We start from the raw sequence: 57,671 nt of genomic DNA, 5'->3' as shown, positions 1-57,671 counted from the left end.
CATCATGAAAATAAATTTGAAGAACTACTTAGAAGAGCGTGACCGTATGCAAGCTTTTCAATCCGTAGAGGGTCCAACCATCACCCTCTCTAGAAACTTTGGTTGTGACGAAGAGGCTGTCATCCAGTCACTCATCACCAAGCTGAACCAGCTCCAAGGTGAAGGACTCAAGCCTCATCCCTGGCAATACATCGACAAAGAAATCCTAGAGGAATCTGCCCAAGAACTAGGCATCAAAGCCATAGATGTAGATCACCGGGTACGCTTGCATCATTCGGCCATTGTCAATGAATTGCTAGCGGGGTTTACTCATCACTACCGATTGCCTGATCAAGTGATCATCAATAAGGTCAAAGAAATCATCACAACTTATGCCCAAAAAGGCAACGTCATCATCGTCGGGCGTGGTGGAATAGGTGTAACACGATCCATGAAGAACAGTCTACATATCAAGCTGACTGCTCCGCTGGAGCATCGCATAGCGATCGTTTCGAAAGTCAAGAAAATCAACGCTACCGAGGCAAAAGAGCTCATCCAGCGTATGGACAAAGACAGAAAAGCCTGGGCGGAGCATCTCGTGGAGCACGAGATAGACAACAGCATCTTTGATTTGACCTTCAATATGGAGACAGCCACTGTAGACGAAATCACAGACATGATCGTCTCTCTGCTACAAAAAAGAGGCTTGGTCTTTCCGCATTCATCGATTGCAAAAGCAGTATAAGAAATGTAACGCAAAGAGGTTTTGAGTCCGTGGACTTGAAACCTCTTTTTTGTACAGGGTGATCAATCCCAGCTTGCTTTTAGATCAAAGACGGCGTCACCTTTGGCCATCGAGCTTAGAATTTCGACTTTCATATTGACACAGCCACAGATCTCGCCTGCTCGCTCGATCCATCCTGCGATACGGTGCTCGATCAACTCACTATTGACGGGCAGTTTGGTACATCTCACCAAGATGCCGTTGTTCGAACTCTCCTTGATCTCCAGTTGGCTAGGGTTGTAAAAAGTCGTCAGTATTCTGGGGGCACGCTTGAGAATAAAACTCGGTGTACTCACCATCACGAAGACTTTGTATATCCCTGTCAAGCCTGTCTCAGCACTGTATCGACCTACCTCCCACGAACCTCTCAGGGGATCTGAATATGCCAAGTTGCACAACGCTTCGAGTGGTTTGAGTAGTGCATCTTCGATATTGTACCATGACGAATTGGACACGTTACCCAAAAGCTCAGATGTTTGTTGAGGCAACTTAGACACCCACTGCTCGTATTTTCCTTCATGCTTGCTCGATACAAAATCATCGATCCCTCTCAGCATTATTCCTCTTACCTCCATGTCGTATTGTTACGTTGTGTAAAGGCCGCAATTTGTACAAAGAATGGAATAAATAAAAGTCATCTTACAGTACTTTACCTCTAGTTTTCTCAAGTATCCCTGCCACATACTATTGGTGGAGAATTGCGCGCATCAACTCACTACTCTTTTCCACCAAATGATGAAGCCTGTGACAGGTAGTGAGCACCCAATCAAACTGGCTATGAAGTAGAATATGATACTGGGTAGTCCCATGATCTCTCCCGTGTGGAGGGGTTTGGCGATGGCCTTGAACTGCTCATGCAGAGGCAGATCGCTAAAATGGACAAGCTTCCTCAAGTTCCCACTTGGGGAAAATTCTAACACATCAGGTGTGTAAAAGCCCAATACCCCCTCCGCACTCAGGTGTGTGAGGGTATAGTTGTTGATGTTTTCGTTGGGGAGGTTGATAGTGAGTAGACCGGTACTGGAGAAGTGGCTCTGGGCTTGGGTGAGCACCTGAGACAGCGAGGCTGCTGAGTCCCCTGCGGATTGCTGTTCGGTGACGAGTGACCCCATCGCGGATTCAAAAGATTGCGCCAGTTGTGTTTTGATAGCCAGGTTGCTCTCAGAGATAATGATAGAATCACCTCCCAACCCCACTATCACTGCATTTTTCACCCATGTGAAAGATACATACAGCCCTGTAATCGCCATGAACAACAGCAATAGCGCGGCATAGAATCCTAATACCTTGTGAAGATCATAGTTGACACGCAGTAGCTTTGCACGCCACTTGATCAGCAGGCTTTTCTTGAGTTGTTTGAGGTTTTTGGGTATCCAAAGCACCAAGCCAGACACCAACATGAGCACCATCATCAGTAACGCTGTACCGTTGACGAACTTGCCAACATCCCCTGCCAATAAGAAGCGGTGCAGATCCAATACCCAAGCAAAGAAAGCCGATGCGTTTTGGTTTTTCACTCCCACGAGATTGCCCGTATAGGGATCGAAATAGGCTGATACTCCTGCGCCCTCTCGACTCAAAGAGGAGATGAGGACAGTTCGGTCTGACTCAGGATAGACCCACATAGTCGTCGGACGACCAAAGCGCTTCTCGAACCTGAGCAGTAATGTATCGCTGCTGATGACCCGGTCCTCATACGGATGGGCAACATGGAGAGACTCGCTATTGATCCAATCTTCGATCTGTTGTTTGAATGCGTAGATACTGCCCGATAGACAAACGATAAAAACCACGACAGAAGACAAAAGCCCCAACCACAGGTGCAGTAGTGCCATGCTGTACTTGAAAACGCTCTCCTTTTTTCTTCGTTTCCTCAGTAGTGGATTTCTTTTTTGAATCATTTGTTTCCCAGATGGGCAAAACGTTTTATCGGTATTGGGTTAATGGCCCTGAGGTTTGGGATGAAAAAGAACACCTTTTTCGTCCCAAACCTTAGGGCTTGTATTGCAACAGGTGGACCTGGTTCTTTTAATGTTCGGACTTGCCGATGTTGTATTCGGTCGCCAATTCCACATACTGCGTGTATTGGGCAGGAGACATGAATCCCTCAAAGGCTTGTCTTCTGCTCAGGTCTAGCTCCTGATAGTATTGTAGGTATACATCGGGCTTGCCATGGTAGTTGTCATGGTTGTCAATCAGTGTCTTGTAGAAAGCCTCATTGGCGAGATCATATTGTACGCTTTGGGCACTGTCTAGGGCCAGCTCAGACTTGATCAATTGCATGTTGTGTTTTTCGCGTCCATCGCGCTCGATTTTCATCTCCGCCACGTAGATATCGAATTGCTCAGGAGATAGGATATCCTGCATCGCTGCGTCTTGCTGCGCAAATACTTCCCCTACAGCTTCTTTTACTTTTTGACGGTCTGGCTTGCTGGCTTCATAGGCCGCTCTGGCTTTGGTGCTGTAATCATCTTTGATGAGGTCAAACTGACGGGTTTGCTCCTCTGTCAAGCTTAGTTTTGACTTGACCAAAGTATAATTGAACCGCTCCTCTTGATGACCACAGCTCGCAAGCAGCGACAGCACGAGTGCCAACACGAATACCGATAGGATATTTACTTTCATAGTTGTTTGGGTTTTGTATGTAAACAGACCTTGTTGTTTTTTTCTAGTCGAAAATAACAACAAGGTCTGTTTCCGTATTTTGATTGATCTGGATTAGTGATAGATACCTTCTACGTGGATGTTGTTGCCATCCAAGCCAAGCCCCTCAGTCACTGCGTCAGCAGCAGCAGAGCTCGCGTCAAACTCGTAAACAGCTGCATCACCACCCGTTGGACTGATAGCCATGTAGAAATTGTCGTCTACTGTGATGCCGTTTTCGTAGGTGAATAGCTGAGATAGCGGTACATCAAGCTTGACAGCCGTTTGGTTGTAGATGTCGATTCTAGCTACACTCCATGAGTTGTCTGTATAGTAGTTGCCCTCGTCTTCGAGCTGGATAGGCATGTATCCGATCCCATTGCCTACATAGAACCAACCTACTGCAGCGACATTGCTTTCCAGCCCTAAAGCTGCCGACACGTCAAACTCGTAGCTCGAATCATACGCTCCATCTCTCAACCTCATGATGACTGTTTTGTCCCCATTCGATAGATCAAATCCAGTGGCACTCATGAACCAGTTGTTTTGGTATACGTCACCGTTTTCGTCCACATGCATCGCAGGTGCGCGGTATCCACCCGTGTGTCCCGTCGCAGCACTCGATTCGGTGATTGTCCCATTGGTCATCGATGGGTAGTCAAACACCAAAGTCTCTAAACCAGACTGCTTAGGTGCTCTGAATGGAGGAGGTACAGTCGGATCAAAAATATCTGTGTGCATCAAACCAAAATAGATCTTGTCTCCTGAAATCACCGGAGAACTCGCTCTCATAGGATGGTACCCAATGGTTGCTCCTTTTTTGGCATTCTCTGTTTGTGGGATCACAAACTCCGTCAAATTGCCAATGGTCATCTCTGGAATAGCCACAGAAGACAACCTCAGTGTACAAATGTAGTCTGTCACGTCACCTGCATCATCAGTCACGGGAGTCGTCTCCACGTTCATCACGATGATGGTGCTTTCGTCTGCTAGTGCATAGCGTGGCGTATTGGTCCCGACTGACAGCCCTGCGTTGATTTCTTTGATCTTGACATACTCCCCTGTAGCTGTAGGCTGCAACTGAGACAACAACCCCGTCCCGTAATCCAACGAATACAAGTAATCACCAGAAGCGATGATACGGGCCGCTTGGTCTGCATCGATCTGCGTACCATTGTTGACAAAAGTCAGGCTACCTTCGGTGAGCGTTTCGGAGGCTGCTAGGTAGTAAGCACCGTCGATAGTTCCTAGGAAGTTGTAGATACCATCTGCAGCGATGACATCTTCATTAGAGTCATCGTCTTCGCTACAAGCGATCAAGAACATCGCCATGTACATGGCCATTGCTATTTTAAAAATCTGTTTCATATACTTCTTAATTTGTATGATTTTGAATGTTAAATGGTTTTATAATAATCGATAGGTGGCTTTGATATAGGCCGCTCTACCGGGTTTTTGAATCGCATAATTATCGAATACCTGCTCATCGAACAGGTTGCTCACGTCCACGCTGAGGCTGAGTTTTTCTTTGGGAAACGTATAACCTATCCCGCAGCTATTGACCAACTGAGCAGGAATCACGTCCTTGTTGTACCGACCTATGATCTCTGAGTGACGATGAAATTCACCCACATACGATACACTCCAATAGAAGAAGGTAACAGCACCTTCCTGGATCAGATTCTTGAATTGAGTTCGTAGCTCGGTATTGGTTTGGAAAAAGGGCGTATTGGCTAGTCGCGAATTTTTTGTCACATTGTTGTTGCCCAACTCATCGGTATCCGACTTGACGATAGGACTCAAATAGGACACCGTCTGATTGACGGTCAACCAATGACTATGCGCGAATTTGATTTTGCCATCCACTCCCTGCATTCTTACCTGATCAAAATTGATGTTGACAAAGGCTCCAGGATCGTACGAGTACTGCTGGATCAAATCTGTGACATCCCGATAGAAGACATTGCCTGAAAAGGTGAATCGGTTTTTGCGCTCCATCGCAGTAGTGACCCTAAAACCCAAATTGGCATTGAGACTGGACTCAGAACGAAGCGCAGTAGTGCTGACAACATTGAGACCGTCCCCTAGCACTTCGTTGGCGGCTGGTAGTCGATAGGCTTGCTCTACCGACAGACTCAACATCACGCTAGGTCTGAGCTGATACGAACCCGCCACCCCATAGCCCCAATCCGATGCACTGGCTTGTTCGGTCTGGTAACTGGTGACGCTGTTTTCGGTGGTAGCTGTTTTGATCGCAGCACGGTAGCCAAACCATTTGACAAACAGCGAAGTATGGAGTCTTTGCTCCAAGAACTGACTCTGCAACACCCATCCCATGCTGTGCCTTCGAAACGTCTGTGGCGCCCAATAGCCGTCGGTCTTTTGTGTCACGACTGGATCACTATCTGTTCGTGTCAGGTCACTGAAGACATAGTTGTAGCCCAGTTTGTGGTGAGGATTGAGCTGATAGACGAGGTTGAGACGGTTGAGCCAGACTTTCTGATCCAGCGTATTCAACGTCCAAAGCTGCTCCCCTCGATCTGAATTTGCATCCAGAATACTTCCATCCCAATTGTACATGTTGGTTGTCGTGTCGATGCGGTCACGCACTAGGTACGAGTACGATGCAAACCAATTCACATCCAGCCCTTTGGCTAAGAAATCAAACTTCTGATAAGTCATGTTGGGCATCACCACACGTTGGTGATATCGAGCTTCCCCAAACACCACCTCCATCGTAGGACCGTGCTGGATATCTTTGTCCATCTCAGAGTACAGAACACCAAGGAGTAACTTATCTGCCCATTTTTTTTGCGTAAAGCCAAAGTCAGCTTTGACAGACTTGGATTCATACCCGTCATGAAAACGCCTGACTTTCTCCCCACGGGTGACATTGGCGGTATTCACATCGGTGACAGGTACATCTTCGCCCCATACGTAGTAGTTGTTGTCCGAGTAATTGTAGAATGCAGACAGCTTCATCGTCAAGCCGGATTGCTTCGCTCGCCAGCTGCCTTGTATCGCTGCTCGATGAGTATTGAATGATCCGTAGGAATAAGAAGCCTCTACGAACTCGTTGAAACTGGATTTGGTCACGAGGTTGATTGCGCCACCTAATGCATCATTGCCTAGTTCGACAGGCACTACGCCCTTGTAGACTTCCACACGGTCTACGAGCGAAATAGGGATGGTATTGATCGAGTAGGACGACCCAAAATAATCCATGGGCACCCCATCCATAAAGAAACGAATGGATTGACCACTCAGGCCGTTCATGCTATAGTTGACTCTAGAGCCCAGTCCTCCGGATTGACGTACCTTGACCCCCGCAGTTTGATCCAATACTTGATTGATTTCGATCGATTGGGCTTGAAACTGCTTGGTTCCCACAGCCTCTACCGCAAACCCTTGGGTTTGCTGTTCCTTTTCTGCATCGTGAGAGATCGTCACCTCCTCTAGCATTTCGCTATCGTGAGTCAAGGTAAGGTTTAGCGATACGTGAGGGTGTTGGTCATCCAGTGTGACGGTAATTTGGCGATCCTCAAACCCGAGGAAGGTAACACTGAGCCGATACTCCCCAAAAGGCAAGTCTGAAAACACAAAATGTCCTTGATCATCGGCTACTACTCCTACGCCTGTCTCTAGAATCCGAATAGGCACCATAGGGAGGGCTTCTCCATCCGAGGACGATACTGCACCAGAAATCCCCCCAGTCTCCTGTCGCTGTGACATAGCGAGTGTTGCGCTGAGGCACAGGCATAGTGCTAGAGACAAGGATAGAATATGGAAGTAGATTATTCTCAAGAGAAAAAAAGCTGCATTTATTAAGACCAGTTCTAAATAGTGTATTTTTGTGCAAATGTGGTATAGAAGCCATCATTTGCACCAACGCAAAAGGTTTTTTAAATGCCGCAAAAAGATGAAATGAAAACAATTCTCAAAAGCCAGATATTCGAAGGTGGTACGCAAACCAAGCAGTACTCTAAAAACTTCACCACACAATCCATCAAGGAGGAGAACACGAGTATTGATCAAAATGGCGTGACGGGACAAGTGCATGAGGTACAAGTAGATGGGATCATTTTGGTCAATCGAAACGTCACCGTCAAGTCACCCTATGAGGTGGAGGTGTCTCATGATTTCCCTTTGTTCAAACTGCATTTTGAGATCGAAGGCTACAATCACTACGAACCCCAAGACGAATACAGCATGCCTGTCGAAATTCAATCTGGTCAGTTCAATTTGTTTTATTTCCCCAGAGTCAATGGTGTTTTGCATTTCATCCCACCCCATCGTCAGACCCTAGAGATACAGTTTACCAAGGCTTTTATCAAGAAAGCTATTGGTCAAAACTTCAAGGAGGTACTGAAAGAATTTGGGACGGCTATTGAGAGCAAGCGACCTTTCCTGTTTTGGAATAGAAGTCAGAAAATCACCCCTGTCCTCAAACGACACATCCAGGACATCCTCGACTGTCAATATGCCGACTCGCTCAAAAAGCCTTTTTTGGAAGCCAAGGTATTGGAACTCTTGGTGATGATTTTCGCCTCCTGGGACCAACGTTCGTCTCGCTCCACTACTACCCAGCTATCCCCTAGCACCCACGAAAAGCTGGAACGAGTCGTGCAGCACATCTCAACTCATCTCAACGACCCGCTATCCATTGCGTCCTTGGCAGCATTGGTAGGAATGAATGCCTCCAAACTCAAAGAGAGTTTCAAGGTGACTCATGGCACGACGCTATTCAAGTACATCACCGAACAACGGATGAAATCCGCCAAATCCCTCATCGAGGAGCGTGTCTGCAACATCACCGAGGCATCTTATCGTGTAGGTTACAAGAACCCACAGCACTTCACTGTTGCCTTCAAAAAAATATACGGTCTACTGCCCAGCGAACTGATCAAATAGTGATTTCGCTGGGCAGTAGATTAAACCCTATCCAAAAACTCTTCCAGATCCAGTTCTTTGTTGATTTGCAGTTTTTTGCGGAGGCGGTAGCGGCGGGTCTCTACACCACGTACGGAGAGATTGAGTTGATTGGCGATCTCCTTGGTGGATAGCTTCATCTTGAGGAGCATGCAGAGTTTCGCTTCGGGTACTGATAGCTTAGGAAAATCGCTCTTGAGTTTTTTGAAGAAGTCCGAGTGCAGCAGATTGAACTGATCCTCGAAGCTTTCCCAATCTTTGTCACTATCTGTCTTGCTTTCAATCTTACCGACGAGCCGTTGCAAGGCCTTCTTTTGATCTTCTGTGGAAAGTGCCGTCCCCAATTCTTGGAGAGTATTCTTGATATCCATCAAAAACTCATCCTTGTTGTGCAACTGCATGGCTAGCGCGGCAAGCTCCTTGTTCTTTTCGTCAATGGTTGCCTTCAACGTATCGTTTTTGGCCCGAAGCACTTCGGGCCTGTTGGACTTGGAAGGCATATCAAACAGTGCCTTGTCTAGGTAAGACAACCAAAGGTTGTAGGCCTGGTTGCAACGCGACTGATTGAGTCGTGGTTCGTGGATGATACTAGGCGTCACATGAGACAGAGCATCCTCCAGCGATGAGTACACTCCATTGGCGACACCCGCAGCACGTGCAGCACCGATGGCTCCTGTAGTCTCCACTACCTCGATATGACAATCAAGCAGCGTCGCGATTGTCATCGAAAACACCTCAGATTGAAACATGTTGTCGTTGGTCACACGAAGCACATCCACCTCCAACCCGAGCTCTTTGAGCAGATTCACCCCATAAACGAACGAAAAGGCCACTCCTTCCAAAGCTGCCCGGTAGAGATGCCCTCTAGAATGTCTGCTAAACTCCAGATTCATGATGTGGGAGTTGATGCTTTTTTCGTCCAACATCCGCTCGGCTCCATTGCCAAAAGGCAAAATACATAGCTCATCTGACCCTATCGGTACAGTAGAAGCCATGCGCTCCATGTCGTCGTAGTGACGACCACTGAGTGCAATCTGGCTTTTCATCCATCCATATTGCGTACCTGCTCCGTTGAGGCACAGCAGTACACCGATGCGGTCGTAGTTGTCTTCGTAGTTGACATGTGCAAAAGGATTGACACGTGAGCGTATGTCGTACTTGGGTCTATCGACTATCCCGTAGACCACCCCTGATTCAGCACTGGTCGCAGCGATCTCTCCGGGGTTGAGCACGTTGAGAGACAGGGCATTGTTGGGCTGATCACCAGCTCGATAGGTCACCGGTATCCCTGCAGCTAACCCACTCATCTCTGCCGCCTCGGCAGTCACCTCTCCTTGCCTCGCAAAAGTCGGTACGATCTCGGGAATCAAGTCTTCGCTGATGTCGTAGTAGTCTAAGACTTGCTTGGCTGTCTTCTTCTTTTTGAAATCCCAAAGTATAGCCTCCGACAAACCTGAAATTGTGGTTTGCACCTCACCTGTGAATTTCATCGCGATGTAGTCTCCTGGCAACAGGATCTTATCGATACGATCATAGATATCTGGTTCATTGTCTCTAACCCAGCGTAGTTTAGATGCGGTGAAATTGCCCGGCGAATTGAGGAAATTCTCTAGACATTCTTTTTCTCCCAGATCCTTGAAGGCCTTTTTGCCTATCGTCACCGCACGGCTATCACTCCAGATGATGGAAGGACGCAATACTTTCTTGTTTTCGTCGATGAGCACGAGACCGTGCATCTGATAGGCAATCCCTATCCCGCTGATCTCTCGAGGATTGATATGATTTTGGGACAGGATATTTCGAGTAGCGGTACAGAGATCCTGCCACCAAGACTCAGGATGCTGCTCTGCCCATCCACTGTGACGAGACAGTATCGTCGAGTCATGCTCCGGGTATTGTCCTACTCCGATGACTTTGTTGTCCTCTGATCGAATCAGTGCAATTTTGACGGTCGTACTGCCTACTTCGTAACCTAATAAATACATCCTTCTTTCCGTGAATCTGCTCCTTAAGAGTGAATAGGCTCTACATGTAGCGAAAACGCCTCTATTCACCCCTTAACTACGCCAAAGTTACGTCACTTGAGCAGACTAGCCTAACAATCTTCACATTTACATCCAGCATTTTGGAATCACAAGTGCATCGATGCTTTTCACTTCGTGAACTATAAACTTTGGGCCCACTAACTGCCAAACATGATGAGAACAATCCCTGCTATGATCCCCAACAGAATCAGTGACTTGTAAAGGATATTCTTTTCCTTAAAAAGGATGGCCCCCACTCCAAATGAGATGATCACGCTGCTCCTTCTGAGCAAAGACAGGATTGACACCAGAGAATCCTCAAAGGTCAACGCATAGAAGTAAGCAAAATCACCCAAGACAAGCACGATACCTATCAACGGAATCGTGTTTCTCCATTGAAAAGGAGTCAACTCCTTTCGTTTGGGATACCAAAAAAAACACAGGACCAAGAGCATAATAGGCACTTGGTAGAAAGAGAAATAGGCCTGAATCGCTAGGCGATTGTAATGTGCAATGAGGTACTTGTCATACAGTGTACTAAAAGTCCCAATGATGGTCGCTAAAAAAATGAACCAAACCCATTTGTTGGTTTTGAAATTGACGCCCTCCTTGTTGCCAGCAATGGAGAAGAAATAAAAGAAAACGAGGGCAACAATCATCCCCATCCACTGCAGGAGTGTCAGTGTCTCACCATACATTAGAATCGCACCTAGCAATGTCCATACTGGCCCTGTACTACGAATCGGTGAGACAATGCTGATTGGCAAGTTTTTGAGTGCCATGAAGGATAGAATCCACGATGACACGACGATCAAAGCCTTGATCAGGATTAACAAATGTACCTTGAGGCCTACTGAGGGGATATAGAAATTGTCGTACTGCTCAAACCCCTCTACTGTATGAGACAACACCAACGGCGGCACGAAAAGCAAGGCAGAAGCTAAGGTCGAGAAAAACAACACGGGCAAAACTGCATTGTCATTGAGCGAGACCTTCTTGAGTAGATCATACACTCCCAAAGCCAGCAAAGACAACACTCCCAGAATCACCCACATATTGATTTCATTTTGTATCGGGCGAAATTAGGAATGACTAGACTGGGATACTAACAAAGGTTGGACTTTAGCACCTGTGCTCACAAAGACTGCACGACAACTGCCTCCTAATGATTGGACCAACGGGATAGACCCCCTATTGACATCATCTACCCACATGTATTTATCAAAAAAGGGATACATCACAGATGTATCCCTTTCAAATTTCTAGAAAGTAACCCCCTTACTTGTTTCCTTTGGCGTAATCCGCTAGGAAAGTCGCCAATCCACTGTCGGTCAATGGGTGTTTCAACAAGCCCATGATCGCACTCAATGGACAGGTCACTACGTCTGCACCTACCTCAGCACACTTGATCAAGTGTAGTGGGTTGCGCACAGATGCCGCTAGGATTTCAGTTTCGAAACCGAAGTTATCGTAGATACCCACGATCTGCTCGATGAGGTTCATCCCGTCAAACCCGATATCGTCCAATCTCCCGATGAATGGAGAGATATAGCTCGCACCCGCTTTCGCAGCAAGGATTGCTTGTCCTGGGCTAAAGATCAACGTACAGTTGGTTCTGATCCCTTTGTCACTCAACGCCTTGATGGTCTTGATACCGTCTTTGATCATTGGGATTTTCACGACGATCTTTGGATCGATCGCTGCTAGTTCCAATCCTTCTTTGAGCATCGCATCAAATTCGGTAGAGATTACCTCTGCACTTACCTTGTCATCTACGATATCACAGATTTTCTTGTAGTGTGCTCTGATGTTCTCCTCGCCAGTGATGCCTTCTTTGGCCATCAACGATGGGTTGGTGGTCACACCGTCTAATACTCCTAAGTCATATGCCTCCTTGATGTGATCAAGATTGGCGGTATCGATGAAAAATTGCATGTCTATTGTCTGTTTATAGTCAAAGTTTTATTCTATGTATCCGATCTTCTTGGCTCGTCAAAAACAAACCAAGAAGACCATCGGAATTAAAGTCCCAACAATTCAACCACTTGGTTGTACACGTTTTCGCCAGTGAATCCGAATTTCTCATCCAATACTCCAGCAGGAGCAGAATATCCGAAATGTCCCAACCCAAAGACTTTACCGTTTGGTCCCGCGAGTCCTTCCAAGTTGACAGGCAATCCAGCCGTCATACCGAAGATAGGCTTGTCTGTAGGGATTACTGATTCCTGATAAGCTTTGTCTTGGCTTCTGAATAGTCCCTCAGAAGGAATCGAAGCAATGTTGATTTTCAATCCTTTCTTCTCTTCAAGCAAAGCTGCTCCCGCAAACAAAGTCGCTACTTCCGAACCATTGGCGATCAACACCACGTCTGGGTTTTCTACTTTTTGCACGAGGTATCCACCTTTCTCCGCTTGGAGCGCATCTTCGTATCTCGAAGCTCCCTGAGCAGGTAGATCTTTGATTCCTTGTCTCGACAGGATCAAACCTGTCGAGACGTCTGTGTTTTCCATAGCCATTTTCCACGCTACGGTTGTCTCTGCAGCATCTGCAGGTCTGAGTGCAAGGAAGCTATTTTTGTGGCTGTGGTTTTGAACTTTCTCCATCAATCTGATCTGTGCCTCTTGCTCGATCGGCTGGTGAGTCGGTCCATCCTCTCCTACTCTAAACGCATCGTGTGTCCATACATATTTCACCGGTAGCTCTTGGATCGCTCCAAGTCTAATCGCGGGCTTCATGTAGTCAGAGAATACGAAGAACGTACCCACCACTGGAATCACACCACCGTGCAGTGCCATCCCATTGGCGATAGCCGCCATAGACAGCTCAGCCACACCTGACTGCAAGAATGCGCCACCAAAATCATTTTTCTGGATGGATCTTGTTTTCTTCAAGAAACCGTCCGTCTTGTCTGAATTAGACAAATCCGCAGAAGACACGATCATGTTTTCTACTTTGTCCGCGAGGTAAGCCAATACCGCAGACCCTGCTGCTCTTGACGCTACTCCCTCTTTTTGAACGATCTCACTAAAATCAATTCCTTCTGGCATCTTACCTGTCAAGAACTGATCTAGTTTCGCTGCGAGTGCTGCATTGTCTTTTCTCCACGCTTCTTCTTTCGCGTAAGCTTCTTGAGCAGCAGCCGTTTTATCCTTCAGTACTTGTGCATAGTGTGCAGCTACCTCAGGGTATATTTTGAATGGGTCCTTAGGATCCGATCCTAGGTTCTCCAATGTCTTTTCGTAATCCGCACCTGTCGCGCCGATTGGCTGACCGTGTAGTTCGCAGTGTCCTTCGAACATCTTGCCTTCAGCTGTCACACAGCCTTTGCCCATGATGGTCTTACCAATGATGAGTACTGGCTTCTCCGTCTCAGCGTTTGCATCTTTGAGTGCTTTTCTGATTTCGTCGTGGTTGTGTGCGTCGATTGTGACGACTTTCCATCCCCATGACTCGTATTTCATCGCAGTATCCTCAGTAGTCACCTCGTCAGTCATCGTAGAGAGCTGCACGTCGTTGCTATCAAAGAACATGATGAAGTTGTTCAATCCCAAGTGACCCGCGATACGTCCTACCCCTTGAGAGATTTCTTCTTGGATACCTCCGTCAGATATGAATCCGTATATTTTTTGGTCCATCCAGTTGCCAAACTTGGCCTGGAGAAACTTCGCAGCGATCGCCGCTCCTACTCCCATGGCATGTCCTTGACCAAGTGGCCCTGAGGTGTTTTCTATCGCACGTTCTACGTCTACTTCTGGATGACCTGGAGTGACTGATCCCCACTGTCTGAAGTTGGAGAGGTCTTCCATCGAGAACTTGCCCAACAGGCTATACTGCGCATACATCAGTGAAGACAAATGGCCTGCGTCCATGAAGAACCTGTCTCTTGCATGCCAGCTCATGTTGTCCGGATCGAATCTTAAAAACTCTGAGTATAAAATGTGCATGAAATCTGCCCCACCCATGGGCCCTCCCGGGTGACCAGATTTTGCCTTCTCTACCATCGAAACGGCTAATGCTCTAATGTTGTCTGCTGCCTGTAAGTCTACTGTCTTCATTTGTACTGTTTCTAGAAATTAAAAAATGCCTCGGAAATCTTTTAAATCCAAGGCATTTACTAAACCCAAAACTAATTTAAAAATCTATTATTTATAACCTCAAAGGTGGATATTAATCCCAATTCAAGCATGTATTGTACTACTGCAAGCCCCCTTCAAATCCATGTCACCAATACTTCAAAAGAAATCCAACCTCCGAAAAACACACCATACGTGGCCTACACCTTGATTATCCCACTTCATCTTCTCCATTCGTTGCTTCAAGGCTTGAATTCCTTCTTCAAATATAGAATAAAATATAACGTGTACAAATTACACTTTATGTTTTATTCTGCCACTACCCCTCCTTTCACCCTCATTCGCTGACCCAATATATATTGGACTATTCCTAGATTCTTTCCCTTCACCTCTAGGCATTTCACGGCTTTGGACTTGCAGTCCAAAGCCGTGAACTCACTAAAAATAGGGATTTATGGTTTTACCACATTGTAGCGATGTATTTGTCCTAGCATGCAATCCATCTTTGCGCAAACAAATAACACAATCAAAAACAAACACTATGATATACGGAATCACATTAATCATCCTCGGAATTCTCGCAGCACCTTCTTTGCTACTGGCCAAGAAACCTAATGCACAAGAGCTTTTAGACAAAATCACACCTTATCAAGGGTGGATAGGTCTTGGCTTTTGCTTTTGGGGCATTTGGGGAGTGATTCAAGCCCTTCTCAACATGGGACTACTCTCTACCTACCCGATCTGGTGGATCACATGGATCGCATCGAGTGCTATCGAAGCAGTGCTAGGATTCATTCTTGGGTATGGTATGATCAGTCAACTTATCCTTTCTAAAAACGAAGAAGCTAAAAAGAAAGGAGAGCAATTGCTCGCTAAGCTTGCTCCGATGCAAGGACGCCTCGGTCTAATCGGCGTATGTGTAGGAGCATGGGTGATTGCGGCTAGCATTTTATTCTACTAAGTTCCCTCCAATTAGAAAAGCCCAACTGAATCGTATCAGTTGGGCTTTTATAGGTCACACTTGCCTTCCAACTATGGTTTGCGCACTGCCGCCACCTCATCGCTCGTGACAGGTGAAGCGTCATTACCAAAACTCTGCCTAACATAGGTCAACAGCGCCGATATTTCCTCGTCTGACAAGTAAGAAAAGGAATTCATAATGCTGTTGTACGTCACTCCATCTACTTCGATCTCACCTTCAAATCCATTGAGAATGATCCCAATGAGGCGCGCTTTGTCTCCTAGTACCCACTCTGTCTGAATCAAAGGTGGATTCATCCGTAAAACCCCTGTACCTTCCTTTTGATGACATGCCATGCAATGGGCGCGATAGACTTTCTGCCCCTTCTTCAACATCGGATCTTGTGAGGCAACCGTCTCCCCTGTTCCCATATTCGTACTTGGGTTGGCTCCTCCGCATGCCGCAGCAAACCACAGCAAGACAAACAGGATAGATATTTCTAATTTCATACGTTGCATTTCTTCCATTCTAAGTTAAATAGGGAATCTCATTCATCAGCAAATAATCCTCCAAAACTCCAAGGAGCAACCTGTACTATCCGCAAGAGAAAAGCCCTAGCTACTCTTGACCGAAGAAATTGGCTTTAACCCCTTTGACTCCCGGGACTGCTACGAATATACTTCCAGCGTGTGGTAGAGAGTCCAATTCCGCCTCACTCATATCCACTCTAGCAGAAGTAATGAATAGCGAGTCCAAGTTCTCTCCCCCAAAAGCACAAGACGTGATGTTGTGTGCAGGAATATGCACTTCACCAATGATCTCTCCTGACTCGGTATCGATCTGCAACACTTTGTTGCCATTCCATAGGCACACCCACAGATTGTTCTCAGCATCAATTGTGCTGCCATCGGGATAGCCGTATGCCGTAAAATCCATCAAACTACGCTCGTTTGAGATCGTACCCGTCTCGTCATCATAATCGAATACCCGTACTTTGCCATCTGGTGTATCGATATAGTACATCGTCTTTTGGTCAGATGACCAAACGATCCCGTTGGAGATGGTCACACTGTCGAGCATCTGCTCAGCGGTTCCGTCTCCACTGATCTTATAGAGTTTCGCTGCATCACTGATCTGATCTTGATGCATCGAGCCGACCCAAAGCCTCCCAGAAGGGTCGCACTTGCCGTCGTTGAAGCGAATCTTCTCACCATGCTGCTTGGGTCTGACAATCAACTCCTGCTGTCCAGTCTCAGGGTCGTAGTAGTACACCCCATCCTCTAACGCAATGACAGCACGCCCATCTGCCGCTGGTACGATGGTTCCGATGCGCTGATCCAACTGATGCACCAGCTGAGATTTGTTGGATACATCAAGCTGAAACCACTTCTTGCCTTCAATATCTACCGACCAGAGCTCGTTCGTCTCGTGGTTCCAAATGGCCCCTTCTCCTAACTCGTTTTTGTCTTCATAAAACAATACGGCTTCCCATCGTTGGATATCGTCTTGTGGTGTTTGAACCTCTCCTTCGGAGGTCTTTGGTGCGGTACAAGATGCCATTGCCAATAGGCCTACTGCTAGTATTGTACTTTTCATGCTATATATTTTGGTTTACTTTTATCCTCGATTTCAACAACACAAATCAACGGACTATCTCCCAATACCTCGGTGGGTGAATTGCACAATTGTTGATACATCTCCCCAGCTTGTCGCAAAAAAACTCACAATTGACGCCCTATTCAAAAATTAATTGAATTCAATATCAGACCAGAAGCTGGTGCAATGAATGTAAAGGGTTCTTCTCTTTTTTGTGTCAATGATAATTCCAACTCCTCCATTGTATGGACACCTCGTCCCAGATTGATCAGTGCGCCCGCCATCAGCCGCACCTGATGACGCATAAACCCAGGCCCACATACACGCAGCATATAGCTCTGCTTTGGAAAGAAACTCGCGGTATAGATGTCGTTGTTGACTAATTCACACTGCACCACCTCTCGCTCTAGCACGGTCATCTCAGAGGGTTTGTAGACATAGTTTTGGAAGTTGTGACGTCCCTGAAACAACTGTGCCCCCTTTTTCATCTGCTCAATATCTAGGTGATCATTGATGTGACAGATATAAGGCGCGGCAAAAGGGTGGTTCTTTTCTCCAAAGGAAAACAAGTACAGGTACTCCTTGATTTTCGGATTGAGGATCACATTGAACTTCGCATCGACCTGTTCGATACTCATCGCGCGTACATCAGATGGTAGGTTATGATTGAAGTCTTTGAGAAATACTTGCTCGTCGAGTTCTTCCTTGACAAACAGCTCTATATAAGCTTGGTTGGCAGACACCATCGCGTCGGTACGTCCAGAAGGGAGGACTTTGTGATCTTTGTGTCCAAGGACATAGTTGAGCGTCCTCTCTAGCACCAACTGCACCGTTTTGACGTTGGGTTGCTTTTGGAAGCCATGGTAGCGAAACCCCAGATATTGGAGTTCGATCAAGTAGTAGTAGCGTTGGCCTTGCATCACCAGTCAATCGGAAAATAATCCTTGAGAAACTTGCCACACCAGTGCTTGCCAGAGTTGATACCGTCGAGCAAGGGATCCACCACACGTGCTGCACCATCGACGATATCTAGCGGTGGTTGAAAGTCATGCAGTTCCTCTTTCTTCTTCGCCAGCTCGACAGGATCCTCATCGGTCACCCAACCCGTATCCACAGCATTCATATAGATACCATCTTTCGCAAAATCACTCGCCGACGTATGTGTCATCATGTTGAGTGCTGCCTTGGCCATGTTGGTATGCGGGTGTCTATCTTCTTTCTTGAACCGATGAAACTTACCCTCCATCGCCGAGACATTGATGATGTGTTTTTGTCCAGTGTAGTCTTTGCGCATCAGGCCAATGAGGTTATTGATCAGTACGAAAGGCGCTACCGAATTGACGAGCTGTACTTCGAGCATCTCGGCGGTCTGCACCTCTCCTAGTCGCAAGCGCCAGCTATTGGTCTTGCGAAGATCGACCTGTTGGAGGTCAGCATCCAGTTCCCCTTCTGGGAATATCTCCGCTGCTTCGAGCGAATTGTCAAAACGGTACGGTATCTGTGACAACTTTGCTGAGGCACGGATCCCTACACCAGGTTCCTGTCCATGCCATGTCACTGGCATGGCGCCATCGTTGTTTTCGAGTGCCTTGCCATAGTCCGTCAAATCCCGCACGCAGGCATGATGATCTTTGAGTAGCACTTGGGCCTCTTTAGACTGTTGTTCGTAGGGCAGCAATTCCTTCTCCATCATATGGCTATAGAACCCTGGCGGTCGTCGTACCGTCTGCGCGGCATTGTTGATGATGACATCCAATCGGTCAAAATTCTGCTCGACGTAGCTCGCGAACAATTCTACACTAGGAATATGACGCAAGTCCAGCCCGTGGATATGCAGCCTCTCCTTCCAGTCGTGGTAGTCCTCTTCCCTAGCAAATCGGTTGGCCGAATCCACAGGAAAGCGAGTCGTCGCGATCACCGTAGCGCCAGAACGCAGCATCATCAGACAGATGTGGTAACCGATTTTCAGTCGTGATCCCGTGATCAGTACCACCTGCCCTGTCATATCGGCACGTTGGAAGCGCTTCATGTAGTTAAGATCCCCACACTCCTCACACATCGCATCATAGAAATGGTGGAGCTTGGTATATTCCTTCTTGCAGACGTAGCAATTGCGCGGAGAGGACAAGACCCGATCATCTGTCGTGGGGATATTCTGTAAGAGCAGTTGTTTGGGCGCCTCAAACACTGGCGTCTCACGTGCAGAGCGAATACCTGATAGAGCCCTGGCTTTTCGGTCGTTGGTTACGACCTGCTTGCGCTTTTCTTTCTTAGCTTGTTTCTTTCTCAGACGATATTCGTTGCGATCAGGGCGGGACAGTTTGCCTGCAGCTTTGAGCAAATCTACGCGCAACGCCTCTGGCAAGGCATCCAGTAGCTCTCCTCGCTCACTCAATGTCTCGAGCATCTTGATCGAACGCTCCAGTTCCTCCCTATCTATCCCCTTGTCTGACTCAGCCATAGTTTTATTTTTTTCGAGCGCAAAACTAGCAGGAGTTCAGGGATAAAAAAAAATCTAACGCGGTGTGCATTAGATTTCCATTTCCTATTATAAATCAAAGACAGTCAATCCCAACTGATATCATAGGCAGTGAATGAATCCCCTTTGGACAGTGAGCTCGTGATCTTGAACTGCAAGTTTTTACACCCACATATCTCTAGAGCCTTTTCCATCCATCCACCTATGCGGTACTCAAGCAGTTCGTTGTTGACAGGTAGCTCTGTCAGGTGAAGCAACATGGATTTATCTGTAGCATTGGCTACTTCGATATTCGTCGGATTGTAGAATGTCGTCATGACACGACTCGATCGCTTCAGCATGAAAGCCGGGGTACTCACCAATACGAATATCTTATATATCCCCGAAAGTGATACTTTGGCACTATACCTACCCGATTCCCAAGCTCCCTTTTTAGCATCTGTGTAGCACAACTTGCACAACTGTACCGTCGGATCTATCACCCCATCCTCTACTGGGCACCATTTCTGTGGACCAGTCGTTTCTAGCAAGTTCAACGTGTTTTTTGAGAGTTTCTTTTTCCATACAGCGTATTGATCCGCATGTTCACTTTTCATGAATTCATCTATACTAATCAATACCGATCCTCTTACCTCCATTTTGTCTTTAGTTTCAAAAGTATGCTCTCAAATGCTGCTTTTCTGAATCTATCGATTCAAAAGAAGAATCTAAAATAAGTAAAATTATCAAATAGAAAAATTCTATTCTATTTGACCAAATACAATATTTTTACTTTGTCTACGAATATCTATCGGCATGAATACAACCCAACGATTGTTTGTTTATGGTACACTACTACAGTCTCATGACAACCCCTATGCTCGGCTGCTCCGTGCCAATGCACGTTATTTGGCAGACGGGATATTCCAAGGCAAACTCTATCAAGTAGACGTCTATCCCGGCGTCCTCAGCTCAGCAGACCCCTCCCATCAAGTACATGGCCAAGTCTACGAGTTTGACAAGGCCAATGCAGACCAGGTACTGATTCAATTGGACGCATACGAAGGGATAGGACCAGACTTCTCATGGCCACATGAGTATGTCCGCGAATCGGCATCCATTCACTGTGGTGAAAAGACCTACACCTGCTGGGTGTATCTCTACAATCGTCGAGTAGCAGAGCACCAATGGATTGCTTCTGGGCGCTTCATCTAGGCCCAACCAATCACCTCTCCCATATGCTAAAATCCTTGCCTCGTCCTTTGCCAATCAATTCTGACATCTTATAGTTTTCGAGGGTATGAACGTCCTTTAGAACAAACTCCTCTCCATAGAGGATCTCCACTACGCTAAACTCGAATTTCTCCCCGTAGTTGATCAAAACGTACTCTTTGTGTGTCCTAAGGTTATTCAAGGCAATACTCATATACTAGTGTTTAGGGGCAAATATTAACAATATTCGAGACATTGATCTTTGAAAAAGTTGAGAATATCGACTATTTTAGATAACCATGAAAACCAACCACCTTGCCCTGCTCGTGTTTTATACACTTGCACAACCTTGTTTGGCGCAAAGCGGAAACTACGCCATCGGCGCAAGATCAGCAGCCCTCGCCGAATCCAGTGTCACCATCGAAGACGAATGGGCTCTTTTCAACAACATTGGAGCACTGACAGGTACTCATGACTTGACCGTCTTCGGCACATATCGCAACCTCTACGGTTTGTCAGAACTCTCCAGTATTGCTGCGGGTCTCTGCTCACCTCTTTGGCATGGAACTCTTGGGGTGGGTGCATACCGCTATGGCAATCAATCACTACACGAACAGCGAGTCAACCTTGGGTACAGCTATCGCTTGGGAATAGTCAGTTTGGGACTCAACCTCAGCTACTACCAGCTCAGTTTGGAATCCAACGGTACACGACATCACTACATGGTTGACTTTGGAGGCATAGCTGAGATCTCCAAACAACTCTACTTCGGGGCACACATCTCCAACATCAACCAAGCATCGATCAACGTCAACGAACGAGTACCTACTTACATGAAAACAGGACTTAGCTACCGTCCCAATGAAAGTCTCATGCTCAATACAGAAGTTCAAAAAAACCTCGACGACCCTCTCGTATTCAAAATTGGCGTTGAATACCAAGTCATTGAAATGCTCTCCCTACGTATGGGATTCAAAACAGAACCTTTTGTCAGCAACTTTGGGCTGGGCTTTAGCCCCAAAAGGCTCAAAATTGATTATGCCTTTGGCATCCATCCTGATTTAGGAGACATTCATCAAATCTCATTTGCCTACCTCATCCGTCGTTCTCCATGATCCGCTGGTTTTTCATCGGCTCCTTGTGTTTTGTCGGTCACACTCTGGCGGGGCAAGAACCCAAACGCCCTGAAATTGACATCCAAAATTTCATCGAGACGATGTTTCAAGTCCCGGACCAAGACATCAACTACGAAGACCTCTACGAATCGCTCTATCAACTCTATCTTGACCCTATCGATCTCAACCGCGCCACCAAAACAGAACTCAGCAGATTGTACCAGTTGGACCTTCGTCAAATCAATGAATTGATGAACTATCTAAACCGACACGGCCCGATGCTCTCCCTCTACGAACTGCAAGTAATTGATGGGTTTGACAAACGAACCATCAACAACATACGCCCATTTGTAGTCGTCCGCTCTCCTGGGGACTACCACATGCAAGGACGTCTTGTCCAGCGCGTAGCAAAGAACGAAAATACCTACCTACTGCTCCGAGCCCGACGCACTGTCGAAAACAAAAAAGGCTATCAACGAGTCGATCCAGGTAGATACATGGGATCTCCATATCAAATCTACGGGCGTTTTCTGAGTCGACATTCCAAAGACTATAGCCTTGGTCTAACGTTCGAAAAGGATCCTGGCGAAAAAATCTATTGGAACCACCAACAACACAGCTATGGCTTTGATTACTATTCCTACCACTTATTTTTAGAAAACAAAGGGAAATTCAAACGCATCAGTTTAGGAGACTATCAGGCACAATTTGGCCAAGGGCTCATCCTCGGTGCAGGCTTCAACCCAGGCAAAGGTGCAGAAACCATCACTACAGTCAAACGAGGCAACTCAGGAATTAGGCCCTACAGCTCTGTACTAGAAACGGGCTTCATGCGCGGTGCGGCTTTCACCTACGCTATCTCCAGACAGATAGATATCAGTCCCTTCATTTCGCGCATGCGCCAAGACGCAAACACGGTCTCCGTTACAGATACAGATGAACCCGAAGAGTACATCTCGAGCATACTCTCTACAGGCTTGCACAGGACCCGTACAGAATGGAACAAACGCAAACAAATCACCGAAACTACCTACGGCATCAATCTCACATACAATGCACCGGGTCGAAATTTCCAAGGAGGACTTACCTACCTCGCTTCCCACTACTCGATCCCCATACAACGTACCCCCACGCTGTACAACCAATTCGAATTCAACGGAAAACACAATTATAACCTCGGCATATTCGCGAACTACAATTGGCACAACATGCTACTATTTGGGGAGGCCGCTCTATCCAGATCGGGAGGACAAGCCTATATCGCAGGCCTCATGTCCAGCCTCACTCCCGAACTCTCCCTCAGCCTAGTCTATCGAGATTATGCCAAGGATTACCACACCTTCTATGGCAATGGTTTTGGCGAAGGTGCACGAACCATCAACGAAAAAGGAATTTATTGGGGACTCAAATACACGCCTTCCAGACGCTGGCTAATCACTGCCTATTATGACTGGTTTCTATTCCCCTGGCTCAAGTACCGTGCTGAGGCCCCTACTAGTGGCTATGAATTTCTCACCAAAATTTCCTATTCCCCCTCGCGCAGCACCAAGCTTTATCTCCAGTATCGTCAGCAATCCAAAGAGCGAACTGTCTCTCAGGAAAACATGAATGTCAAAAAAATCGTCTCTGGAGTCAAACGATCTGTAGCAGGCAATCTGGATTTTCAGGTTCATCCCAACATAGGCCTCAAGTCTAGAGTCCAATTCAGTACATTCGACCAAGATGGACAACAAAGCACAGGAGTGAGCATCATGCAAGATCTGACAATCCAAATTGCCAAACTTAAGGTCAGCACCCGTTTTGCCGTCTTCGACACAGAGGATTACGAAAACCGACAGTATGTCTACGAAAAGGACCTACTCTATGCCTTTTCGATTCCTGCCTACACAGGTCAAGGTACGCGTACATATATCTTGCTACAATACTCCCCTGTACGCAAGATTACCCTATGGGCCAAATACGGTCGCTACCTTTACGATAATCAAACTACCTCTATCGGTTCGTCCAACGAACAAATCATTGGAAACACCCAATCCGAAATCAAATTTCAAATCCGCTACAAACTATAAAAGCCAATCAAAATCGATTGGCTTTTATATTCTTCTCGTCCAAAAACAGACCTTAGTGATGTCCCTTCAAATCATATAGACTTTCTGTAACGTTGATCAAATGGTCTCCGATTTTCTCACAAGAGAAAATCAAATCGCGGTAAGCCACCCCATTTTTCACGTCGTAATTCTTCTCTTTTATTTTCTTGAAATACTCTTTATTGAGCTCCTTCGTCTTTGCATTGATGGCATGCTCCAATTCTTTTGCTCCTTCCATCGTCACATCAGCATACGGTTTGTTCAAGTTAGTCAGCATCATCGCGATAGCCTTCTCTACCAGCTCCGTCAACTTGTGCAGGTTGGCACTCTGATCCTTCGTAAATTCGAACTTCTTCTTGGCGTTCTTGCTCGCGTCTTTAGACATTCTCATGATGATATCCGCCACACGTTCCAAATCACTGGTGATGCTCAGAAAGGCTCTGATTTCTTCAGAAGAACTCGCCGACAGCCTACCTTCAGCTACTTTGACCAAATAATCATCAATCTCAATTTCGAGATCATCAGTATGCTGCTCGTACTTCTCGATCTTTACCAGTAGTTTCTCTATTTTCTTTTGGCTATCTGTCTCTAGTAGTTCTACAGAGTAATTATGCATTTTCTTGATAATCTTGCCAAAAACAGAAAGCTCTTTCTTTGCCTCCAACAGAGACAACTCTGCGGTACGCATCAAGTTGCTTCCAATGTATTCCAAATGAAACTCTTCATCTTCATCATCTTTACTCGGTACCATCTTGATCACTGCCTTCTCTATCTGTGGCACAAACCAAATCATCAGCAAGGTATTGATGATATTGAAACTAATGTGAAAGTAGGTCAATCCCCACTTCACCGCCTGAGAATCTGCGAGCGGATCACCTTGTCCCATAGCCACCATGATCCAACTGATGCTATTGATATAAAACCCAAAAACAATCAACATCCAAAGCACTCCTAAAACATTGAAAAGCAAGTGAGCTCTCGCTGCTCGCTTAGCATGTATATTTCCAACCAGAGCCGCCAGATTGGCAGTAATGGTCGTCCCTATATTCTCTCCCAATACTATACCTGCAGCCATATCAAAAGGAATCAACCCCTTGTCACACAATATCAGTGTAATCGCCATCGCTGCACTGGACGACTGCACCACTACGGTAAGCATCGTACCAATTAGCACCGCTATCACGATCGAGAAAAAACCCCACGAATTGACATAAGTAATCCAATCCAAAACCTCAGGACTACTCTTGAGGTCAGGCACGGCACCTTTGAGCGCATCAAGTCCCATAAACAACAAGGCAAACCCAATCAAAAACTCACCCCAATACTTATACTCTGACTTCTTGGCAAACAACAAGGGAAAGCCAAACGCAATTATCGGCAAAGTGTAATGCGCAATACTAAATTTAGAAAAACCCAAAAATAAGATCAAAATGGCAGTCACAGTAGTTCCAATATTGGCTCCCATTATAACACTGATCGCTTGACGCAATTTGAGCAAACCTGCATTGACAAAACTGACTACCATCACTGTGGTAGCAGACGAAGATTGAATGATCGCTGTGGTTAGAAAACCCGTCAAAACACCACTGACACGATTGGAAGTAATCAAGCTCATGACACCCCTCAACTTATCTCCCGCCACTTTTTGAATTGACTCACTCATGACCTTCATTCCATAAATGAAAAACCCAAGTGCTCCAATCAATTCCAAAATATCAAAAAAACCGTATTCCACCTTGCTCTAGTTAAATTCTATGTTCGATTTATAAATGCTGCAAATGTATTGATAATTCACTTGCTCAATTTTAAGTAAATATTAATATATCCCCTTACCTTCCTTCGAATACTCTTTCATTGTTAACAATTACGTAATATTCATACCGTCTATTTAGTATAATTTTGCGCTTCTTTATGGACAAAAAACAAGAAATCAAAACAGCCAGCATTCTAAAATTCGTATTCAGTATAGCAATTGCTCTGTTTATATTTCTTTGGTCTCTAGACCTGATGACTGAAGCTTTTCACATCATCAGTAGCGACACTGTCTCTAGCTTACTCAAAGTCATTGCCAATCCTTTTGTCAGCCTATTCATTGGCATCTTCATCACGGCAGTCATCCAAAGCAGTTCGACAAGCACTTCGCTGATCGTAGCAATCGTAGCATCTGGTAGTCTCTCTATACAAAATGCCGTCCCCATGATCATGGGAGCCAATATCGGAACAACCTTGACTAGCACCATTGTCTCACTCTCCTACATTACCAACAACAAACAATTTAAAAATGCCATAGCTACAGGTGTCATGCATGATTTTTTCAACATCATGACTGTGATCATCCTATTCCCACTGGAGTGGAAATATCAAATTCTATCCAACCTATCTCTACACATCACCTCACTGCTAGGTATTCACACCTCACAGCAATATATCACTACGACCAAAAACCTCGGGTTATTTGACACTATCAACAACTACCTCATACAAATCATAGAATACAAGTCCATCCTAATCATCCTCTCTACGCTCAGCCTATTGCTCTCGATCAAAATAATATCCAAGACCATTAGCAACAGGCTCATTGGCACGGCTCAAGAAAAATTTGAAGAGGTGTTTTTCAAAAACAACTTCAATGCTTTCAGCTTAGGGGCTGTGCTGACAGCTGTGATACAATCTAGCTCAATCACAACCACTATCATCGTCCCGCTAGGCGCTACCGAAAAAATCAAAATAGCCAAACTTTTCCCCTACATCGTTGGGGCCAATGTAGGAACAACCATCACTGCACTCATAGCCGCGCTCAACAAATCTGAAGCTGCTATGAATATCGCATTGGTACATTTCTTATTCAATGCCATAGGCGCTATCATATTCCTGATCATCCCCATACTCAAAACCCTACCCATACTTTATGCACGTAAATTCGGCATGATGACCATGCAATACAAAGTAGTTGGCTTCTTTTACATCTTATTTATCTTCTTCGTTTTGCCACTCTCTTTGATCTTCTTAGACAAGATCGTGACCTTCCAATAGGCTCTTCTTATCTCTTATGTTTCTTTTAGGTTAAGTAATCATTACCTCATTGTGAATAGAAATATGTAATCTTGCAGCTTAATTCATATTCAGAAAATGAGATTATTAGTTTTGGGAGTGGTGTTTCTTGGCATCACTATGTCTACACATGCACAAACTTTTTTAGGTAGCAAACTCGGCAATGGCTTGCGTTTCACTGCTGCAGATTCATCTTTTAGTACACAAATAAACCTACGGTTTCAGTCGCGCTACTCTGGAGTAGTCAACTTGGATGACAACTCCTACACCGACAACTTTCTCATCAGACGGTACCGAATCAAGTTCAAAGGATTCATCTACGATCCTACGATCCAATATAAAATTGAGCTTGGATTATCCAATAGAGACCAAGGAAACTTCTACAATGAGAACAGTGGTGCGGCCAATATAGTATTGGATGCTGTACTAAAATGGGAGTTCAAAGAAGGCTGGGTACTCTGGGCAGGACAAACCAAACTCCCCGGCAACCGCGAAAGGGTTATTTCTTCGGGAGCCATGCAGTTCACCGAGCGTAGTGAACTCAACGCCTTTTATAACCTAGATAGGGACATGGGCCTACAACTCCACCACGAACACGAGATAGGTGACTGGGTAGTTCGAGAGATTGGTTCTATCTCCATGGGAGAAGGAAGAAACGTCACCGCTTCCAATATCCAAGGATATGATTACACGGCACGAATAGAGTTCCTACCCTTTGGAAAGTTCAAGAAGAAAGGAGATTATTTTGGAGGAGATTTGATGAGAGAGCCCAAACCAAAACTATCCGTGGGCATCACTTATGACTTCAATGACAACAACAACAGAGAAAGAGGACAATTGGGACGATTCCTTGATACACATGTAGACATCAGCAGTTGGTATGCAGACCTGATGTTCAAGTATCATGGCTTCAGTATCATGTCAGAGTATGCCAATAGACGCATAGCCAACGGGCCTGCCTTTGGTCTAGATGAGCTAGGTAGTCAACGTTACTTCTACATGGGTGAGGCTTTCAACTTCTCCACAGGCTACTTGTTCAAAAACAACATAGAGATTGCAGGAAGATACGTCATCAATAGACCCAAAAGTGTAGATATATCCCCAGATTCAGAAATCATCACACTCAATCTCTCCAAGTATATCTCAGGTCATACACTAAAATTGCAAAGCAGTGCTTCTTATATCCAAAACCATGGAGGAGCAAATGAATTGTTATTCATGTGCCAGGCAGAAATAGGATTCTAACCCAACACCCTTTCTTATTTCCCTTCCTTCAGCTTTACAATTTCATTTTGAAGATTGGCGACAATACCCGTGAGCTCACTGATATTCATCTCTGGCACGGCTGTAGATGGGTCCGGAAAATCAATACTAATAAAGGCCTTGGACTCCCACACCTCAATGATGTTTTTGGCTTCTACTTGGTAGGGAGAGTATGTCTTGTTGTCTGAGACCAAAAACAGCATCCCATTCTCATCCACATAGTTGAACACTCGCTTATACACCACACCCTCTTCTTTGCTCAGCAAGACATAGGTTTTACCATTCTTAATATCCGAGACACGCTCAATATACTTTCCGATAATAATCGTACCAGGCAACAATGGCAGCATCGAATCCCCTGAGATCTCAAAAGCTCGATACGTAGCATTCTGAGGCAACATAGGCAACTGAAACTTCGGTAAATTTTCGATATACTCGGGATCAGCATAGCCATTCAAGTATCCCGCCGATGCTTTTTGAGGAATCAATTCGATATTCTCATTATCCTCACTGTCTACAGTGATGGACAACACCTTCGCTTCTTGATTGCGGATATACAACTCATCCTCTGGCAGACTGGACACATCTTGACTAATCAACGTGTCCACACTTACATTAAAAAGTTCTGACATTCTCAGCAGATTAGCAAGGCGAGGATCAGCTCTACCCTCCTCATACGCTCCTACGAGTGACCGCTTGATTCCTATCGCTACAGCGAATGTCTCCTGCGTATACCCAAACTTCTTTCTTAGGTATTTGATATTCTCGTTCAGTTTAGCCACTTCCATATTCTATCTCTTAGGATCAAGCATCAAACATAATGATTCCATTGTCTTTGCTGCAGTGCTGACCAATAGAATACAAATTGATATGATGGGCGTTTCGTTTGTTCTTGAACTGATCCAAACGCAAGTAGATTTTTTCTACCACATTGCGCAAAGTCTCACCTGAATCTGCCAATACATACCCATACATGTTCTTTTTCGTTTCCAGCGAAGCATGAAACTTCACTTGACATTTCCCTGACTTCAATTTTTTGGAGGACAACCTCAACTTATAGTCTCCTCCTACGTGATATTCTTCCATTGCTAATTTTTTTTGTCAATTAATGATACACAAAAGGTATTATCAGCTAATAATGACAATAAAATTAGACTATAAATTTTAGCAAACAAAAAGTAATACTAATTATTTTAGCTTATCTCTTTTTTCTATTTGAAAACCCACGCTTTGGACGCCCTCCGTTGCCTTTATTTTTAGCACTCGATTGGGGATTGTACACGGGGCCCTCTCCTATGTGTTGTGGCAGGGGCACTTTGAGAATCTCCTTTTCTATCAATTCCTCTATTTTACTAAACTTGAACATATCGTCTTCATTGACGAATGTAAAGGCGATCCCTTTGGATTCAGCTCTACCTGTCCGTCCGATACGGTGCACATAGTCCTCTGCATCACCAGGGACATTGTAGTTGATCACCATGTCGATACCTTTGATGTCAATTCCACGGCTCATTACATCAGTTGCTACAAGGACGTTGATTTTCTTGTTGATAAAATCCTGCAAGACGGTCTCCCTTTTGGATTGCTCCAATCCAGAGTGTATTGGTGCAGCATTGATACCAAGTTTTCGTATTTCTGCTGCTGCTCTATCGACCTCTGTTTTCTTGGACAAAAAGACAAAGACACTATCCAAAGGTTTTGCGGTAAGCAAGTGTTTGATCAAGTCCAGTTTCTGCCCATCGTATGTCATGAATGCTGCCTGTACGATTGCTTCACTCGGCTTGGATATTGCAATATTGATCTCCTCAGGGTTTTCGTTGAGTACTTCTTTGGCCAATTTCCGCATTTTGGGAGGCATAGTTGCCGAAAACATCAAGTTCTGTCTTTTGACAGGCAAGCCTTCCATGATTTTCTTAATGTCATCATAAAACCCCATATCAAGCATACGATCAGCTTCATCGAGGATAAAGTGTCTGACCTTGGATAGATCTACATACTCTTGATTGAGGTGAGCAATCAATCGACCTGGCGTAGCAATGATAATATTGGCTCCATTGACCAATGCTTTTTTCTGCACATCCCATGACGCGCCATCTCCTCCGCCATAGATGGCAAGCGAGCTGATGTCTACGAAATACCCCAGTCCTTGCATCTGCTGATCGATCTGAATAGCCAACTCACGCGTCGGTACGATGATCAATGCGTCGATAGATCCGTGACTCTGCTGGTTCTGAATCTGCTGAATGGTCGGCAAAAGGAACGCTGCGGTCTTCCCTGTCCCTGTCTGTGCACAGGCAATCAAATCCTTTCCTTCCAATATGACTGGGATCGCCTTCTCTTGAATGGGCGTCGTGTTCTCAAAACCCATTGCCTCAATCCCCTCTAGGACAGGGCTCTGGATGCCAACTTCTTTAAATTTCAATTTATCTCAATGATTTGGTAAATGTCAAATCTACGTCTTATTCTTGAATTACACCTTTTAATTCTACAGTTGATGATTTGAGGGGATAAACATTATTTTCGGTATTCATATCTGCGGTATATTGATAAGGGTCTACCTCGATTTTGGCAATCTCGGACAAAGGCATGTCTATCTCAAACGAATAATAGGGATACACCCACGGCCAATTGGTCAACTGCTCTGCTCCCTTGGCTATCGGTTTGGCCCCACGCATCAGTCCGAGAGAAATGTGGTACCACTTTTCGTCTCCTGACTGAGTAGTCACTTTGATATCTACAGGCATCGGCATCTCTCCAATGCGCTCCAATTGTATGTGTGTCTTGCGGTCCTGTGCATAGACTTGGTTGATACTATAGTCAATTGTCTTGGTAGTTTTTACCCAAAAATCAAAATACCAATCCAGTTCAATGTCGCTTTGTTTTTCTATGACTTTTTGGAAGTCAAGCATATCTGGATGTTTGAATCTCCACTGCTTATAATACTGTAGCAAACCTGCTTGGAGGTTTTCAGTACCTACGATGTACTCCAACTGACGCACAGTGATCGCTCCCTTGGAATAGGCAGCCGTACTATACGCAGCATTGGTACTAAACATATCTGAGTGTGTCGTCAAAGGCTCTTCGGCTCCTGACTCAACCAATCGGCGATAGCCTCGCATATTGGCAGCATGCGGGTTCATTTTGGGGTAGTTTGGGTTAAACAAGTAGTCCATTGTCAAATTAGACGCATACGTCGTGAACCCTTCGTCCATCCATGCATAGTAGCTCTCGTTGGTCGCCATCATCATCTGGTACCAACTGTGCATCATTTCGTGGATTGTCACCCCGACCAGACTACCGAGATTTCTGTGTCCTGTAATGAGAGTCGCCATCGGGTACTCCATCCCCCCGTCTCCTCCTTGGATGACCGAGTAGCTCGAATAACCGTATGCTCCAAAATGCTCCTCTATGAACGGCATGGCCTTTTTGATGTATGTCTGCATCCCCTTCCAGGTATCGACCAACGTATCCTTTTGGTAGAAATAATGGAACACCAACCCCTCTCTCATCTGTACGATATCGTGCGCATAGTCTTGATCAGCTGCCCAGACAAAGTCATGTACATTGTCCGCTTTGAAATGATAGGTCAATCGCGAGCTTGAAGGCGTCGCATCGCTGTAGCCCTTGCCGATCTGGCCGGCATTTTGGAGCAAGCCTGTGGCTGCTACAGTATAGGCACTGTCTATAGATATCTTGACATCAAAATCTCCCCATGGGGCATAAAACTCACGGGCGATGTAGGGATGCGTGTGCCATCCACTACGGTCGTATTCCGCCATTTTAGGATACCACTGTGCCATCGAGAGACGAACCCCTTCGCTGTTGTCACGACCGGTACGACGTATCTGCAACGGTACTTGACTGTCAAACGTCATATCAAACACCGTCGTAGCTCCTGGCAGTATTGGTTTGCGCAAGTAGACAATCATGATTGTACCATCAATAGTATAGTCGAGTTTTTTTCCGTCCTGCTTGAGAGACTGGATGTGGTGGAAGCCAATCTCCTCCTCATCGAGGTGATAAATACGATCCTTCACACGGCGATCTGGGTCTGGCAGTGTCCTGCTCCTCACATCCATCATACTGCCTGGCTGAAAGGCATTGAAATACAAATGATAATATACTCTGTCAAGTGTGTCTGGAGAATTGTTGAAATACTTGAGCTCTTGCACGCCCGTAAAGCGATTGGCTTCTGCATCCATCTCAATTTCCATCTTGTACTCTACACGCTGTTGCCATCTATCCTGTGCCATCGCTAGGGTTGGCAAGAACACCATCATCCATATTTTTAGAATCCTCATCATTGATTTTTTTTTAATGCTTCGGCAAAATAACACCTACAGGTAGGCCTACCCATGAGATTTTGATGGACGGTAAATTTAAAATTTGGAAACAAGAGTACTCAGCACATCCCGTCGCAACTCATGCCCTCCATCATAAGTCACCTCTACAGGTATACAACCCGTAGCGGCAGAAAGACGAGACACCTCTGTCCCAAACAACTCCCGCGTATAGTAACTATCCTCGCTTCCAAGTACCCCATAGACACGTGCGCCCTCGGAGAGGTGTGCAAAACTCTCTGGGCTCAGTTCGGATGGAAAACTCCCCGCCCACAATATCAAATGAGCAAAGTCCAGTCGTGAATGAGCCGCCAAACGACATATCGCAGAAGCTCCCTGCGAAAAACCTAGGAGATTGACCTTATAATCCATCCAATCCTGCCCATCCAAACAATCCTTGAGCACCGCCGCAAAATACTGCGACTGATTCAAGAGTTCTTCCTCTCTCCCTTCCTTGGTCATCCAGCTAGCCCCTACCTTTTGATGTCCAGGCAGATAAAATCGAGACAAGCCCTGTAGACTGATCACGAAGTTTGTTTTTGCGTCAAGCACCTGAAACTGCCTCACGAAACGCTCCGACAACTGCCCATAGCCATGACATACGATCCATACATACTGTGTATCCTCTGTCAGCTCATAAAGCGTATGATAGGGAGCTGTCGTCTCGAATGACACCTGACGTGTACCAATCATGGCGCTGTGTAGGTGATGCGGTAGATCTGACCAGCCTTGTCATCAGAGACGAGTATCGACCCGTCCTCTAGCACGAGGACATCTACAGGGCGACCCCAGGCTTCCTGCTCCTCTTCATCGAGCCAGCCGTCGACGAATACGTCGTAGGATACGGCTTTGCCATTTTCTACCTTGACCTGCATGAGTCTATAGCCTATTTTCTTGCTGCGGTTCCATGAGCCATGCTCGGCGATGATGATCGATCCTTGATAATCAGTAGGAAACAAGTCTCCCGTGTAGAATTTCAATCCCAATGGTGCTACGTGTGGGCCGAGCTTGCGTGCAGGTACGACAAAATCCGAACATGGAAACCTCGACCCAAAGTCCGGATCTCCGATATCACCTCCATGACAATAGGGATAGCCAAAGTGCTGCCCTGCTTGGGTTGCCTTGTTGAGCTCACAGGGAGGCATATCATCCCCGAGCAGGTCACGACCATTGTCTGTAAACCATAGGGCACCTTCTGCATCCCAAGTGATACCGACCGAGTTGCGTACGCCAGAAGCATAGATCTCACGATCACTCCCGTCGGGATTCATGCGGGTGATGGAGGCGTAGATTTCGTCTTTGCTTTCGCAGATATTGCAAGGCGCTCCGACGGGAACGTAGAGCTTGCCATCAGGACCAAACGCGATGTACTTCCATCCGTGATGCTGGTCCGTAGGGTAGTCATCGTAGATCACCACGCCCGGCCCGGGGTTGTCTAGCTTCGCATCGATCCCATCGAAACGAGTGAGGCGATTGACCTCCGCCACATAGAGACTTCCGTCTCGAAAGGCCACTCCGTTGGGCATATTGAGTCCCTCTGCAAGGACATACTTCTGATCGACCTCTCCATCATCATCCGTATCAACGAGAGCATAGACACTCCCCTCGTCCCGTGTGCCTACATAGAGCACGCCACTTGGACTCATCGCCATTGATCGAGCATTTTTGACATCATCGGCATAAACCGATATTTGGAACCCCTCAGGCAATCGCAGACTAGCAAGGAGCCCTGTCGGTTCTTCTATTTCTTCGTTAGTTTCTGGTTCTTTGTTGTCCTCGGTTGAAGAGCACGCTACTGTTGCAAGCAAGCTAGCACATACGGTCATCCATGCAAATACATTTTTCATATCTTGTAGTAGTAGTTATAACACAATATTAACCCCGAATCCTTCCAAATAGTCATGGATCGATCAAGAGCTGCCCAAAAAGACAGGTTTAGGACCAAATCATCCTCCATTCACTCCTTCTCTTCTTTATACCCTAGTTTTTGAGACTTCATCAGGGCTCGTTCTGCTCCTTTTTGATTTCCTTGTTCAGAGAGGATCATTCCTTTGTAATAGTGGTATCCGCCTTGTCCTTTGTCTCTTCTGATTAAATATTCCAAATCCTTGAGGGCCTTGTCCAGCTCTCCCTCATGGTAATAAAATTTGGCTCTATCGTAGCGATACTCTGACTTCCATCCGTTGTACTTCACCAGTCGATTCAAAGCCTCCTCTTGCGAATCCTTCTTCTCCAAATCAATCGACAACTGCAGCAAGTATTTGTGATAGTCGTCGTTGTACTTCCCAATTTTGGAAGCACTGTCCAAAAGCACCAATGTGCTCAACGTATCCTGCTGATTATATTTGCACATCGCCCACCAATAATAGCTATCTGCGTCTTTCTCATTGAAAGAAATCGCCATTTTGAAATCATCTATGGCGCGATCAAACTCCGCGTGAGTAAACAAACAATACCCTCGGTTGTAAAACAAATCACTATCTGTAGAATCCAACATGATCGCTACCGTATAGTCTTGGTAAGCCTTGGCACTGAACCCTCGTCGCATCCTGAGGTTCGCTCGATTCTTGTACCCTACTTTTGCCCGAGGGTCCAACCGAATCAGTTGGTTGAAATCAGCCATCGCGAGACTGTCCTGCTGTAGGCTGAGGTAAAGCCCTCCCCGGTTGAAATAACAAGCATAGATCGTCGAGTCCTTTTCGATCGCTGCGGTATAGCTCAAGATAGCCTCCTTGTCTTTGCCCCACATGGACTGGAACTGAATCGCCTTGAGCATATCTATCACCGCATGTGGCTGCCGACCTGCTGCGGTCGCGTAATAAACCTGAGCTTGTTTGTGATTACCTTCGATGAATTCACAAATACCCCGATCGATATACCTCCGTGTCGAATCGCTCAACTCCACGTTTTCACGAAAGTAATAACTCAGAGCGGATTGTAGATTCTGATTTTTCTTCAACGCTGTATTGAACTTGTACTTCCCTGTATTCAGAGAATCAACTTCCATACTCAGAGCTTGATAGAAACTGTGAACCGCCTCGGAGTACTGCTCCAGCTCTATATTCAGATACCCTTTGATGGACCTGTAGTGATAGTTGTCAGGTGCTTGTCGGATGAGCACCTCTAGGTCCTTAGTAAACTGATCTATGCCGCCCTTAGTCATGAGAGACAGTAGTCCTCTCGAGATACGTGCTTCTTGCCACATCGAATCGATGGATACTGCTTGGTTCAGTCGCTTGAGTGCACGCTTCCAATTGCCAAAGTACTGAAGATCCAAAGATGCCATCGGCAAATAGGCTTCCCTAAACAACGAATCCTCTTTCAAACATTTGTTGTACATACTCCATGCCCTAGTGTACTCTCGTTGATCCGTAGCGATCATAGCCAAACCGTGGTAGCCCTGAGCGGCATAGGCTGGGATATTGACCAACACTTCCATTTCTTTTTTGGCTTCTTTATAATCCCCTTCATACACCGAAATCAGCCCTAGCATATAACGGGCTTCGTAAAACAAAGGATCTTCTTTGATAGCCAAGTTGAAATTTTGGCGTGCCTCGACCCAATCCTCCTTGTCCAGATATATAGATCCTATCCAATAATACCCCTGCGAAAAGTTTGAGTACGACTCAGTCATCGCCTCAAATAAAGCAATCGCATCGTCCAACTCTCCTTCTTCCCACAGCTTCATACCCTTATCTATCTCCAACTGAATAAAAGACTTTGACTCAGTTTCTTCCTCCTCCAAGTCTTCCAAATCAAAGACTGGCTGTGTATCAAACATGTCATTCGTTATGTATTTGGTCATATTGACCTGAGCCATGGCAATCCCAAACGGCCCAAGTACAATCACCCAAAAGAGGAACAACTTCTTTTTCATCTAGATAGCATTTACTTAGGTATGAAAACAAAATTAATCATACTCTACTATCTTATAAATACATACAGTGATTTTGGCAATTTAAGGTGGCACATAATACGGCACGAAACAACGGCATGACACTTTCCTAGTGAAACACAAAAAAAGCGTGACTAAAAAGCCACGCTTATTCTCGAAATATGCATTAGACGGTTGTACAACGTCCCTTACAAAACCCTATTTACCCTTGAGTATCTTATGCGCAACGGTTCTCTTCTCATTTTGGATCATCAAAAAGTACACTCCCATTTCTAATCCACTCACATCAAGTTCAATATCAGTCCCTTTCTGCTCAGAAAGGACCCTACGACCACTCAAACTCATCATGTAAACCGTAACGACTTCATCGGCTTTCACTTGGAGGATGTTGTGAACTGGATTCGGGAAAAAACTCCAACCTAGGTCTTCCCCCATGCCTAGTACTTCAGTCTGAGTCACTCGCACTACCCAGTCCGATGCAGTCACTCCGTCCTCTGCTGTCACGGTGTAGGTCACTGCACTGCTAAAGTCAACCGCTGTACCACTGGCAGGATCACTCGTCGCACCTGCGGACAAAGTAAACGAAGGAGTCAATCCACTCACGTCTGTACCAATGGCAACTTCGACATCAACCGTGTGATTCGTAGCATCAATAACTGCAGCATCTGTTTGCTCGGTCAACGCAAAGCTCAAAATAGCTGCCTCCTGACTCAACTCTGCTGCTTCGGTCACGGTCACGACCCAATCTTGAGTAGTAGTACCATCTTCGGCTGTCACGGTATAGGTCACCGCACTGCCAAAACCAACCGCTGTACCACTGGCAGGGTCACTCGTCGCGCCTGCAGACAAAGTAAACGAAGGAGTCAGTGCACTCACGTCTGTACCAATGGCAACTTCGACATCAACCGTGTGATTCGTAGCATCAATAACTGCAGCACCTGTTTGCTCCGTCAACGCAAAGCTCAAAATAGCTGCCTCCTGACTCAACTCTGCTGCTTCGGTCACGGTCACGACCCAATCTTGAGTAGTAGTACCATCTTCGGCTGTCACGGTATAGGTCACCGCACTGCCAAAATCAACCACTGTACCACTGGCGGGGTCACTCGTCGCGCCTGCAGACAAAGTAAACGAAGGAGTCAGTGCACTCACATCTGTCCCTGTCTCTACCTCAATTGTCACTGTATGCTCTGTTGTATTGAGGGTGGAGGTCCCTGTCTCTTCATTCATAGTGAATGAAAGAATATTTGTCTCATTGTTCAATACTACAATAGATATCAATTCTGTATCAGCAAGTACACCATCGCTTGCGGTGACTTGCAGCATATGTACGCCTACATCGGTGGACACAGGGGTCCAATTGAACACTCCTGTAGCTGGGTTTATGCTCATCCCTTTGGTTTCAGAACCTGAATCTATAGAGTAGGTCAACGTATTGGCCGGCACGTCACTATCTGTGGCCGTCACTGTAAAACTCAAAACACCTCCTACAATACCTGAACGCTCTCCAATAGCTGCCAATACTGGTGCGTCATTGACATCTCCAAGACTAACAACCACCTCTGTCTCAATGGTTCTGACTGGATCTACATCATCACTCACCTCAACTGTCAAGGTGAATGTAGGGTTGGTTTCAAAATCCAATGCCAATGGAGTATTTACGGTTATCAGCCCATCGCTATTTATTGCAAATGCTTCGTCGGTGTTTCCTGCAATAATGGCATAACTCAAGGTTTGAAAAATATCGTCATCTGTACACGTGACAGTACCTACTTGCGTACCAGATACCGAGTTTTCATTCAGCACATTTAGTGCGACATTAGTAACCTGAGGAGCAAACTCATTTACATCATTGATCGAAATTGTCACATTCTCAATGGTTTCCAAAGAACCCAAGCCATTGTCGGTAATTCGGACTCCCAAGACAACTTGCTGTATAGCTTCAAAATCTAGAGCCTTGTCAATCATAATAGCTCCCGTCTCACTATTCATAAAGAAAAGTTCCTCTTCATTGCCCGAAACTATATCATACGCTGATATCCCGTCTACATCATCCGAACTCAAAGTTGCAACGATAGAGCCCAACGCTGAAGTTTCGTCAATATCAAACTCTGTAACAAGCAGACTTGGATATGCATTGGTAAACACACGGATCACTACTCTTACTTGTATCACATAGACCCCATCACTCACCTCTATTCGCAAGTCATAATACGGTGTACTCTCACTATCAATCTTACTCGCATCCACCACTGTCCCTATCCCTGTGCTCGCGTCCAAGGCAAAAACCCCATCTTCGTTTCCCGAAACGAAAGTATAGGTGAGAGCATCATTCTCAGGATCCGTGACAGACAAAGCACCTAACACATACCCATTTTCTACAAATGCACTCATGTTTGAACTAATATCATAGCCAACAGGTGCTTCATTGACATCTGTCAAATTGATCGTAATGATTTCTTCGGCAAACAACCCTCCGAGCCCATCATCTGTCACTCTCACTCGAAGGTCAAAAGATGACTGGGCTTCAAAGTCTAATTCATCTTGATCAGTCACTTGCAACTCCCCATCTGTGTCTATCGAGAATATCCCCATGCCACTACCTCCGACGATTGAGAATGTAAGTCCATCTCCGTCATCATCAGTAGCCTCTACTGTAGCTACCACTGTGCCATTTGGAGCATTTTCTTCCAAACCAAAAAACTGTGGAGAAATGACAGGGACTGTATTGGAAAATGATGTGACCTCCACTGTAGCAGTCCCAGAGAGGGCTGGGCTACCATTGTCGGCAACTGCTACCGTCAGTACAAAGTCTACATCCGCCACAAGATTGCTATTGTCTGCAATCGTCAACACACCTGAGGTTTCGTCTATTCCAAAAATAGAAGCATCATTCCCTGCAACAATAGAAAACACATGTGACTGATCCGTGTCTTCATCATCGAAATCAATGTCCCCTACCACAAACCCATTGGGGCTGCTCTGACCAATGTTAAATTGCGCATCGTGAACTACTGGTGACTCATTGATATCCTTTAGGTTGATGGTAATCCTCGCAGTACTCGTGAGAGGTAATTCTAGATCTTGGTCTGTGACTTCTATCTCTAGGACAAAAACTGGTAGTTGCTCAAAATTCAAATGCTCTGACGCATGGACAGTGATTTCTCCCGTCGAGCTCATCTCAAAAGTCTGACCAGTATTTCCACCTACTATCGTAAAATCTACCTCGCCATCATCGGTGGCGATTACTTGTATTACTACGGTACCATTCTCTGAGTTTTCATCCAGTGAGATCTGCTGATCCGCTACTGCAGGAAACTCATTGTCTACTATATTTATAGTGACACTACCTGCAGAAGTCAATGCCCCTGGGCCTTGATCAGCGGCACCCACAGTCAGTACAAAGCTGGTACTCGCAGATGCCTGCAGTGCCGAAGCATTGGCTATCGTAATCTCTCCTGTATTTGGGTCAATGGCAAAAACACCTTCATCGTTCCCTTGAGTGATACTATATAGCTGGTCATGCCCTTCCTCATCACTCGCGATGACCGTTTCTACTACACTGCCATTGGTAGCAAAGCGACTCAACGACACCTCAACATCATCGATCGTAGCAGCGGTATTGGGGCCGTCATTGATTTGAATGGTAAATGTGCCTTCTCTATCAATCCCGTTCCATAACTGCAGCAGATAGTCGGTATTAGGCACTACCTCCATAGAGAAAGTTCCTTCACTCTCGCATATATCTAAGGACTCTCCACCACATGTTTCATATCCGTCAATTTGGATTGATTCTGCCACTACCAGTGGCCCGTCAACATCAGTATCCGTCAATGCAACCGTAACGGACACCTCTACATTAGTTCCCGAATTGAATCGGTACCATACATCATTGACAGTCCCGTACTGATCACATCCTTGAGGTTCAGGAGCTGTTGTCGCATGCGTATTGGTTCCATTTGTAGGAGTCCCTGTTCCCTCTGCAAATACCGTCAGCACTTCTGCTCCCTCGCAGTTGTCATTGGCGGGGGGAGGGCTGGTAGGCTGGCTTGATACCGCAAGATCGAACTCTCCCCTACTCGACCCATAGCCATCTACTAAAACAAAATATTCCTCATCTACTAGCGAGTTGAAACTTAGTTTAGCCAAATACCCACTAGCACCACAACCCTCTTGCTCTCCATCTTCATTGCCTGCAAAACACTGTAGCCCTGCACTACACGACCCAGTATATACGCTCAAACTCGTATCATCAAAATCATACAACCCTCCGTTGCAAGTGTTTAGTGTAATAGTCTCTCCATTACCTACTATGCGATACCAGACACCGACTGACCTGTCTTCATCGTCACCATCTTCTACAATATTGGATCCGCAATCGGAAGCTACATTTGAGTCATTGGTGGCAAACGTCGTATTACCAGATACTGTCTCTCCAATAGAAACGGTGATGGCTCCAGAGCAAAAATCGTGGCATAACTGCCCCTCCGTAACAATTGCCCATCCAAAATCAGTTTGCAGTTTGGCAAGAGCCTCTTCCCCACGGCAGTAGACCAATCCAGCTGCTCCTAAATTCACATTCGCTTGAACCTCCTGTTCGGACCAGCCGATTAGGGTCTTATCAAAATTGAACAAAGACATCCCTGATTGACTAAACAAACCTGTCATATCGCTCACATGACCAATACTCCAAATGGCCAAATCCTGATTGAAATTTCTGGCATCCTTGAACATCTCTGTCATATCCGAAACGAGGCTTAGATCTGGCACATCGGTTGCCGTGAAACGCTCTCCACCCCAGCTTTCAAAACTCCCACGCATACTTCCCCACACGACATCTCCCCAACTAGATACATCTAGCAAATAGTCCATCGCATCAGCTTCTACGATCAAGTGAGGAAATTCTTGGTAAATCTGTAAACGATAGTCTCCAGGAGGTAAGTCTGAAACAAAATCTCCACTCTCGCTACTATGTCGCCCCTTCTTCACCAAACTCCCACCCTCATACCAGAGGTACACAAAATCATATGCATACGCATCATCTAAAAGCAGTGTAATAGGCTCATCCTCTACCTCCCAACTGCTAACAAATGGCAAAAAATCTAATCGGCTCACCTGCCACACTTGCTGGGTAACCCCATCCTCGGCTGTCACGGTGTATTCGATGACATCACTACCCGTCAAACTGATCGTCTCTCCTATCGCCGGAAAAACGGACGCACCTGGAGACAATTGGATATCTGGCGTAATGTCCTCTATCAAATTGTCTTGAATAATCTGTACAGTAAAATTGCTATGATCGATCATAGCCACCCCCTCATTTGGCACCAAATCAAATTGCACTATGTCAGTATCGGTACTGAGAAGTATGGCATTTTCGATCGTCACGACCCACTCCTGCTCGCTACCATTTTCTGCAGTCACTGTATAGATAACGGGCGCCGAAAAATCCTGCAGTTCTCCACTAGCTGGAGAAACTTGACTATTTGTAGAGGTAGCAATCACTGGAGAAAAACTGGTGCGGTCATCCGTTTTGGCTATTGTTACCGTCACGGTATGATTTTCTGCATCGATTTCACAACTTAGCTGTTTCGTGACATCAAACGCTACTATGTCGCTTTCATCAGAACAGGCTGCCCCAGCATCCCCTATGGTCCAACCAAAATCATTGATAAGAACGGCTCTGGCATTTTCTGCCTGTACCGAACAATATTGAGTACCACTCGCAGATAAAGTCACATTGCTCTGCAAAGCCAATTGAGACCAGCTGATCAAAATATCGTCGTACGTAGTGGATGAAATATCTGTGTTATTAAAAGCACTATTAAACCTAGTCACATGACTCACATCCCACTGACTCAAACCATGCCCTTGAAACTTACTGGCTCCATTAAAAGAATTTCCGAAATTTGTGACCCTGGACAACTCCCAAGAGCCTAGATCGGAATTGAAAGAACTGGCACTTTGAAACGCCTCATTAAAAGCACTAACGTTGCTTACATCCCAATGACTGAGATCTCCATTGAAACTACCTGATTGCCGAAAAATCCTAAAAAAACTCACCCCATCACTACTCAAAATGGGCGCATCAGTAGCTGAGAATGTCCTTCCTCCCCAATTTGCAAAGGTTTGATTGAAACTTCCCCAGACAATATCCCCCCATTGATTTACATCCACCAATTGGGCCTTGGTATAGCCTGTGAGATGAGGAAATACACCTGCGATGTATAGCTCAACAGTATCAGGTTCAGTAAGTCCAAAAGCAGAGAAGTCAGCCGCCGAAAAAACGGTAGCAAAATCACCATCTACCGACTGATGTGCACCGTCAGATATAGTGTCCCCCTCATGTACCCATGCATAGGTAAAATCATAGGTAAAACTCGCATTCAGTGCTATAGTGACACTTTCATCAATAGCACTGAGTTTCCATGAGGTGACAAATGGTTGAAAATCTTCTTGAGCCAATAGCGGTTGAAAAAGCATGAGACTCATGACAATAGATAGAAATGAATTTTTCATAGCTGTCTGTATAATTTTAGATGGATCATTATTTAAATCTTAGTTGGTTAATTGTTGTAAATGAAGGAGTCCATAGCGCCTACCATTCAGGACGTACAAAAACGCCCTCCATGCTGTCGCTACTACGCGTTTAAAAAAGGGTGACTCTGAGAGTCACCCAAAAGCCAAATCCACTGGATTCAACCAAAACGATTTTGTGTTGTGGGTCTTGATTTTTATCATACTACAGCTCAGTTTACATGAACCAGTACTCTCATTTTTCAATACATTTGATAGAAGTAAAATTAGGGTGATCAGCTACTAACGGACTATCACAAATCCGCCGAATCCTTTAACAATTCCGACATAGAAATCCTCTCACTTACAGCATATCTGATACTGCTATGGTTTTAGCAACCGGCGCGTACTGATTTTCTCTTTGCAACAACTCTGAGGGAGACAAGTCAAATTCTTTCTTAAAACATTTAGAAAAGTAGGATGGGTTGGAGAACCCCATTTTAAAAGCGATTTCGGTGATATTGAAACCATGACGACCAAGAATCAGTTCTTTGGCCCGATGAAGTCGTACCGAGTTGATCAGTTGATTGGGAGACTTGTTGGTAATGGCCTTGAGCTTTCGTTGCAACTGACGCTCACCGACCCCTACTTCGCTACACAACATCTCTACTCCAAAATCCTCATCATGTATGTGCCTTTCGATACTTTGTAAGACATTCTCCAAAAACAATCCTTTTTTTGGAACAGTGTGTACTCTGCCGTCGTCTTGATTGTAATCCATTCTTGAATGATCTATCACGCTAAACAGCTGCAATTTGTCATTAGAACCTGTTTCAAAAATTGACGCATGTTGGACGACATTCAAACCTGCCCCAGAGAGCAGGTTTTTCACCGTTTGTGTGATCAATATTTGATTGGGCTCGGTATGTTTTATGATCTCCTTTACACACAGTACTGTTTCATCATGAACAAAACGTGCTTCGTCTACTGCTCCTTCTAGAATATGGATGCCTATGGCCAATTCTACCGCTACACCTTTCGATACTTTTTGTAGTTCGAGGCTACAGTGTACCGCCTTACTCGGCCCCTCGAAAGTTGCAACAAAAACACCTTGATCATATTGGATAATACTGCCACGATACTGCGTCACAAATTGGCCAACAATATCTTGATGACTCATGTCTTCTGATGGAAGAACCCGTCCAGCCAAGATGGTAAGAAGTCTTTTTTGATAATTCCTCTTTGGTGTCACATGAGTCACAAATGCCCGTATCTCTTCTAAAACCTCTTCGGTATTACCTGCCCAAAACAAGTGATCACTCCCTTCTAACTCGACAAAGATAGAATCCTCTATGCGGTCTGCGACAAATCTTCCTTCTTGTATTTTGACATCTACATCCTGCGTGCGCTGCAGGAGCAAAGTAGGTACTTTGATAGAGCCTAGGATATCCACAATATCCACCTCTGTATTCATTTTGGTCAGCACCATGGCGGCACTTGGGCTAGCACCAGATCGAAAATAATTAGCCAACCAATCCATAAAAACCTTATTGTTGGCCTGCGAAGGTGCGAGAGATTCCAACCCCATTTCACCACTCCCCCAGCTGTTTTCGATCATGTCGTAGACTTTCTGACGTTCGTCATCCGTAGGTGCCCATGGGTAGTCAGGACTATACCTTCGTTTGGCAAACACGCCAAATGTGATCAAAGATATCGTTCGGTTCGGGTAAGTCGCTGCAAACAATGCCGATACAGAGCCTCCCTCTGAGTGTCCAAACAATACGGCCTTCGGAGAACCTACAGCATCCATCACTGCCCTGATATCATCCATTCGTTCCTCGATGGTTGATAGCTCTACGATACGATCTGACAACCCTGTCCCTCGCTTGTCAAACAATATGACTTGAGCAAACTTGCCCAACTCCTCGAAAAAATAAACCAACTCAGGACATGCCCACATCCAATCTATATTAGAAACCCATCCAGGAATATAGACCAAATCGATCGGCCCTGATCCATATACTTGATAGGCTATATTGATATGCCCACTCTTGGTGTATTGTGTTGCTGGCTTCATCTACTCAATCGTTCGGCACGGTGATCACTCTAGAAAAAACTGTAGCGGGCCATTGACCTTGTGCTACATGTATAATACGGCGTGAATCAGTGCGGTTATGTTTCTCGTTTTTAAGACTTTACAACCCAACCCAAAACTAGGTGCAAAAGACTATATTCCACTAAATTAGATCCAGAACGAATCCTTATCCAATAAATTGGGGCAAACGGAACATTCAGTGAGTAAACGCCCCTAAAACACAGTCAAACGATCCATGAAGGACTTTCTATACACCTTACCAATAGGCAACGGGCTGCCGTCGACAAAAACCACACTATTTTCGATACGGTCGATTTTCCTCAAGTTCACCAGAAAGGTCTTATGAATGCGGCAATACCCCTGGTTGCTGAGTTTCTCCTCTACATTCTTGAGTGTCTGAGACACTACATGCTTGTCTCCTTCTGTATAAAAAATGGAATAGTTGTCCGATGCTTCTATGTACAATATCTGATTGAAATCTAGTGGTACGATGGCATTCTTTTCCCTGACGAACAAATTGAGTTGCTCTGTATTAGGTCTGCTCACACGCTCGATTTTATTTTTGGCAAATGCCATATCCACTGCGACTTGAATATCTTCATCTTTGAAGGGCTTGACGATATACCCAGAGGGTTCGGCATTTTTGGCACGAGTGATCGTGGTTTTATCATATAGAGATGAAATGAATACAAAAGGTATCATTGTCTTTTGGCGGATGAGCTGCGCGAGTTGAATCCCATCTTTGTCCCCTTTGATCTTGATATCCAACAGAATCAACTGTATGTCATGCTGATCCAAAGCCATCAACGCCTGGTCTGCCGAATCACATATATCCACCACCTCATGTCCCATTTGCTCCAAGCAAATCGCTATATCATCTGCAATAATCGGCTGATCCTCTACGATCAATACTCTTCGTTTTTCACTCATAATTAGAACGTTAGTCTAAAAAAAGTCCCCTGATCATGCTGCATCGTGATCGTCCCTCCCAGTCCTCTAGATATGGACCTTACAATCCTATAGCCATAAGACTTCAATAGATCATCTGGTGAAGCTATACCCACACCATCGTCCGAGACTTCTAGTTCATGAATCCCCTCTACTTTTCGGAGAGATAGAGAAACCACCCCTTGTTTGGTATCAGGAAAAGCATATTTCAAGGCATTGGACACGAGCTCGTTGATAATCAACCCAATCTGAATCGTCGTGTCGATCGATAAGTCTACTACCTCTATCTGACTTGACAATCTCACTCTATCTTCGGACACATCATAGGATTGAAACAGCGCATTGGCCAACTCTTGTAGATATTCTTTGACATTCACTTGGGACATATTTTCGGATTGGTACAGCTTTTCATGAACCAATGCCATGGACTGTACTCTATTCCTCCCCTCCAGTACGGCTTTCTTGGCCAGCTCGTCATTCAAATATTTGGACTGGATATTGAGCAAACTGCTCACGACCTGTAGGTTGTTCTTGACTCGGTGATGAATCTCACGAAGTAGCACCTCACGCTCGTCTAGTGCCTCAGAGATCGTTTTATTTTTCTTTTCCAAAATGGATTTAGCTTTTTGACTCAGTCGATAGTAGCGATAGATCACAAAAACAAAAATCAATGCAATCATAAACCCAGCTATCGTTACATACTTCATCAACCGCTGCTGATCTAGTTGGGCATTGACCGACAGCAATTCGGATTGCTTTTGAAACTCCAGTGAGTCACGCTCCTGCTCGAATGCATAGTTGAGCTCCAATGTCGTCAGCTGCTCAGTCATCTCTTCATTGAAAAGTTCACTATTGAGTTTGAACGTGATCTCCAAATAATGCAAGGCTTGATCAGAAGCACCTTTGGATTTGTACAACTCAAATAGCGACTCGGCTAAACTCATTTTGGAGGTTTTTAAGTCATACTCTTCTGCTAGCTCATACCCCTCTTTCCATTTTTGCTCGGCAAGGTCGTATAGTCCCTGCTTAAAATAGATTTGTCCTATAGAATACAAAGACTGACACCCCCCTTCAGGAATATTGCACGCTACAGACAAGTCATGACTGGTTTGCAGATACTGAAGTGCCTCATCCAAACTATCTAACTCGAGGTACGTTTGTCCCATATTAATTGCAGGATAGAGCAACCGACATTGCTCTCCCAAGGAGTCCAACAGATTATAGGAGTTCAAACAATAGTTCAACGCTTTGGGGTAATCCTCAAGGCTCATATAAATCAGTCCAATATTGCCCAGCGTGGATGCTTGCTCGGTGAAAGCCCCCATGGACTTCTCTATTTCCAATGTTTGCTGATAATAGCTCAGTGCCTTGTCATAGTTGTTTTGACGCCAATAGACGGTACCAATATTATTGAGCACTGCGGCTGCACCTAGCGTGTCACCTAGGATACGCCTTATCTTTAAGGATTCCAGGTAATTATCCAGTGCTTTGGTGAAATCCCCCTTATCACTGTATACTTTGCCAACCTGTTTTAGTATATAAGTAAGCAAAGTAGAATCGTTGGTTTGCTCACTACATCTCAACGAACTGTCATAATAACTCAAGGCAAGTTCAAACTGCCCTAAAACATGTTGATTCAAGCCCAGCATATAATATGCTTTGCTCAGTCCTTCGTGATAACTAATGTTTTTTGCGATAGACACAGCCTTTTGCCCTACTACGATAGATGAATCATTCCCCGCATAATAATATACTTTGGAAAGGCTATTCAGAGCAATCACCGCAGACGTATCTCTATGATCACGAGATATAATCTGCTGTAAGCTATCCACCTCCTCTTGTCCATACCCCCACGACACACAAGTCAAATGCAGTATTAAAAACACACCTGCGACGACATCAGTTCTCATCTCTTAAGTAGATTAACAAAGTAAAAACCACACTGATTGTAGGACGACGTAGCAATGCACCGTACACCAGCCCATCCAAGACAAAGTCCTTTGGCTAAAGTAGCAAGGTCAACTAAAAAAGCATCACTATGCGAAAAAAATCGAAGGCTTTTCTATGTAGTCGGAGTAAGTTTGCGCTCAACACGGGACTACCCCTCAAAAGCATATTCGGATGAACATCTACAAACAAATCGAGGCAGAGATACTTGCCGCTTCTCACATCGTCATTACCGCACACAAATCTGCCGATGGGGACTCGGTGGGGTCTTCCTTAGGCCTGCTACATTTCATAGAAAAATTGGGCAAGTCAGCTGTAGTATGTCACCCGGACGCAGCACCTGACTTTCTCTACTGGCTGGACACTTCCAACATCCTACTGATGACTGATCACCCCGAGCAAGTGACCGAAGCTTTTGAGACAGCAGATTTGATCTTTTGCTTGGATTACAACGGGACGGACAGAGTAGGACCAGAGATGCAATCCTTATTGGAAGCAGCTACCTGCAAGAAAATAATGATTGATCACCACCTCAATCCCCAGGACTTTCCCACATTGGCTGTATCGGACACCTCTGCCTCGTCTACCGCGCAGTTGATCGTGGAGCTCATAGATCAGTCTGGACACATCGACCTACTCGACGAAAACATCGGCACCCCCTTATACCTCGGTATATTGACTGACACAGGGAGCTTTCGTTTCCCTGCCGTCGCCCCTCGCACCCACGAATTGATCGCCAAGCTATTGGCCGCTGGGGTGAAGCATCACCTCATCCACGAAGCGCTCAACGACAACAATACGGAGAGTCGAATGCGTCTACAAGGCTATGCCATGAGCGAAAAACTAGAAATCATGGAAGACTATCATGTGGCTATTGTTCCCTTGACCAAAGAAGAACTAGCCCAGTACAATTTCAAAAAAGGAGACACAGACAGTCTGGCCAATCTCGCCCTGTCCATACGAGGTATGAAGGCCGCCATCATGTTTACCGAGCGTGATGGCATCATCAAAATATCCTTCCGTTCCAAAGGAGAAAATAACCCTGTCAACCTACTGGCTGCCGAACATTTTGAAGGAGGAGGACATGCCAACGCCGCTGGAGGCATGAGTAACCTCACGGTACAGGAGACTCTAGACAAAATCAAAAGTTTGGTCCCACTGTATTTCCCAAAAGGATAGTGGTTCTACTCGACATTCTCTTACAATTTCTAAATCATCAAACTCGAGAAAGAAACCCCTATAAAAAGCTTGTACTCAGATAAATAATTGGCTAATATTATAGACAGTGATCTTGACATACCCAAGATCACTTTATCCTATGAACCAAACTCCAGCCTACTTGCCAGCAGTCCCGCGAGCTTGGCATGCATATATACTTGCCCTTGCAGGCTATATGATATTTATACTGCACCTGTCTCATAGTGTATCGGCTCAAACGTCAAACCATCATACACTACTCATCCGAAATGTCAACATATTGACGAGCAGTTCGGACTCCTCGCTCTACCACGCGGATTTGATGATCATCGATGACAAACTAGAGTTGGTTTCTCAAGAGAGCCTTGCCAAGCCAGACCAAGCCATCGTATTGAATGCAAATGATGGGTACCTCGTCGGCAACCTTACCATTGACACCACTCCTCGCTTCATCATCCTCAACAGCGACCCACGCAAGAACTTTGACATTTGGCTCGATATGGACCCGTACATCACCTTTGCGATCAACGATGGATCGATCCGCATCAATCGCCTCGAAGAGGACAATAGCGAAATCGACACCCCCAAGGACCCCTATTCACGTCTACGGTGGTTTGCATACAGCCCTCCCCCCATCGCTCTACCTGTCAACTACAGCGACGGCAGCAAATGGAACCACTGGAATACCAAAAACTTCAAAGGGCTCTTCTTCGCAGCACTGGCCATGGATCGCCTGTATTGGCTTTCGCAAAATGAAGAAAGTAAAAACCAAGTCGGCAAACTACAGCCCAACGCGGGAGGAGAAATCCGCGGACTCCGCTTTGGCGCAATAGGGACAGTCAAGCTCATGAAAAAGCCGTGGACCTACACCGTATTTTTAGCCACCAATGCATTCGAAAAAGGATTTGAAGGCAGTGATCTCAACAACTTGACGTTTTATGACTATCGACTCGACATCCCATTGCCCAAGCAAATTGTCCTCAGCATAGGCAAACAAAAAGAACCCATGTCTTTGGAGCGCATTCCTTCATCTCTTTTCAACTCCATGCAAGAAAGAACCTCGGACGCCTTCCAGCCAGGTAGGAACATAGGCGCCCAACTCAGTGGCAACCTTCTAAAGCAACGAATCTCTTGGGCGTTAGGAGCATTCAACCCTTGGCTCGAAAAAGATACGGATTTTGAAAACACCGAATCCGTCATCGCAGCAAGAATTACCGGTGTACCATGGGCTTCCAAGACCAGCAACGAACTCATCCATCTTGGCATAGGCAATCGGTACTCCAACGGACATAGTGGTGCGCAATACGGCATCACGCCTGAATTTGACAAATCCGTCAGCTTCATCCAAACGGGGGCAATCCAAACAAATAGCATGAATCTGATTGATACCGAAATAGGTTTCATCACTGGGCCCTTTTGGGTCTTTTCCGAATACATCATCAACCAATTGGATGTCACGGGAGGCGAACGGCTCACTTACACTACCTTCCAAACCACAGGCTCTTGGGTACTCAGTGGAGAACGCCGCGCCTACCGCTACAAAAACGGAACCGTCAGTCCCATTCCAGTAGCTATAGGTGTCACCCAAGGTGGACGTGGTGCTTGGGAACTGACCGCTCGCTACTCCCACTACGACACCAATAGCCGAAGCATCAACCACGGCATCATGAATATTTATTCAGCCGGGCTCAACTGGTGGCCCACAGAATACGCCAATGTCAGTTTTAATTTTCGCTATATCCAACTTGACCAACTTGGAGAGCAGGGCTACACTTCTGGGCTCAACACCCGTATCCTGTTATTATTGAATTAGCCCAAGCAAGTTGAGGCTTTGAATACAGGCTCGAGCACTAGAAAATTCAACCGTATTCTGAAGCGATAGGACATAATACACTATCAAACTCGCTGCCCTTTCGACTGAAATATTGAATCCTTCAATTCACCTAGAAAAAAATAAAGCTCACCGATTTGGGGTTTTCAAGTCTACAATCTTGCTCTATCATTGCATCGTAATCAATTTCAAAACACGATAAAATTTACGAACATGAAAACTACAATCAAAACAATCGCCCTATCCCTATTTGTTGCAATGTCTACTTTGGCTTTCGCAGGCGAAAAAGCTGACAAAGTCGTGAGCTCTGAGTTGAATGTTCAGATTCTAGCAATGGCAGATGCTAAAGTAGCAGTGAAATTCAACAAGCTAGAAGGAGAAGTGGTCAAAGTAAAAATCTATGACGCCTACGGTGCACTGATTTATTCTGACAAAGACGTAGCAAACACTACATACGCTAAAAGCTTTGACTTGTCTGCATTCCCAGCAGGTCAATACTCTTACTCTGTATCCAACGGCGTATACAGCGTGACCAAAACCATGGAATTGAAATAATTCCACTAAAAAGAAACGAAACCAAAGCCTTGACTATTGAGTCAAGGCTTTTTTCATGTCCGCCCCCTATTGATTTATCCACGTGTCAACCCTATGAACACACTACGTGCTTTCGCCAATGGATTGGAACCCAAAATCCCAACACAACAAAATCTCTTCCGTATATACCGATTACTAGCAAGGTAATGACTAGTTTTGCTGCCCTCCTACCACAGGGGGAAATGATCTTTGAAAATGGGGCCGACCGGTATTGACAGTAAGTGTGAATATTGTACTTGCATGTCGGGTGGTGAGTAAGCACACGTGATCAATTTACTCAAATCATATTTGGCGAATCTAATTACGCCATGGCTGCTTAATTTTAGCTGATAGCTAAAATTATTAACCTCGGATAAGATTCGAGGCAGACACATCCCTCCACGCTTTCGTCTTACAAGCGGGATCAAGGGGTGTCAACTCGTAAGACTAGCTTGAGGTCAAGTTGCTAACCGATAGCGAAGCTAAAGTAACTGGTAGGAAAAGTGGGTTGTTGTCCGCCAGCCTTCCTACGAGATCCTAAGTGACAACTAAGCATGTAGAGGGTCCAATATGACCTTATCTGGACGAGGGTTCGATTCCCTCCGGCTCCACTTAATCCCATACAAAGAATACAAAAGCCTCATACGGTATGTATGAGGCTTTTGCATCTCTAAATATTGTAAATGATCGACAAGCACAAAAAAAAGACTGCCCTTTCGGTGCAGTCCTTCTTCATTTAACAAAATAGTCTTACAAGTGGGTACTAAACCCGTACTCCATATCAGTGCTGCACATAAAAATCATACACAACAACTTCTCCATAGTTGTTTGACTTCCCTGTATCACTTCCTTCTTCTTCAGCATTGCTTTGTGTGTAGTTACCGATTTTGAAATATGCCTCGCCATAGCTCTTATTCATTACATACGAACTACTACCGTCTTTCACGAGATAGCTTGATGCATTACCGCTTGCATAGGCACTGGCCAGGTTTCCATTTTCACTATAGTAGCAGTAGTGCTTACCGTCAATTACCTCAAAGATCACTTCATGCACTGTTCCCAAGGAATAATTTGTTTTGATCGTCAAGTCACTTCTGAGTTTACCTCCATTGAAACTCAAGAAGAGATGTGAACCTTCTAACCTCAATACCATGGCGTCATCAATACCGTCATCTTTGTTCCCATGAATTTGTGTGGCCACCAAATGATCCTTATTGATAGGCAAGTGAGTAATTGCTTGCTTGACATACACGACATGCTTGCCAGAAGTAGTCCAATAAATGTCCGAACTACCGTCTGTCTTGCGTTCTCGCAATTCCGATCGTACATAATCAGAATTTGGCGTGGTACCATTGTTACTACGAATAGGTGCTCTGAACACAATACCATTCTTGGCACTATTGACATAAAAGTATTCGTTGTTGTTCTCTCCACACAAAGTCTTGTCCTCGACTCCATCTGGATAAGTGATCTTCCACTGGTTGCAGTTATCCATCAGATCCGAAGGTTTGCTGGCTGTGCCTGTAGGCTCTCCACCGCCACCAGTACTACCACCGACTTCCTCAAACATCCATTGAAACTTGGTTGCTCCGTTCCAAGCACGAGACTCTACATTGCCTCCATTGGAAGTGCTTCCTCCTGCTACCCCCATAGATTTCCCACTATCGCGATTTTTCAAACGATAATAACCATCTCCAGTAGATAGGATCTGCCACTGTTGGTGAGTAGTACCTTGATAGGCCCATTGCTGCACGTTCGCACCATTGACATTGCTACCACCAGACACCTCGATGCTTTTTCCACTATCCACACCTTTGAGTCGCACATAGCCATCACTTGTACTGATGATTTCCCATTGACGATGAGTCGAAGAAGTGGTTGCAGAAGTACCCCACTGCTGTATGTTAGCACCGTTGCTATTGCTCTTATTCTCTACATCAAGGTAACGTCCGCTTTTCCTATTCTTGAGATAGTACTTCTTACCAACCTCAGGGGTGGCAGATTCTGGAGAGCTGACAGCCAAGTCGCTCACTTCCAACAGCTCATTTTCTGAGCATCCAAAAATCATGGCAGCTGCCATGATTAGGACACAGAGTCTCCTGAGACCCCATCTCCATGTGTAATTGTTAGTCATAGTAAATTAGTTTTAGTAATAATCATGCGTCAAAAATTGGATAACATTAAATTGATATACCAATTATTAACACACCAATATTATGAATTTATAATCCACTTTCACAAGAAAATGAAGATTTTCTCACCTAACGGTAATACTCATAACTAACTGTATAACAGAACATAAAAGAAATAATATAATACAAAACACCTCCTAGACTAGATAAAGACAGATGGATATAAAAAAAATACAATAGTAAAAAAACAGGTCTCTACAACTAAAAAACAAGGAAGCTAGTAGCCAATCTCTAAGCATCTTACCTAGGTCATTTCACTTAATCGAAATAAAATACGTCATTACTCTATGATAATTTCGAAATAGTTTTTATAGCTTTGATGTCGAAATGTTAAAAACGCTATTTAAACATCTTCTATCGCTTGCAGTACTGGCAGCCATTCTATTCAGTGGCTATGGTCAGTTGTCAGCGCATACCTACAAGACGAGCGTCCCAACGGTTTCTAATCAACATACCTTAGGAGGTAATCCAGTACACATCATCGAACTCGGAGACACCTATCGTCCTCATCCACGTGACACTGAGCGTCACCACCATCACACCGAGGAAATCCTTTGTGAAAAAGTCGAAGAAGAGGAAGACGACAAGATTCATGCACTCAAAAAGCATGTAGAAATCAGTCATTTTCTTTTGGATTATTCTGACAGTCATTACCGTTGGATTCTTTCCTTTTCGATCGATGCGAGCCTATTATTAGGTCAAACCCTTTCTTGTGCCACTTCCTGTCGGCACATTCTATTTCAAGTATTTAGAATTTGAAATAATTTAATCTACTGGACATAGGTCTATAGCCTTCAATCCAAGATTATTTTTTTGCTTGATCTCTATCAAATAAATGATAGAGGCAGGCCCATGTGTTTTATACACACTCACTTTCATCATACTACAACCTTTAACAAAAAAACATGAAAAATTCAATCATGTTCATATGCTTGTATACGCTAATCTATTTGACAAGCTGTGAATCACACAAAAAACATAAAGAACTAGAAACGAAATTTCTGGTGACAAGTCCTGTCAAAATGGACACCTCTATCACCAAAGAATACGTCTGTCAAATCAAAGCCATTCGTCATATTGAGCTTCGTGCTCTAGAGAGAGGGTATTTGCAGGACATCTTTGTCGACGAAGGACAATACGTCAAAAAGGGACAACTGATGTTCAAAATCATGCCATTACTCTACAATGCAGAATTGCAAAAAGCGGAAGCCGAAGCAGATTTTGCCAAGATTGAGTACCTAAACACCAAATCCTTGGCAGAGCGAAACATCGTGGCACCCAACGAACTGGCCTTGACCAAAGCCAAATATGACAAAGCCAAAGCGGCTCTATCGCTGGCTCAGATTCATCTAGGTTTCACCAACATCAAAGCACCCTTTTCGGGCATCATGGATAGATTCCATGTCAGACCAGGTAGCTTGGTCGATGAAGGCGACTTGCTCACGGACTTGTCAGACAATAGCAAAATGTGGGTATACTACAACGTCCCAGAAGCTGAATACCTGGACTACAGACTCAACTTAAAAAAAGACAGTAGTCTGATGAAGGTCAAACTCCTCATGGCCAACAACAAGATGTTTGACCATACAGGTGTCGTTGAGACCATCGAAGCAGACTTCAACAACCAAACGGGTAACATTGCATTCAGAGCAACTTTCCCTAACCCCGATCTTCTGTTGAGACATGGCGAGACAGGCAATGTCCTCGTCAATGTAGATTTGAATGACGCTTTGATCATTCCTCAAAAAGCCACATTCGAAGTACTGGATAAAAAGTATGTTTTCGTCGTGGACAAAGACAATGTAGTCAAATCCAGAGTCATCACTATAGCGGCAGAGATGTCAGATCTCTACGCAATCGAAGGAGGGCTATCAACTGATGACAAGATTCTTCTTGAAGGGTTACGTCTTGTTAGAGAAAATGACAAAATCTCTTATGATTACGAAGACCCCAACGACGTGATTTCACACTTGAAATTGCACGCAGAGTAAACTTATTTCAAAGCTTTAAAACAAGAAGAAAATGTTTCAGCAATTCATACGTCGGCCTGCACTCGCCATCGTGATCTCACTGGTCATCATGTTTATGGGCGCACTTGCCATCAAAACGTTACCCAAATCACAATTCCCGGATATAGCACCACCTATGGTAGTGGTCTATCTCTCATATCCTGGAGCTAGTTCGACCGTACTCACCAACTCTGTGCTTATTCCTTTGGAGCAAGCCATCAATGGTGTACCTGGCATGAAATACATGTTTTCTACAGCCGCTAGTTCTGGCGAAGCAAACATACAGATCGTATTTCACAAAGGAAGTGATCCCAACCAAGCGGTGGTCAACATCAACAATCGTGTACAACAGATGAAAAACCGACTCCCGGCAATCGTACAGCTGGAAGGTCTACGTGTACAACGTCTGATGCCCAACATGCTGATGTATGTCAACCTCTACGGAAAAGACACCACCAATGTGGACATGAAGTACATATTCAACTATGCCTATATCAACATGCTGCCAGAGTTGCAACGGATCGAAGGTGTCGGTCTAGCCAAAATCGTAGGTAGTCGTCAGTACGCCATGCGTGTCTGGCTCAACCCTGATCGCATGCGTGCATACAACATCTCCTCCGAAGAGATCATGGACGCACTCAACGAGCAGAGTATCATAGGTTCTCCGGGGCGATTGGGCCGTGCAGACAGCAAGCGCTCAGAGGCTATCGAATATGTATTGACCTACAAGGGCCGGTACAGTGATGCCGACCAATACAAGAATGTGATCATCCGAGCCAACGAAGAAGGCGAAATCCTACGACTCAAAGATGTCGCCGATGTGGAACTAGGTAGTGAATACTATGATATCTACTCCAACAAAGACGAGTACCCCTCTGCGGCCATCACACTCAATCAAGCCTATGGTAGCAACGCGACTGAAGTCATAGAGAATGTCAAAGCAAAGTTGGAAGAAATGAAGAAGGATTTCCCTCCAGGGATAGAGTATGAAATCAGCTACGACGTATCCAATTTTTTGGACGCATCGATTGACGAAGTGATCCATACCTTGAGAGACGCCTTCATTTTGGTATCCATTGTGGTATTTATCTTCTTGGGAGATTGGCGATCAACGCTGATTCCAACACTCGCAGTACCTGTATCGCTGATTGGTGCCTTTTTTGTCATGCAGGCCTTCGGGCTCAATATCAACATGATTACCCTCTTTGCCCTAGTTCTTGCCATTGGCATTGTAGTAGATGATGCGATCGTAGTAGTGGAAGCTGTCCATGCCAAGATGGAAGAAAAACACCTCTCCCCTTTCAAAGCTGTCAAGGAAGTACTCGGGGAAATTAGCGGTGCGATCATTGCAATCACCCTGCTGATGACGGCTGTATTCGTACCTGTGGCCTTCATGTCTGGACCAGTTGGGATATTCTACCGTCAATTTTCTATCACAATGGCCTCATCGATTGTGATCTCAGGAATCGTCGCGTTGACCTTGACTCCTGTGCTCTGTGCGATCATCCTAAAAAATGACCATGGAAAACCAAAAAAGAAGACGGTTTTCAACAAGTTTATGGACGGGTTCAATAGTGGTTTCGACAAACTCACAGGCAAATACGTCGGCTTACTCAAAGTCATTGCCAATCGTCGAGTCGTGACCTTTGGTCTCCTCATCGTATTTGCTCTAGGCACGATAGGCATCACCAAATATCTACCGTCCGGTTTCATACCCTCTGAGGATCAAGGGATGATTTACGCGGTATTGCAGACTCCTCCAGGATCTACTTTGGAGAGAACTTATGCGATCAGCCGTGATCTACAAAAGAAAGCTCTGCAAGTAGACGGCATCAAATCCGTCTCCTCATTGGCTGGGTACGAAATATTGACACAAGGTAGAGGGTCCAATTCTGGCACACTGCTTATCAACTTGGAGCCATGGCATGATCGTCACCATACGGTGAAAGAAATCAT

42 protein-coding genes and 1 other RNA gene (1 of these 43 cut by a window edge) are annotated in these 57,671 nt (G+C 45.2%); 15 read left to right on the top strand and 28 right to left on the bottom strand.

The features are described 5' to 3' along the window. The first annotated feature begins 4 nt into the window (after positions 1 to 4). Positions 5 to 724 (top strand): AAA family ATPase, encoded by a 720-nt coding sequence (locus BFP72_RS06625; RefSeq protein WP_099598388.1) that lies wholly within the window; start codon positions 5 to 7, stop codon positions 722 to 724. Between the two features lie 62 nt (positions 725 to 786). Here BFP72_RS06625 and BFP72_RS06620 read toward each other — a convergent pair whose 3' ends face one another. From BFP72_RS06620 to BFP72_RS06600, 5 genes are all read right to left on the bottom strand, one after another. Continuing rightward, on the bottom strand, positions 787 to 1,338 hold the full coding sequence (locus tag BFP72_RS06620) for a hypothetical protein (protein WP_099598387.1): 552 nt from the start codon (positions 1,336 to 1,338) through the stop codon (positions 787 to 789). Between the two features lie 132 nt (positions 1,339 to 1,470). Beyond that, the gene (locus tag BFP72_RS06615; RefSeq protein WP_099598386.1) at positions 1,471 to 2,664 is read right to left on the bottom strand and encodes a PepSY domain-containing protein; all 1,194 of its coding nucleotides are present in this window, start codon (positions 2,662 to 2,664) and stop codon (positions 1,471 to 1,473) included. 127 nt (positions 2,665 to 2,791) lie between these two features. Next, positions 2,792 to 3,388, bottom strand: coding sequence for a hypothetical protein (locus tag BFP72_RS06610; protein WP_099598385.1), 597 nt, complete (start codon positions 3,386 to 3,388; stop codon positions 2,792 to 2,794). 93 nt (positions 3,389 to 3,481) lie between these two features. Further along, positions 3,482 to 4,774 (bottom strand): hypothetical protein, encoded by a 1,293-nt coding sequence (locus BFP72_RS06605; protein WP_073124896.1) that lies wholly within the window; start codon positions 4,772 to 4,774, stop codon positions 3,482 to 3,484. Between the two features lie 39 nt (positions 4,775 to 4,813). Beyond that, positions 4,814 to 7,138 carry a TonB-dependent receptor gene (locus tag BFP72_RS06600; RefSeq protein WP_099598384.1) on the bottom strand — a complete coding sequence of 775 codons (2,325 nt, stop codon included), beginning with the start codon at positions 7,136 to 7,138 and terminating at the stop codon, positions 4,814 to 4,816. A 174-nt stretch (positions 7,139 to 7,312) separates the two neighbouring features. Between BFP72_RS06600 and BFP72_RS06595 the strand changes: the two genes are divergently transcribed. Then, positions 7,313 to 8,317, top strand: a complete 1,005-nt coding sequence (locus tag BFP72_RS06595) for a helix-turn-helix transcriptional regulator (RefSeq protein WP_099598383.1) — start codon at positions 7,313 to 7,315, stop codon at positions 8,315 to 8,317. Positions 8,318 to 8,337: 20 nt separating this feature from the next. On the opposite strand, the gene BFP72_RS06590 is transcribed toward BFP72_RS06595, so the two are convergent. The 4 genes from BFP72_RS06590 to BFP72_RS06575 all read right to left on the bottom strand — a co-directional run bounded on the left by BFP72_RS06590 (position 8,338) and on the right by BFP72_RS06575 (position 14,414). Next, positions 8,338 to 10,320, bottom strand: coding sequence for an FGGY family carbohydrate kinase (locus BFP72_RS06590; RefSeq protein WP_099598382.1), 1,983 nt, complete (start codon positions 10,318 to 10,320; stop codon positions 8,338 to 8,340). 197 nt (positions 10,321 to 10,517) lie between these two features. Further along, positions 10,518 to 11,414 (bottom strand): DMT family transporter, encoded by an 897-nt coding sequence (locus BFP72_RS06585; protein ID WP_099598381.1) that lies wholly within the window; start codon positions 11,412 to 11,414, stop codon positions 10,518 to 10,520. Between the two features lie 223 nt (positions 11,415 to 11,637). Further along, on the bottom strand, positions 11,638 to 12,294 hold the full coding sequence (gene fsa / locus BFP72_RS06580; protein WP_073121916.1) for a fructose-6-phosphate aldolase: 657 nt from the start codon (positions 12,292 to 12,294) through the stop codon (positions 11,638 to 11,640). Between the two features lie 86 nt (positions 12,295 to 12,380). Beyond that, positions 12,381 to 14,414, bottom strand: coding sequence for a transketolase (locus BFP72_RS06575; protein WP_099598380.1), 2,034 nt, complete (start codon positions 14,412 to 14,414; stop codon positions 12,381 to 12,383). Positions 14,415 to 14,973: 559 nt separating this feature from the next. On the opposite strand from BFP72_RS06575, the gene BFP72_RS06570 reads away from it, so the two are divergent. Further along, complete coding sequence (locus BFP72_RS06570; protein ID WP_099598379.1) at positions 14,974 to 15,393, top strand: hypothetical protein; 420 nt, start codon at positions 14,974 to 14,976, stop codon at positions 15,391 to 15,393. 71 nt (positions 15,394 to 15,464) lie between these two features. Here BFP72_RS06570 and BFP72_RS06565 read toward each other — a convergent pair whose 3' ends face one another. From BFP72_RS06565 to BFP72_RS06545, 5 genes are all read right to left on the bottom strand, one after another. After that, on the bottom strand, positions 15,465 to 15,902 hold the full coding sequence (locus tag BFP72_RS06565; protein ID WP_158233315.1) for a cytochrome c: 438 nt from the start codon (positions 15,900 to 15,902) through the stop codon (positions 15,465 to 15,467). Between the two features lie 109 nt (positions 15,903 to 16,011). Further along, complete coding sequence (locus tag BFP72_RS06560) at positions 16,012 to 16,989, bottom strand: SMP-30/gluconolactonase/LRE family protein (RefSeq protein WP_099598377.1); 978 nt, start codon at positions 16,987 to 16,989, stop codon at positions 16,012 to 16,014. Positions 16,990 to 17,132: 143 nt separating this feature from the next. Continuing rightward, positions 17,133 to 17,909 carry a tRNA pseudouridine(38-40) synthase TruA gene (locus BFP72_RS06555; protein WP_099598376.1) on the bottom strand — a complete coding sequence of 259 codons (777 nt, stop codon included), beginning with the start codon at positions 17,907 to 17,909 and terminating at the stop codon, positions 17,133 to 17,135. Beyond that, entirely contained in the window at positions 17,909 to 19,450 is a 1,542-nt protein-coding gene (locus BFP72_RS06550) for an SDR family NAD(P)-dependent oxidoreductase (protein ID WP_099598375.1), read from the bottom strand. Before BFP72_RS06550 ends, BFP72_RS06555 begins: the two co-directional genes overlap by 1 nt. Before the next feature lie 104 nt (positions 19,451 to 19,554). Continuing rightward, complete coding sequence (locus tag BFP72_RS06545; protein ID WP_099598374.1) at positions 19,555 to 20,106, bottom strand: hypothetical protein; 552 nt, start codon at positions 20,104 to 20,106, stop codon at positions 19,555 to 19,557. A 157-nt stretch (positions 20,107 to 20,263) separates the two neighbouring features. Between BFP72_RS06545 and BFP72_RS06540 the strand changes: the two genes are divergently transcribed. Beyond that, on the top strand, positions 20,264 to 20,662 hold the full coding sequence (locus tag BFP72_RS06540; protein WP_099598373.1) for a gamma-glutamylcyclotransferase: 399 nt from the start codon (positions 20,264 to 20,266) through the stop codon (positions 20,660 to 20,662). Between the two features lie 10 nt (positions 20,663 to 20,672). Here the strand turns inward: BFP72_RS06540 and BFP72_RS06535 are convergent, their stop codons facing one another. Then, on the bottom strand, positions 20,673 to 20,873 hold the full coding sequence (locus tag BFP72_RS06535; RefSeq protein WP_099598372.1) for a hypothetical protein: 201 nt from the start codon (positions 20,871 to 20,873) through the stop codon (positions 20,673 to 20,675). Positions 20,874 to 20,958: 85 nt separating this feature from the next. On the opposite strand from BFP72_RS06535, the gene BFP72_RS06530 reads away from it, so the two are divergent. Beyond that, positions 20,959 to 21,774 (top strand): hypothetical protein, encoded by an 816-nt coding sequence (locus tag BFP72_RS06530; RefSeq protein WP_099598371.1) that lies wholly within the window; start codon positions 20,959 to 20,961, stop codon positions 21,772 to 21,774. Beyond that, positions 21,771 to 23,843: a helix-hairpin-helix domain-containing protein gene (locus tag BFP72_RS06525; RefSeq protein WP_099598370.1), complete on the top strand. Its 2,073-nt coding sequence runs from the start codon at positions 21,771 to 21,773 to the stop codon at positions 23,841 to 23,843. The genes BFP72_RS06530 and BFP72_RS06525 overlap by 4 nt, the downstream gene beginning before the upstream one ends. Before the next feature lie 52 nt (positions 23,844 to 23,895). On the opposite strand, the gene BFP72_RS06520 is transcribed toward BFP72_RS06525, so the two are convergent. Then, positions 23,896 to 25,596, bottom strand: a complete 1,701-nt coding sequence (locus BFP72_RS06520) for a Na/Pi cotransporter family protein (protein WP_099598369.1) — start codon at positions 25,594 to 25,596, stop codon at positions 23,896 to 23,898. Between the two features lie 176 nt (positions 25,597 to 25,772). On the opposite strand from BFP72_RS06520, the gene BFP72_RS06515 reads away from it, so the two are divergent. Next, positions 25,773 to 26,894 (top strand): Na/Pi symporter, encoded by a 1,122-nt coding sequence (locus tag BFP72_RS06515; protein ID WP_099598368.1) that lies wholly within the window; start codon positions 25,773 to 25,775, stop codon positions 26,892 to 26,894. A 96-nt stretch (positions 26,895 to 26,990) separates the two neighbouring features. Next, a complete protein-coding gene (locus BFP72_RS06510) occupies positions 26,991 to 28,157 on the top strand; it encodes a porin (RefSeq protein ID WP_099598367.1) in 1,167 nt (388 codons plus the stop codon). Between the two features lie 14 nt (positions 28,158 to 28,171). On the opposite strand, the gene BFP72_RS06505 is transcribed toward BFP72_RS06510, so the two are convergent. The 11 genes from BFP72_RS06505 to BFP72_RS06455 form a co-directional block, all read right to left on the bottom strand. After that, the gene (locus BFP72_RS06505) at positions 28,172 to 28,963 is read right to left on the bottom strand and encodes a LexA family transcriptional regulator (RefSeq protein WP_099598366.1); all 792 of its coding nucleotides are present in this window, start codon (positions 28,961 to 28,963) and stop codon (positions 28,172 to 28,174) included. Positions 28,964 to 28,979: 16 nt separating this feature from the next. Further along, positions 28,980 to 29,261, bottom strand: coding sequence for a hypothetical protein (locus BFP72_RS06500; RefSeq protein WP_099598365.1), 282 nt, complete (start codon positions 29,259 to 29,261; stop codon positions 28,980 to 28,982). A gap of 112 nt (positions 29,262 to 29,373) precedes the next feature. Then, complete coding sequence (locus BFP72_RS06495; protein ID WP_099598364.1) at positions 29,374 to 30,597, bottom strand: DEAD/DEAH box helicase; 1,224 nt, start codon at positions 30,595 to 30,597, stop codon at positions 29,374 to 29,376. Between the two features lie 37 nt (positions 30,598 to 30,634). After that, positions 30,635 to 32,479 (bottom strand): M1 family metallopeptidase, encoded by a 1,845-nt coding sequence (locus BFP72_RS06490; RefSeq protein WP_099598363.1) that lies wholly within the window; start codon positions 32,477 to 32,479, stop codon positions 30,635 to 30,637. A 75-nt stretch (positions 32,480 to 32,554) separates the two neighbouring features. Continuing rightward, positions 32,555 to 33,208, bottom strand: a complete 654-nt coding sequence (locus BFP72_RS06485; protein ID WP_099598362.1) for an alpha/beta hydrolase — start codon at positions 33,206 to 33,208, stop codon at positions 32,555 to 32,557. Further along, a complete protein-coding gene (locus BFP72_RS06480; RefSeq protein WP_255397165.1) occupies positions 33,205 to 34,362 on the bottom strand; it encodes a sorbosone dehydrogenase family protein in 1,158 nt (385 codons plus the stop codon). The genes BFP72_RS06485 and BFP72_RS06480 overlap by 4 nt, the downstream gene beginning before the upstream one ends. A gap of 110 nt (positions 34,363 to 34,472) precedes the next feature. Next, positions 34,473 to 36,392 carry a tetratricopeptide repeat protein gene (locus BFP72_RS06475; RefSeq protein ID WP_099598361.1) on the bottom strand — a complete coding sequence of 640 codons (1,920 nt, stop codon included), beginning with the start codon at positions 36,390 to 36,392 and terminating at the stop codon, positions 34,473 to 34,475. A 216-nt stretch (positions 36,393 to 36,608) separates the two neighbouring features. Beyond that, entirely contained in the window at positions 36,609 to 42,926 is a 6,318-nt protein-coding gene (locus BFP72_RS06470) for a cadherin domain-containing protein (protein WP_099598360.1), read from the bottom strand. A 361-nt stretch (positions 42,927 to 43,287) separates the two neighbouring features. Further along, positions 43,288 to 45,000 (bottom strand): alpha/beta fold hydrolase, encoded by a 1,713-nt coding sequence (locus tag BFP72_RS06465; protein ID WP_099598359.1) that lies wholly within the window; start codon positions 44,998 to 45,000, stop codon positions 43,288 to 43,290. Positions 45,001 to 45,231: 231 nt separating this feature from the next. Continuing rightward, positions 45,232 to 45,948 carry a LytTR family DNA-binding domain-containing protein gene (locus BFP72_RS06460; protein ID WP_099598358.1) on the bottom strand — a complete coding sequence of 239 codons (717 nt, stop codon included), beginning with the start codon at positions 45,946 to 45,948 and terminating at the stop codon, positions 45,232 to 45,234. A gap of 2 nt (positions 45,949 to 45,950) precedes the next feature. Beyond that, positions 45,951 to 47,876, bottom strand: a complete 1,926-nt coding sequence (locus BFP72_RS06455; RefSeq protein WP_099598357.1) for a tetratricopeptide repeat protein — start codon at positions 47,874 to 47,876, stop codon at positions 45,951 to 45,953. A 211-nt stretch (positions 47,877 to 48,087) separates the two neighbouring features. On the opposite strand from BFP72_RS06455, the gene BFP72_RS06450 reads away from it, so the two are divergent. From BFP72_RS06450 to ssrA, 4 genes are all read left to right on the top strand, one after another. Continuing rightward, the gene (locus tag BFP72_RS06450) at positions 48,088 to 49,092 is read left to right on the top strand and encodes a bifunctional oligoribonuclease/PAP phosphatase NrnA (RefSeq protein WP_099598356.1); all 1,005 of its coding nucleotides are present in this window, start codon (positions 48,088 to 48,090) and stop codon (positions 49,090 to 49,092) included. A 139-nt stretch (positions 49,093 to 49,231) separates the two neighbouring features. After that, complete coding sequence (locus BFP72_RS06445; protein WP_099598355.1) at positions 49,232 to 50,923, top strand: OprO/OprP family phosphate-selective porin; 1,692 nt, start codon at positions 49,232 to 49,234, stop codon at positions 50,921 to 50,923. Between the two features lie 231 nt (positions 50,924 to 51,154). Continuing rightward, entirely contained in the window at positions 51,155 to 51,496 is a 342-nt protein-coding gene (locus tag BFP72_RS06440) for a T9SS type A sorting domain-containing protein (protein WP_099598354.1), read from the top strand. A 236-nt stretch (positions 51,497 to 51,732) separates the two neighbouring features. Further along, positions 51,733 to 52,128: a transfer-messenger RNA gene (gene ssrA / locus BFP72_RS06435) on the top strand. 167 nt (positions 52,129 to 52,295) lie between these two features. On the opposite strand, the gene BFP72_RS19420 is transcribed toward ssrA, so the two are convergent. After that, positions 52,296 to 53,648, bottom strand: coding sequence for an RICIN domain-containing protein (locus BFP72_RS19420; protein ID WP_099598353.1), 1,353 nt, complete (start codon positions 53,646 to 53,648; stop codon positions 52,296 to 52,298). A gap of 385 nt (positions 53,649 to 54,033) precedes the next feature. Here BFP72_RS19420 and BFP72_RS06425 point away from each other — a divergent pair, with 385 nt between their 5' ends. The 3 genes from BFP72_RS06425 to BFP72_RS06415 all read left to right on the top strand — a co-directional run. Next, positions 54,034 to 54,465 (top strand): hypothetical protein, encoded by a 432-nt coding sequence (locus BFP72_RS06425; RefSeq protein WP_099598352.1) that lies wholly within the window; start codon positions 54,034 to 54,036, stop codon positions 54,463 to 54,465. Positions 54,466 to 54,611: 146 nt separating this feature from the next. Continuing rightward, positions 54,612 to 55,697, top strand: a complete 1,086-nt coding sequence (locus BFP72_RS06420; protein ID WP_099598351.1) for an efflux RND transporter periplasmic adaptor subunit — start codon at positions 54,612 to 54,614, stop codon at positions 55,695 to 55,697. Between the two features lie 31 nt (positions 55,698 to 55,728). Next, positions 55,729 to 57,671, top strand: partial view of an efflux RND transporter permease subunit gene (locus BFP72_RS06415; protein WP_099598350.1) — the 5' portion only. 1,225 nt of this gene lie beyond the right edge of the window; only the first 1,943 of its 3,168 coding nucleotides appear in the window; its start codon is at positions 55,729 to 55,731; its stop codon lies off the right edge, out of view.

Origin of the sequence: Reichenbachiella sp. 5M10 (assembly GCF_002742335.1) — a bacterium.
Classification (GTDB): Bacteria; Bacteroidota; Bacteroidia; order Cytophagales; family Cyclobacteriaceae; genus Reichenbachiella.
Note: the sequence above shows the minus strand (reverse complement) of the source record. Positions and strands in the feature narration are given on the sequence as shown.

What these genes read in the sequence shown, in the direction of transcription:
- BFP72_RS06625 (WP_099598388.1), top strand. Translation starts at nt 5, where the DNA reads ATGAAAATAAATTTGAAGAACTACTTAGAAGAGCGTGACCGTATGCAA.
- BFP72_RS06620 (WP_099598387.1), bottom strand. Translation starts at nt 1,338, where the DNA reads ATGGAGGTAAGAGGAATAATGCTGAGAGGGATCGATGATTTTGTATCG.
- BFP72_RS06615 (WP_099598386.1), bottom strand. Translation starts at nt 2,664, where the DNA reads ATGATTCAAAAAAGAAATCCACTACTGAGGAAACGAAGAAAAAAGGAG.
- BFP72_RS06610 (WP_099598385.1), bottom strand. Translation starts at nt 3,388, where the DNA reads ATGAAAGTAAATATCCTATCGGTATTCGTGTTGGCACTCGTGCTGTCG.
- BFP72_RS06605 (WP_073124896.1), bottom strand. Translation starts at nt 4,774, where the DNA reads ATGAAACAGATTTTTAAAATAGCAATGGCCATGTACATGGCGATGTTC.
- BFP72_RS06600 (WP_099598384.1), bottom strand. Translation starts at nt 7,138, where the DNA reads ATGTCACAGCGACAGGAGACTGGGGGGATTTCTGGTGCAGTATCGTCC.
- BFP72_RS06595 (WP_099598383.1), top strand. Translation starts at nt 7,313, where the DNA reads ATGCCGCAAAAAGATGAAATGAAAACAATTCTCAAAAGCCAGATATTC.
- BFP72_RS06590 (WP_099598382.1), bottom strand. Translation starts at nt 10,320, where the DNA reads ATGTATTTATTAGGTTACGAAGTAGGCAGTACGACCGTCAAAATTGCA.
- BFP72_RS06585 (WP_099598381.1), bottom strand. Translation starts at nt 11,414, where the DNA reads ATGTGGGTGATTCTGGGAGTGTTGTCTTTGCTGGCTTTGGGAGTGTAT.
- fsa (WP_073121916.1), bottom strand. Translation starts at nt 12,294, where the DNA reads ATGCAATTTTTCATCGATACCGCCAATCTTGATCACATCAAGGAGGCA.
- BFP72_RS06575 (WP_099598380.1), bottom strand. Translation starts at nt 14,414, where the DNA reads ATGAAGACAGTAGACTTACAGGCAGCAGACAACATTAGAGCATTAGCC.
- BFP72_RS06570 (WP_099598379.1), top strand. Translation starts at nt 14,974, where the DNA reads ATGATATACGGAATCACATTAATCATCCTCGGAATTCTCGCAGCACCT.
- BFP72_RS06565 (WP_158233315.1), bottom strand. Translation starts at nt 15,902, where the DNA reads ATGAAATTAGAAATATCTATCCTGTTTGTCTTGCTGTGGTTTGCTGCG.
- BFP72_RS06560 (WP_099598377.1), bottom strand. Translation starts at nt 16,989, where the DNA reads ATGAAAAGTACAATACTAGCAGTAGGCCTATTGGCAATGGCATCTTGT.
- BFP72_RS06555 (WP_099598376.1), bottom strand. Translation starts at nt 17,909, where the DNA reads ATGCAAGGCCAACGCTACTACTACTTGATCGAACTCCAATATCTGGGG.
- BFP72_RS06550 (WP_099598375.1), bottom strand. Translation starts at nt 19,450, where the DNA reads ATGGCTGAGTCAGACAAGGGGATAGATAGGGAGGAACTGGAGCGTTCG.
- BFP72_RS06545 (WP_099598374.1), bottom strand. Translation starts at nt 20,106, where the DNA reads ATGGAGGTAAGAGGATCGGTATTGATTAGTATAGATGAATTCATGAAA.
- BFP72_RS06540 (WP_099598373.1), top strand. Translation starts at nt 20,264, where the DNA reads ATGAATACAACCCAACGATTGTTTGTTTATGGTACACTACTACAGTCT.
- BFP72_RS06535 (WP_099598372.1), bottom strand. Translation starts at nt 20,873, where the DNA reads ATGAGTATTGCCTTGAATAACCTTAGGACACACAAAGAGTACGTTTTG.
- BFP72_RS06530 (WP_099598371.1), top strand. Translation starts at nt 20,959, where the DNA reads ATGAAAACCAACCACCTTGCCCTGCTCGTGTTTTATACACTTGCACAA.
- BFP72_RS06525 (WP_099598370.1), top strand. Translation starts at nt 21,771, where the DNA reads ATGATCCGCTGGTTTTTCATCGGCTCCTTGTGTTTTGTCGGTCACACT.
- BFP72_RS06515 (WP_099598368.1), top strand. Translation starts at nt 25,773, where the DNA reads ATGGACAAAAAACAAGAAATCAAAACAGCCAGCATTCTAAAATTCGTA.
- BFP72_RS06510 (WP_099598367.1), top strand. Translation starts at nt 26,991, where the DNA reads ATGAGATTATTAGTTTTGGGAGTGGTGTTTCTTGGCATCACTATGTCT.
- BFP72_RS06505 (WP_099598366.1), bottom strand. Translation starts at nt 28,963, where the DNA reads ATGGAAGTGGCTAAACTGAACGAGAATATCAAATACCTAAGAAAGAAG.
- BFP72_RS06500 (WP_099598365.1), bottom strand. Translation starts at nt 29,261, where the DNA reads ATGGAAGAATATCACGTAGGAGGAGACTATAAGTTGAGGTTGTCCTCC.
- BFP72_RS06490 (WP_099598363.1), bottom strand. Translation starts at nt 32,479, where the DNA reads ATGATGAGGATTCTAAAAATATGGATGATGGTGTTCTTGCCAACCCTA.
- BFP72_RS06485 (WP_099598362.1), bottom strand. Translation starts at nt 33,208, where the DNA reads ATGATTGGTACACGTCAGGTGTCATTCGAGACGACAGCTCCCTATCAT.
- BFP72_RS06480 (WP_255397165.1), bottom strand. Translation starts at nt 34,362, where the DNA reads ATGAAAAATGTATTTGCATGGATGACCGTATGTGCTAGCTTGCTTGCA.
- BFP72_RS06475 (WP_099598361.1), bottom strand. Translation starts at nt 36,392, where the DNA reads ATGAAAAAGAAGTTGTTCCTCTTTTGGGTGATTGTACTTGGGCCGTTT.
- BFP72_RS06470 (WP_099598360.1), bottom strand. Translation starts at nt 42,926, where the DNA reads ATGAAAAATTCATTTCTATCTATTGTCATGAGTCTCATGCTTTTTCAA.
- BFP72_RS06465 (WP_099598359.1), bottom strand. Translation starts at nt 45,000, where the DNA reads ATGAAGCCAGCAACACAATACACCAAGAGTGGGCATATCAATATAGCC.
- BFP72_RS06460 (WP_099598358.1), bottom strand. Translation starts at nt 45,948, where the DNA reads ATGAGTGAAAAACGAAGAGTATTGATCGTAGAGGATCAGCCGATTATT.
- BFP72_RS06455 (WP_099598357.1), bottom strand. Translation starts at nt 47,876, where the DNA reads ATGAGAACTGATGTCGTCGCAGGTGTGTTTTTAATACTGCATTTGACT.
- BFP72_RS06450 (WP_099598356.1), top strand. Translation starts at nt 48,088, where the DNA reads ATGAACATCTACAAACAAATCGAGGCAGAGATACTTGCCGCTTCTCAC.
- BFP72_RS06445 (WP_099598355.1), top strand. Translation starts at nt 49,232, where the DNA reads ATGAACCAAACTCCAGCCTACTTGCCAGCAGTCCCGCGAGCTTGGCAT.
- BFP72_RS06440 (WP_099598354.1), top strand. Translation starts at nt 51,155, where the DNA reads ATGAAAACTACAATCAAAACAATCGCCCTATCCCTATTTGTTGCAATG.
- BFP72_RS19420 (WP_099598353.1), bottom strand. Translation starts at nt 53,648, where the DNA reads ATGACTAACAATTACACATGGAGATGGGGTCTCAGGAGACTCTGTGTC.
- BFP72_RS06425 (WP_099598352.1), top strand. Translation starts at nt 54,034, where the DNA reads ATGTTAAAAACGCTATTTAAACATCTTCTATCGCTTGCAGTACTGGCA.
- BFP72_RS06420 (WP_099598351.1), top strand. Translation starts at nt 54,612, where the DNA reads ATGAAAAATTCAATCATGTTCATATGCTTGTATACGCTAATCTATTTG.